Annotated in this window: 59 protein-coding genes, 1 tRNA gene, 1 pseudogene and 1 riboswitch (2 of these 62 cut by a window edge); of the genes and pseudogenes, 23 read left to right on the forward strand and 38 right to left on the reverse strand. The window is 72.1% G+C overall.

All coding sequences use genetic code 11. The features are described 5' to 3' along the window. On the forward strand, positions 1–72 hold the 3' portion of the coding sequence (locus ACV7NM_RS05985) for a glycosyltransferase family 87 protein (RefSeq protein ID WP_463409281.1). Its footprint begins 1,338 nt before the window's first position; the window shows 72 of its 1,410 coding nt (coding positions 1,339–1,410); its start codon lies beyond the left edge, outside the window; its stop codon occupies positions 70–72. On the opposite strand, the gene ACV7NM_RS05990 is transcribed toward ACV7NM_RS05985, so the two are convergent. Beyond that, positions 45–905 (reverse strand): chitosanase, encoded by an 861-nt coding sequence (locus ACV7NM_RS05990; protein ID WP_463409282.1) that lies wholly within the window; start codon positions 903–905, stop codon positions 45–47. The genes ACV7NM_RS05985 and ACV7NM_RS05990 overlap by 28 nt on opposite strands. Before the next feature lie 222 nt (positions 906–1,127). On the opposite strand from ACV7NM_RS05990, the gene ACV7NM_RS05995 reads away from it, so the two are divergent. Further along, positions 1,128–1,718, forward strand: a complete 591-nt coding sequence (locus ACV7NM_RS05995; protein ID WP_463409283.1) for a sigma-70 family RNA polymerase sigma factor — start codon at positions 1,128–1,130, stop codon at positions 1,716–1,718. Then, positions 1,715–2,446, forward strand: coding sequence for an anti-sigma factor (locus ACV7NM_RS06000; protein WP_463409284.1), 732 nt, complete (start codon positions 1,715–1,717; stop codon positions 2,444–2,446). The genes ACV7NM_RS05995 and ACV7NM_RS06000 overlap by 4 nt, the downstream gene beginning before the upstream one ends. A 107-nt stretch (positions 2,447–2,553) precedes the next feature. Here ACV7NM_RS06000 and corA read toward each other — a convergent pair whose 3' ends face one another. The 3 genes from corA to ACV7NM_RS06015 all read right to left on the reverse strand — a co-directional run bounded on the left by corA (position 2,554) and on the right by ACV7NM_RS06015 (position 5,123). After that, on the reverse strand, positions 2,554–3,636 hold the full coding sequence (corA, locus tag ACV7NM_RS06005) for a magnesium/cobalt transporter CorA (RefSeq protein WP_463409285.1): 1,083 nt from the start codon (positions 3,634–3,636) through the stop codon (positions 2,554–2,556). A 152-nt stretch (positions 3,637–3,788) separates the two neighbouring features. Beyond that, a complete protein-coding gene (locus ACV7NM_RS06010; RefSeq protein ID WP_463409286.1) occupies positions 3,789–4,181 on the reverse strand; it encodes a TOBE domain-containing protein in 393 nt (130 codons plus the stop codon). 9 nt (positions 4,182–4,190) lie between these two features. Further along, complete coding sequence (locus ACV7NM_RS06015; protein ID WP_463413847.1) at positions 4,191–5,123, reverse strand: LysR family transcriptional regulator ArgP; 933 nt, start codon at positions 5,121–5,123, stop codon at positions 4,191–4,193. Between the two features lie 69 nt (positions 5,124–5,192). On the opposite strand from ACV7NM_RS06015, the gene ACV7NM_RS06020 reads away from it, so the two are divergent. From ACV7NM_RS06020 to ACV7NM_RS06045, 6 genes are all read left to right on the forward strand, one after another. Next, on the forward strand, positions 5,193–5,816 hold the full coding sequence (locus ACV7NM_RS06020) for a LysE/ArgO family amino acid transporter (RefSeq protein ID WP_463409287.1): 624 nt from the start codon (positions 5,193–5,195) through the stop codon (positions 5,814–5,816). A 78-nt stretch (positions 5,817–5,894) separates the two neighbouring features. Beyond that, positions 5,895–7,004, forward strand: a complete 1,110-nt coding sequence (locus ACV7NM_RS06025; protein WP_463409288.1) for an NUDIX hydrolase — start codon at positions 5,895–5,897, stop codon at positions 7,002–7,004. Positions 7,005–7,073: 69 nt separating this feature from the next. After that, complete coding sequence (locus ACV7NM_RS06030; protein WP_463409289.1) at positions 7,074–7,745, forward strand: DUF6445 family protein; 672 nt, start codon at positions 7,074–7,076, stop codon at positions 7,743–7,745. Positions 7,746–7,828: 83 nt separating this feature from the next. Further along, positions 7,829–8,257: a DUF6153 family protein gene (locus tag ACV7NM_RS06035; RefSeq protein ID WP_463409290.1), complete on the forward strand. Its 429-nt coding sequence runs from the start codon at positions 7,829–7,831 to the stop codon at positions 8,255–8,257. An 87-nt stretch (positions 8,258–8,344) separates the two neighbouring features. After that, complete coding sequence (locus ACV7NM_RS06040; protein ID WP_463409291.1) at positions 8,345–8,965, forward strand: DUF305 domain-containing protein; 621 nt, start codon at positions 8,345–8,347, stop codon at positions 8,963–8,965. Between the two features lie 114 nt (positions 8,966–9,079). Beyond that, positions 9,080–10,048, forward strand: a complete 969-nt coding sequence (locus tag ACV7NM_RS06045; protein ID WP_463409292.1) for an ADP-ribosylglycohydrolase family protein — start codon at positions 9,080–9,082, stop codon at positions 10,046–10,048. Positions 10,049–10,053: 5 nt separating this feature from the next. Here the strand turns inward: ACV7NM_RS06045 and ACV7NM_RS06050 are convergent, their stop codons facing one another. Then, positions 10,054–10,866 carry a restriction endonuclease gene (locus ACV7NM_RS06050; protein ID WP_463409293.1) on the reverse strand — a complete coding sequence of 271 codons (813 nt, stop codon included), beginning with the start codon at positions 10,864–10,866 and terminating at the stop codon, positions 10,054–10,056. Positions 10,867–11,364: 498 nt separating this feature from the next. Here ACV7NM_RS06050 and ACV7NM_RS06055 point away from each other — a divergent pair, with 498 nt between their 5' ends. Then, positions 11,365–12,192, forward strand: a complete 828-nt coding sequence (locus ACV7NM_RS06055; RefSeq protein ID WP_463409294.1) for a DUF1206 domain-containing protein — start codon at positions 11,365–11,367, stop codon at positions 12,190–12,192. A 98-nt stretch (positions 12,193–12,290) separates the two neighbouring features. On the opposite strand, the gene ACV7NM_RS06060 is transcribed toward ACV7NM_RS06055, so the two are convergent. From ACV7NM_RS06060 to ACV7NM_RS06070, 3 genes are read right to left on the reverse strand one after another with little or no spacing between them, the layout of a single operon-like run. After that, positions 12,291–13,013 carry a DUF3618 domain-containing protein gene (locus tag ACV7NM_RS06060; protein WP_463409295.1) on the reverse strand — a complete coding sequence of 241 codons (723 nt, stop codon included), beginning with the start codon at positions 13,011–13,013 and terminating at the stop codon, positions 12,291–12,293. Continuing rightward, complete coding sequence (locus ACV7NM_RS06065; protein ID WP_463409296.1) at positions 12,989–13,453, reverse strand: phage holin family protein; 465 nt, start codon at positions 13,451–13,453, stop codon at positions 12,989–12,991. The genes ACV7NM_RS06060 and ACV7NM_RS06065 overlap by 25 nt, the downstream gene beginning before the upstream one ends. 2 nt (positions 13,454–13,455) lie before the next feature. Further along, entirely contained in the window at positions 13,456–14,238 is a 783-nt protein-coding gene (locus tag ACV7NM_RS06070; RefSeq protein ID WP_463409297.1) for a hypothetical protein, read from the reverse strand. Positions 14,239–14,418: 180 nt separating this feature from the next. On the opposite strand from ACV7NM_RS06070, the gene ACV7NM_RS06075 reads away from it, so the two are divergent. Further along, positions 14,419–14,640 carry a hypothetical protein gene (locus tag ACV7NM_RS06075; RefSeq protein WP_463409298.1) on the forward strand — a complete coding sequence of 74 codons (222 nt, stop codon included), beginning with the start codon at positions 14,419–14,421 and terminating at the stop codon, positions 14,638–14,640. Positions 14,641–14,724: 84 nt separating this feature from the next. On the opposite strand, the gene ACV7NM_RS06080 is transcribed toward ACV7NM_RS06075, so the two are convergent. Next, complete coding sequence (locus tag ACV7NM_RS06080) at positions 14,725–14,895, reverse strand: hydrophobic protein (protein ID WP_366080522.1); 171 nt, start codon at positions 14,893–14,895, stop codon at positions 14,725–14,727. A 94-nt stretch (positions 14,896–14,989) separates the two neighbouring features. Then, entirely contained in the window at positions 14,990–16,165 is a 1,176-nt protein-coding gene (locus tag ACV7NM_RS06085) for a PP2C family protein-serine/threonine phosphatase (RefSeq protein ID WP_463409299.1), read from the reverse strand. 218 nt (positions 16,166–16,383) lie between these two features. On the opposite strand from ACV7NM_RS06085, the gene ACV7NM_RS06090 reads away from it, so the two are divergent. The 4 genes from ACV7NM_RS06090 (at position 16,384) to ACV7NM_RS06105 (ending at position 18,553) form a co-directional block, all read left to right on the forward strand. Then, complete coding sequence (locus tag ACV7NM_RS06090) at positions 16,384–16,890, forward strand: MarR family winged helix-turn-helix transcriptional regulator (RefSeq protein ID WP_463409300.1); 507 nt, start codon at positions 16,384–16,386, stop codon at positions 16,888–16,890. Between the two features lie 223 nt (positions 16,891–17,113). Next, positions 17,114–17,509 carry an STAS domain-containing protein gene (locus ACV7NM_RS06095; RefSeq protein ID WP_463409301.1) on the forward strand — a complete coding sequence of 132 codons (396 nt, stop codon included), beginning with the start codon at positions 17,114–17,116 and terminating at the stop codon, positions 17,507–17,509. A 152-nt stretch (positions 17,510–17,661) separates the two neighbouring features. Beyond that, the gene (locus tag ACV7NM_RS06100; protein WP_463409302.1) at positions 17,662–17,940 is read left to right on the forward strand and encodes a DUF3072 domain-containing protein; all 279 of its coding nucleotides are present in this window, start codon (positions 17,662–17,664) and stop codon (positions 17,938–17,940) included. Between the two features lie 4 nt (positions 17,941–17,944). Further along, positions 17,945–18,553: a phosphatase PAP2 family protein gene (locus ACV7NM_RS06105; protein ID WP_463409303.1), complete on the forward strand. Its 609-nt coding sequence runs from the start codon at positions 17,945–17,947 to the stop codon at positions 18,551–18,553. Here ACV7NM_RS06105 and ACV7NM_RS06110 read toward each other — a convergent pair. Beyond that, complete coding sequence (locus ACV7NM_RS06110; protein ID WP_463409304.1) at positions 18,517–18,708, reverse strand: hypothetical protein; 192 nt, start codon at positions 18,706–18,708, stop codon at positions 18,517–18,519. The genes ACV7NM_RS06105 and ACV7NM_RS06110 overlap by 37 nt on opposite strands. 170 nt (positions 18,709–18,878) lie before the next feature. Further along, positions 18,879–20,804 (reverse strand): APC family permease, encoded by a 1,926-nt coding sequence (locus tag ACV7NM_RS06115; protein ID WP_463409305.1) that lies wholly within the window; start codon positions 20,802–20,804, stop codon positions 18,879–18,881. 237 nt (positions 20,805–21,041) lie between these two features. On the opposite strand from ACV7NM_RS06115, the pseudogene ACV7NM_RS06120 reads away from it, so the two are divergent. From ACV7NM_RS06120 to ACV7NM_RS06130, 3 genes and pseudogenes are all read left to right on the forward strand, one after another. After that, a pseudogene (locus ACV7NM_RS06120) lies at positions 21,042–21,161 on the forward strand (potassium-transporting ATPase subunit C); the annotation flags it as partial. A 91-nt stretch (positions 21,162–21,252) separates the two neighbouring features. Continuing rightward, the gene (locus ACV7NM_RS06125; RefSeq protein WP_463409306.1) at positions 21,253–21,675 is read left to right on the forward strand and encodes a hypothetical protein; all 423 of its coding nucleotides are present in this window, start codon (positions 21,253–21,255) and stop codon (positions 21,673–21,675) included. After that, positions 21,672–21,992 carry a winged helix-turn-helix domain-containing protein gene (locus ACV7NM_RS06130; RefSeq protein ID WP_463409307.1) on the forward strand — a complete coding sequence of 107 codons (321 nt, stop codon included), beginning with the start codon at positions 21,672–21,674 and terminating at the stop codon, positions 21,990–21,992. The genes ACV7NM_RS06125 and ACV7NM_RS06130 overlap by 4 nt, the downstream gene beginning before the upstream one ends. A 77-nt stretch (positions 21,993–22,069) precedes the next feature. On the opposite strand, the gene ACV7NM_RS06135 is transcribed toward ACV7NM_RS06130, so the two are convergent. Then, entirely contained in the window at positions 22,070–23,761 is a 1,692-nt protein-coding gene (locus ACV7NM_RS06135; RefSeq protein ID WP_463413848.1) for an ABC transporter ATP-binding protein, read from the reverse strand. 350 nt (positions 23,762–24,111) lie between these two features. After that, positions 24,112–26,031 (reverse strand): putative Ig domain-containing protein, encoded by a 1,920-nt coding sequence (locus ACV7NM_RS06140; RefSeq protein ID WP_463413849.1) that lies wholly within the window; start codon positions 26,029–26,031, stop codon positions 24,112–24,114. Positions 26,032–26,364: 333 nt separating this feature from the next. Here ACV7NM_RS06140 and ACV7NM_RS06145 point away from each other — a divergent pair, with 333 nt between their 5' ends. Together ACV7NM_RS06145 and ACV7NM_RS06150 are read left to right on the forward strand one after the other, a co-directional pair. Next, positions 26,365–27,183: a TrmB family transcriptional regulator gene (locus ACV7NM_RS06145; protein ID WP_463409308.1), complete on the forward strand. Its 819-nt coding sequence runs from the start codon at positions 26,365–26,367 to the stop codon at positions 27,181–27,183. A gap of 214 nt (positions 27,184–27,397) precedes the next feature. Further along, complete coding sequence (locus ACV7NM_RS06150) at positions 27,398–27,868, forward strand: site-specific integrase (RefSeq protein WP_463409309.1); 471 nt, start codon at positions 27,398–27,400, stop codon at positions 27,866–27,868. 33 nt (positions 27,869–27,901) lie between these two features. Here ACV7NM_RS06150 and ACV7NM_RS06155 read toward each other — a convergent pair. Then, positions 27,902–27,975 (reverse strand) — tRNA-Pro (locus ACV7NM_RS06155). A 159-nt stretch (positions 27,976–28,134) separates the two neighbouring features. On the opposite strand from ACV7NM_RS06155, the gene ACV7NM_RS06160 reads away from it, so the two are divergent. After that, positions 28,135–28,836, forward strand: a complete 702-nt coding sequence (locus ACV7NM_RS06160; RefSeq protein ID WP_463409310.1) for a transketolase — start codon at positions 28,135–28,137, stop codon at positions 28,834–28,836. 25 nt (positions 28,837–28,861) lie between these two features. Beyond that, positions 28,862–29,770 (forward strand): transketolase family protein, encoded by a 909-nt coding sequence (locus tag ACV7NM_RS06165; RefSeq protein WP_463409311.1) that lies wholly within the window; start codon positions 28,862–28,864, stop codon positions 29,768–29,770. A gap of 9 nt (positions 29,771–29,779) precedes the next feature. Here ACV7NM_RS06165 and ACV7NM_RS06170 read toward each other — a convergent pair whose 3' ends face one another. The 8 genes from ACV7NM_RS06170 to ACV7NM_RS06205 form a co-directional block, all read right to left on the reverse strand. Then, a complete protein-coding gene (locus ACV7NM_RS06170; RefSeq protein ID WP_463409312.1) occupies positions 29,780–30,346 on the reverse strand; it encodes a GAF domain-containing protein in 567 nt (188 codons plus the stop codon). A 19-nt stretch (positions 30,347–30,365) separates the two neighbouring features. Further along, positions 30,366–30,968: a GTP-binding protein gene (locus ACV7NM_RS06175; protein WP_463409313.1), complete on the reverse strand. Its 603-nt coding sequence runs from the start codon at positions 30,966–30,968 to the stop codon at positions 30,366–30,368. After that, positions 30,946–31,368: a DUF742 domain-containing protein gene (locus ACV7NM_RS06180; RefSeq protein ID WP_463409314.1), complete on the reverse strand. Its 423-nt coding sequence runs from the start codon at positions 31,366–31,368 to the stop codon at positions 30,946–30,948. Before ACV7NM_RS06180 ends, ACV7NM_RS06175 begins: the two co-directional genes overlap by 23 nt. Continuing rightward, on the reverse strand, positions 31,365–31,796 hold the full coding sequence (locus ACV7NM_RS06185; protein WP_463409315.1) for a roadblock/LC7 domain-containing protein: 432 nt from the start codon (positions 31,794–31,796) through the stop codon (positions 31,365–31,367). Before ACV7NM_RS06185 ends, ACV7NM_RS06180 begins: the two co-directional genes overlap by 4 nt. 81 nt (positions 31,797–31,877) lie before the next feature. Then, the gene (locus ACV7NM_RS06190; RefSeq protein WP_463409316.1) at positions 31,878–33,632 is read right to left on the reverse strand and encodes a sensor histidine kinase; all 1,755 of its coding nucleotides are present in this window, start codon (positions 33,630–33,632) and stop codon (positions 31,878–31,880) included. Between the two features lie 208 nt (positions 33,633–33,840). After that, a complete protein-coding gene (locus tag ACV7NM_RS06195; RefSeq protein WP_463409317.1) occupies positions 33,841–35,040 on the reverse strand; it encodes an MBL fold metallo-hydrolase in 1,200 nt (399 codons plus the stop codon). Between the two features lie 149 nt (positions 35,041–35,189). Beyond that, positions 35,190–35,975 carry an SGNH/GDSL hydrolase family protein gene (locus ACV7NM_RS06200; RefSeq protein WP_463409318.1) on the reverse strand — a complete coding sequence of 262 codons (786 nt, stop codon included), beginning with the start codon at positions 35,973–35,975 and terminating at the stop codon, positions 35,190–35,192. Positions 35,976–36,138: 163 nt separating this feature from the next. Continuing rightward, positions 36,139–37,119 carry a LysM peptidoglycan-binding domain-containing M23 family metallopeptidase gene (locus ACV7NM_RS06205; RefSeq protein WP_463409319.1) on the reverse strand — a complete coding sequence of 327 codons (981 nt, stop codon included), beginning with the start codon at positions 37,117–37,119 and terminating at the stop codon, positions 36,139–36,141. Positions 37,120–37,123: 4 nt separating this feature from the next. Beyond that, a riboswitch (cyclic di-AMP (ydaO/yuaA leader) is annotated at positions 37,124–37,296 on the reverse strand. Positions 37,297–37,656: 360 nt separating this feature from the next. On the opposite strand from ACV7NM_RS06205, the gene ACV7NM_RS06210 reads away from it, so the two are divergent. Beyond that, positions 37,657–38,463, forward strand: coding sequence for a tyrosine-protein phosphatase (locus tag ACV7NM_RS06210; RefSeq protein WP_463409320.1), 807 nt, complete (start codon positions 37,657–37,659; stop codon positions 38,461–38,463). A gap of 46 nt (positions 38,464–38,509) precedes the next feature. On the opposite strand, the gene ACV7NM_RS06215 is transcribed toward ACV7NM_RS06210, so the two are convergent. The 15 genes from ACV7NM_RS06215 to ACV7NM_RS06285 form a co-directional block, all read right to left on the reverse strand. After that, positions 38,510–39,913 (reverse strand): aspartate aminotransferase family protein, encoded by a 1,404-nt coding sequence (locus ACV7NM_RS06215; protein WP_463409321.1) that lies wholly within the window; start codon positions 39,911–39,913, stop codon positions 38,510–38,512. After that, a complete protein-coding gene (gene hpnH, locus ACV7NM_RS06220) occupies positions 39,910–40,941 on the reverse strand; it encodes an adenosyl-hopene transferase HpnH (RefSeq protein WP_463409322.1) in 1,032 nt (343 codons plus the stop codon). The genes ACV7NM_RS06215 and hpnH overlap by 4 nt, the downstream gene beginning before the upstream one ends. 5 nt (positions 40,942–40,946) lie before the next feature. Further along, positions 40,947–41,594: a phosphorylase family protein gene (locus tag ACV7NM_RS06225; RefSeq protein ID WP_463409323.1), complete on the reverse strand. Its 648-nt coding sequence runs from the start codon at positions 41,592–41,594 to the stop codon at positions 40,947–40,949. Further along, a complete protein-coding gene (shc, locus tag ACV7NM_RS06230; RefSeq protein ID WP_463409324.1) occupies positions 41,594–43,681 on the reverse strand; it encodes a squalene--hopene cyclase in 2,088 nt (695 codons plus the stop codon). The genes ACV7NM_RS06225 and shc overlap by 1 nt, the downstream gene beginning before the upstream one ends. A gap of 130 nt (positions 43,682–43,811) precedes the next feature. Next, positions 43,812–44,906, reverse strand: coding sequence for a polyprenyl synthetase family protein (locus ACV7NM_RS06235; RefSeq protein WP_463409325.1), 1,095 nt, complete (start codon positions 44,904–44,906; stop codon positions 43,812–43,814). Between the two features lie 68 nt (positions 44,907–44,974). Further along, positions 44,975–46,348 (reverse strand): hydroxysqualene dehydroxylase HpnE, encoded by a 1,374-nt coding sequence (gene hpnE, locus ACV7NM_RS06240; RefSeq protein WP_463409326.1) that lies wholly within the window; start codon positions 46,346–46,348, stop codon positions 44,975–44,977. Positions 46,349–46,409: 61 nt separating this feature from the next. Then, a complete protein-coding gene (gene hpnD / locus ACV7NM_RS06245; protein ID WP_463409327.1) occupies positions 46,410–47,387 on the reverse strand; it encodes a presqualene diphosphate synthase HpnD in 978 nt (325 codons plus the stop codon). Continuing rightward, entirely contained in the window at positions 47,384–48,331 is a 948-nt protein-coding gene (gene hpnC / locus ACV7NM_RS06250; RefSeq protein ID WP_463409328.1) for a squalene synthase HpnC, read from the reverse strand. The genes hpnD and hpnC overlap by 4 nt, the downstream gene beginning before the upstream one ends. 341 nt (positions 48,332–48,672) lie before the next feature. After that, positions 48,673–49,455, reverse strand: coding sequence for an ABC transporter ATP-binding protein (locus ACV7NM_RS06255; protein ID WP_463409329.1), 783 nt, complete (start codon positions 49,453–49,455; stop codon positions 48,673–48,675). Next, positions 49,448–50,377 (reverse strand): ABC transporter permease, encoded by a 930-nt coding sequence (locus ACV7NM_RS06260; protein ID WP_463409330.1) that lies wholly within the window; start codon positions 50,375–50,377, stop codon positions 49,448–49,450. The genes ACV7NM_RS06255 and ACV7NM_RS06260 overlap by 8 nt, the downstream gene beginning before the upstream one ends. Positions 50,378–50,475: 98 nt before the next feature. Continuing rightward, positions 50,476–51,366 (reverse strand): glycosyltransferase family 2 protein, encoded by an 891-nt coding sequence (locus ACV7NM_RS06265; RefSeq protein ID WP_463413850.1) that lies wholly within the window; start codon positions 51,364–51,366, stop codon positions 50,476–50,478. Positions 51,367–51,374: 8 nt separating this feature from the next. Beyond that, positions 51,375–52,154: a CDP-alcohol phosphatidyltransferase family protein gene (locus ACV7NM_RS06270; protein WP_463409331.1), complete on the reverse strand. Its 780-nt coding sequence runs from the start codon at positions 52,152–52,154 to the stop codon at positions 51,375–51,377. Next, positions 52,132–53,193 carry an iron-containing alcohol dehydrogenase family protein gene (locus ACV7NM_RS06275; protein ID WP_463409332.1) on the reverse strand — a complete coding sequence of 354 codons (1,062 nt, stop codon included), beginning with the start codon at positions 53,191–53,193 and terminating at the stop codon, positions 52,132–52,134. Before ACV7NM_RS06275 ends, ACV7NM_RS06270 begins: the two co-directional genes overlap by 23 nt. Continuing rightward, positions 53,181–53,933 carry a phosphocholine cytidylyltransferase family protein gene (locus tag ACV7NM_RS06280; RefSeq protein ID WP_463409333.1) on the reverse strand — a complete coding sequence of 251 codons (753 nt, stop codon included), beginning with the start codon at positions 53,931–53,933 and terminating at the stop codon, positions 53,181–53,183. The genes ACV7NM_RS06275 and ACV7NM_RS06280 overlap by 13 nt, the downstream gene beginning before the upstream one ends. Further along, positions 53,930–54,133, reverse strand: the final stretch of a protein-coding gene (locus ACV7NM_RS06285; protein WP_463413851.1) for a DUF5941 domain-containing protein. It continues 1,578 nt past the right edge of the window; only the last 204 of its 1,782 coding nucleotides appear in the window; the start codon falls outside the window, past its right edge; its stop codon occupies positions 53,930–53,932. Before ACV7NM_RS06285 ends, ACV7NM_RS06280 begins: the two co-directional genes overlap by 4 nt.

Below are 54,133 nucleotides of genomic sequence, written 5' to 3' on the forward strand. Positions count from 1 at the left end.
GCCCGGGCCGGGAAGGGGCTCCGGTCCGGGCCGCCGCGGGTGGCTCAGCCGATGTGGAAGGAGTCCCCGTAGACCTTCCAGTCGAGCGGTGTGGCCAGGCCCAGGTTGCCCTTCTTCAGGAAGACCCGCTGTGCGGTGTCGACGCGGCTGGTGTCGCTGTGCGCCTCCTCCTGCTTCATCGCCCAGACGCGGGCGTCGAGGAAGGCGTTCAGCCAGGTGGTCTCGTTGCCGCCCTGCGCCGGGGGCTTGGCCTTGGACAGGGCACGCCCCCGGATGTTGCGGAAGCTGGTGGAATCGCTGCCGTCGCCGTGCATGACGATGGCGTCGTAGTAGATGAACTGGCCGAGCGCGGCGACCCCGTCGGCCTTGCCCTGCTTGACGGCGGGGTCGAAGTACACCCGGTCCCGTTCGTGGTCCTGGGCCTTCTTGAACTCGGTGTCCTGGGCGGCCTTCGCCCAGTCCTTGGTGAAGTTCGGGTCCAGGCCCTTGTGCGAGTCGGTGCCGTCCACCTTGCGCAGTGCCGGCAGGTACTTGGCGAGCACGTTGCCGGGCTTGACCTGCGTGTAGTACTCGACGAGGTCGAGCATGTCGCCGGTGCCCGAGCAGAAGCCGATGATCCCGGCCGTGTAGCCGCGGCCGTCGTCTATGTCCTCGATGTACTTGTACTGCGCCTTCCAGTCGAGCGAGGAGTTCTCGGCGCTGGAGACGATCTGCATGGCGATGTCCTTCTTCGCCGGGTCGTCGAGTCCGGTCGCCTTGACGGCCGCCGCGGGAGGGGCGGACGCGGGAAGGGCCGCCGCGGGCGCGGCGCCGGTGGCGTGCGCGGCGACGGGGACGGCGAGCAGCGCCGCGCCCAGGAGCGCGCCGACCGCGAGGGTCTTGTTCTTGTGGTGGGGGGCGAACACAAGGCCTCCATACGGGGGTTGAAGCTTCCAATTCCGTTAGGAAACTTTCCTACCAGATAATGCGACGGGCGAAAACCCTGTTGTCATTTCCGGAGCAAACCAATCCGCGGGGGGCACCCGCTCCGAAAGCCTGGGTAGGACTGATCACCACGCCCACTCCGGAGGACGACCCGCCATGACCCGTACGCGAAGCGTCCGCACCGGCCTCCCGAGGGGGTCCGCGTGCGACAGCGACCGGTGACCTTCGGCGCGCCACCGGAGCGCTCCGGACCCGACCTCCCCGCCCTGATGCACCTGATCGCCCGGGGCGACCAGGACGCCTTCGCCGAGCTGTACGGGGTGATCGCCGGTCCCGTGCACGGGATCGTCGTCAGGGTCCTGCGCGACCGCGCGCAGTCGGAGGAGGTCACCCAGGAGGTGCTGATCGAGGTCTGGCGGCAGGCTCCGCGTTACCGTCCCGACAAGGGCAGCGTCATGACCTGGGTGATGACCATCGCCCACCGCCGGGCGGTGGACCGGGTCCGCTCGGCCCAGGCGGCGACGGCGCGGGAGCAGGACAACGCGGCGCGGGAGCACACACGCGCCTACGACGAGGTGAGCGAGCGGGTGGAGATCCGGCTGGAGAGCGAGCAGGTACGCCGCTGCGTGCGCGGGCTCACCGAACTCCAGCGGCAGGCCGTCCATCTGGCGTACTACGGCGGACTCACCTACCGCGAGGTCGCCGAGACCCTGAGCACCCCGCTCCCCACGGTCAAGACACGGCTGCGCGACGGACTGATCCGGCTGCGCGACTGCATGGGGGTCACCGCATGAGCGTCGACGCCGACCAGATGCACGCGCTGTCCGGCGCCTACGCCCTCGACGCGCTGGACCCCGGGGAACGGGAGGCGTTCGCTCACCACCTGACCCGCTGCCCGTCGTGTGCGCAGGAGGTACGGGAGTTCGCCGCCACGGCGGCCCGACTGGGTTCGGCGGTCGCCCTGGCCCCGCCGGCCGCGATGCGGGCCGAGGTGCTGGCCCGCGTCGACGCGACACGGCAACAGCCCCCGCCGCGGCGGGGGATCGTCGCCCTGCGCGGACGGGCCCTGCCGCTGGCGCTGGCGGCCTGCCTGGCCGGAGGGCTGGCGCTGGGCGGCGCCGCGCTGTGGCAGCGCGAGCAGGCCCGGGAGTCCGCCCGCGCGGTGCACGACCTGCGGGACCTGACCGAGGTGATCACCGCCTCCGACGCCCGTACGGTCACCGGCCGTTCGGCGTCGGGCGCGAGGGCGACCGTGGTGGTCAGCGCGGCCCGGGACCGGGCGGCCTTCCTGAGCTCCGGGCTGCCGGCCGCCCCGGCGGGCAAGACGTATCAGCTGTGGTTCGCGGACGGCGGGGGGATGCGCCCGGCCGGCCTCGTCCCGGGCGACGGCGGCACCCTGATGAGCGGCCCGGTGGGCGGGGCCACCGCGGTCGGGCTGACCTTGGAACCGGCGGGCGGCTCGGCACGGCCGACGTCCCGGCCCCTGATGCTGATGAGCCTGGCCGCCGCCCGTGCCCGCTGACGGCGGGGCCCCGGCGGCCGTTTCGCCTCAGCGACCTCCGCCCGGCCCCGGGCCGGGGCCGGGGCGGGCGCCGCAGAGGTGCGCCGCGGACGTCACCGGCCGCGGGCTCAGAGCCAGCCGTTGCGCCGGAAGCCGCGGTGGATCACGTAGCAGGCGAGCGCCATGACGGCGACGACGATCTCGTAGCCGAACCTCCAGTGCAGTTCCGGCATGTGGTCGAAGTTCATGCCGTACACCCCGCAGACCATGGTCGGGAATGCGACGATCGCCGCCCAGGCCGTGATCTTGCGCATGTCCTCGTTCTGGGCGACGGTCACCTGCGCCAGGTGCGCCTGGAGGATCGAATCGAGGAGGGAGTCGTAGGAGTTGATCTGCTCGGTGGCGCGGGAGAGGTGGTCGGCCACGTCGCGGAAGTAGGCGCGGATCTCGGGCGGGATCACCGGTATCGGCTGCGTGGCCAGCAGTTGCAGCGGACGGGCCAGCGGCGCCACCGCCCGGCGCATTTCGAGCAGCTCGCGCTTGAGCTGGTAGATCCGGCCCGCGTCCCCGCCCGCGCCGCTCTCGCTGAACACGGCGGTCTCCACGGCGTCCATGTCGCTCTGCACGGCGTCCGTGACGGCCACATAGTCGTCCACGACGTGGTCGGCCATCGCGTGCAGGACGGCGGCCGGCCCCTTGGCGAGTTGGTCCGGCGCGGCTTCCAGTGCCTCGCGGACGGGTCCGAGGGTGCCCTGTCCTCCGTGCCGGATGGTGATGACGAAGTCCTCGCCGGTGAAGGCCATCAGCTCGCCGGTCTCGACGACCTCGCTGGTCGCGGTCAGCTCCTCGTGCTCGACGTAGCGGACCGTCTTGAAGACGGCGAAGAGGGTGTCGTCGTAGCGTTCCACCTTGGGCCGCTGGTGCGCGTTCACGGCGTCCTCGACCGCGAGCGGGTGCAGTCCGAACAGCGCGGCCAGGCCGGCGAATTCCTCCTGGGACGGCTCGTGCAGGCCGATCCAGACGAAACCGTCGCCCGCCTTGCGGACCCGGCGCAGCGCCTCCTCCGCGTCGGCGCAGCCGTCCTGGCGGACACCGTCGCGGTAGACCACGCAGTTGACGACCGCGCTGCCGAGCGGGGAGCGGGCCGGGTGGCTGAGGTCGACGGCCCGGCGGTAGCCGATGCGCACGGCCCGGCGCAGGCTGCTGAACATGGACAACGGGGTACTTCCCTTCGGCGGATCAGCGGCCAGTCTGTCACCGCTGCCGAGCGCCCTCTCGGCGCGTCCCCCCGAAGCCACCCTCCCGGCCCTCCCCCGGTGCGGACGGGGCCGGGAGGGACGCCCGGCGGCCCCGGACCGGCCCGTCAGCCGCGGTCGATGAAGACGCTGGTCGACTTGACGCGGGCGACGGCCCGGGCCCCGACCTCCAGGCCGAGTTCCTCCACCGCTTCCCTCGTCAGCAGGGAGACCACGCGGTGCGGCCCCGCCTGGATCTCCACCTGCGCGTCGACGATGCCGAGCTTCACGGCGGTGACGATCCCCGGAAAGGCGTTGCGTGCCGAGGTGTGAGGGGTGTCGTCGCCGTCCGCCCCCTCCCGCGCCAGCTCTACGCAGAAGGCCGCGAGGTCGGGGCCGTCGACCATCCGCCGGAGCCCGTCGCGTCGGGTCGGGAACCGTTCGGCGTCGGCCCAGCGGCGCGCCGTGTCGACGCTCACGCCGAGCAGCCGGGCCGCCTGGCCGATCGTGTAGGAGTCCATGGCGCCACCCTAGAGCGTCAGGTCCGCGGGCAGGAGCGCCTCCGCCGCGGCCCGGGCGATCACCGTCGCGACGGCCGCCAGCGCGGGCGAGTCCAGCTTCCACTGCTGCCAGTACAGCGGCACGTCCATCGGCCGCGCGGGGGTCAACAGGACCAGCGCCCCCGCCCGCAGCAACGGCTCCGCCTGCGGTTGCGGCACCATCCCCCAGCCGAGTCCCGCCGCCACGGCGTCACGGAAGCCCTCCGAGGTCGGCACGAGGTGCCGGGCGGGAGCGGCCGCGGCGTCCTGCGCGCCCGGGCCGGCGAGCGACCGCGCGAACCTGTCCTGCAACTCGTCCCGGCGGTCGAACACGATCGCCGGCGCCTCCCGGAGCCGATCGGCCAGGCCGCCGGGTCCGGCCAGGTACCGGGACACGAACCCGGGGCTCGCCACCGGCAGGTAACGCGCGAGACCCAGTGGCCGCACCGTGCAGCCCGCCACCGGGTCGGGCGAGGAGGTCACCGCCGCCATCACCTGCCCCTCCCGCAGCAGGGCCGTCGTGTGCGCCTCGTCCTCGCGGTGCAGCTCGAAGCTGACCGGCGGGTCCTGCGGCACCCGGGTCAGCGCCGGCAGGAACCAGGTGGCGAGCGAGTCCGCGTTGACCGCGATCGGCAGCCGCACCGGCCCCCGCCCGTCGGCCATGCCCATGCCCAGCTCGGCCCGGGCGTCGCGCTCCAGCCGGGCCAACTGCCGCGCGAAGCGGACCACCACCTGCCCGGACTCGGTGGCCCGCACCGGTTTCGTCCGCATCAGCAGCACCCGCCCGGTGCGCTGCTCCAGCGCCTTGACCCGCTGGCTGACGGCGGAGGGCGTCACGTGCAGGGCGGCCGCCGCCGCGTCGAAGGTGCCCTCGTCGACCACGGCGAGGAGCGTCCGTACTTGGTCCAGGGGAAGCTCGTCCATCACGAGTGCTAATGCTACGTAAAAATCTTTAGCTGTACTGCACAGACTTGGCCGCCTACGGTCGAACGCATGACACACGGCACCACCACGGCGGCCCTCGCGGGTTTCGGCACCGGCCTCTCCCTCATCGTCGCCATCGGGGCGCAGAACGCCTTCGTCCTGCGCCAGGGCGCGCGCAGGCACGCCGTCCTCCCGGTCGTGGCCATCTGCGCCGTCTCCGATCTCGTCCTCATCGTCCTGGGGGTCGCGGGCGTCGGCGCCTTCGTCACCGCCTGGCCGGCCGCGCTCACGGTCGTCGGTGTCGCCGGGGGCGTCTTCCTGGTCTGCTACGGGGTGCTCGCGGCCCGGCGCGTCCTGCGGCCCGTTCCGGGCGCGGCCCTCGGCACTGACGGCGCCAGCGCCGGCTCCGCCCGCCGGGCGGTGCTGACCTGCCTGGCCATGACCTGGCTCAACCCGCACGTCTACCTGGACACCGTCCTCCTGTTGGGTTCCCTCGCCGCCGATCGGGGCGATCTGCGGTGGGCCTTCGGCATCGGCGCCGGGGTGGCCAGCCTGACCTGGTTCACCACCCTGGGCTACGGCGCCCGGCTGCTGAGCGGCGTCCTGGCCCGTCCGGCGGCCTGGCGGGTCCTGGACGGGCTCGTCGCGGCCACGATGGTGACGATGGGCGGCATGCTGCTGGCCCGTGCCTGACCGCGCCCGGCCGCCGGGCGACCACAATGGTGAACACCCCATGCCCACCCCCACCCCCTCCCCTCACCAGGAGCCCGAGTGCCGGACCGCCACCCACCGGACCGCACCTCACCGGACCGCACGAGCCCCGGTGAGACGGGCGCCGACCACGCCGCCCGGCGGCCCCCGCTCCTGATCGCCACCGGGATCGTCTTGGACGCCCACGGGCGGGTCCTCGTACTGGCCACCGGCCGGGACGCCTTCGAACTGCCGGGCGCCGCGGCCACGGACACCGAGACACCCGAAGAGGCCCTGACGCGGGGGCTGCGGGAGGAGCTGGGCCTGGTGGCCGCGGTCGGTCGGCTGCTCGCCGTCGACTCCCGCGGACCCGACGCGCACGGGCCGTCCCTCGTCACGCACGTCCATCTCGTGGGACCGCTCACCGGCGCGCAGACCGCCTCGATCGCCCGTACGGGCGCCGGGATCACCGGGGCGCGGTGGCTGACGCCCGAGGAGGCCCGCGAACGGCTCCCCGCCCCCGGCTGCCACCGGCTTCGCGCCGCCCTGGCCGCCCTGCACGCCGGTTCCTTCGCGCACTTGACGGACGGCAGTCCCCAACCCGGCTCGCCGGCAGGGCTTGACCCCACCCGCCGGGCCGAACTGGAGCACGCGGGCGCCTTCGACGCCGCCGCTCACCGCGCGTCGCGCCCCAAGGCCGTCACCGCCGCGAGCGTACTGTTCACCGACCCTGCCGATCGCGTCCTGCTGGTGCGCCCGGCCTACGGCAAGCCCGGCCGCTGGATCCTGCCGGGCGGCGGCGTGGAGAGCGACCTCGGGGAGACCCCGCGGACCGCCGCCGCGCGCGAGGTGCGCGAGGAGACCGGCCTGCACCGCGCCCCCGGACGTCTGCTCGCCGTCAACTGGGCGCACAAGGAGGGGCGTCCGGCCCGTATCCGCTTCCTCTACGACGGCGGTGTGCTCGACCCGGCCGAACTCGCCGGCATCCGCCTGCCGCGGGGGGAGTTGCTGAGCTGGCGCACGGCGGCCCGGGGCGAGCTGCGCGGCCTGGTCAAGCCCCTGCTGCGCCGACAGATCGAGGCCTGCCTGACCGCCCGGGCCCAGGGCACCGGGCCGTTGGAACTGCACGCCGGCCGCCCCTGCGGGGACCCCCGTGCCCGAGGAGCCTCGTCAGGGGGGAACTCCGCATGAGGAACCCTTGACCCAAGGTTGACCCCTTCCCAGGTGAGCGCGCCGGGCCCGGCAACTACGTTCCCCTCCATGTCTCTACGACCCCCACCCCTGCCCGTACTCCCCTACCGAAAGCCCACCCGCGGCCGCGACTACTGGATACTCGACGACGTACTGCCGGACCCGGACGCCGTCCGGCAGCGCTGCCTGGCCAGGGACGACTGGACGGAGGGCTACCCCCACAAGCCGGAGAGCTGGCCGGGCCTGCGCACGATGCCCGCGCTGGAGCCGGCCGAACTCGCCCACGTGGAGCGCCTGGTGCGCAAGGCGACGGGTGCTGCGAAGATCTGGGCCCAAGCGCCCGCCGGGGGTGGCACGTTCAACCACAACTGCGTCCAGGTCGTCGGCGCGGGCGAGTGCGAACCCCGCCCCCACACGGACTCCCGCACCCTGTGCCGCTACGCGGCCGTGCTCTACCTCAATCCCCTGGTCCCCAAGGACTGCGGCACCAGCTTCTACCGCCAGCAGCTCGCGGGCGGCAGCCTCGGCGGCAACCAGGTGGCGGCCCCGCACAACAACCTCGTCGACGCCCTGGGAACCCGTTTCGTCTCCCCCGACGCCTTCGTCGAGGACGTGCGCGTCCCCCACAAGGCCAACCGCCTGCTGCTCTACTCCGCCAACCTGATCCACACGGCCACGGGTTACAGCGGCACCACCTTGGAGGAGAAGCGCATGACGGCGGTCTTCTTCTGGATGGCGTGACGCCACCGCGCACCCCGACCCGAACCCCCTGAGCCCCGACCCGGGGCGCGGGCGGTATCGTCGGGCTCCGGGAGGTCGTCGGAGTGAGCGCGAGGCGCGGAGGGGGGGCGGAGGGTGCCTGGGGGCATCTGCTGCTGGTCGTCATGCTCGCGCTCGGTGTCCTCGTGATGCACTCGGTCGGGCACCCCGACAGCCCGACCGCCCACCCCTCCGCGCAACCGTCCGCGCACCGGGCCGCCCATCCGACCGCGCACGCTTCGGCCGTGACGGCGGTCGCCGCCCGGGCCGACGGCGCCCGAGCGACGCCGCACGCCCCGGACATGCGCATGGACATGGCCTCCCTGTGCGTGGCCGTGTTGGGCGCCGCGACCCTCCTCGTACTGCTGCGCGCCGCCCTGGGCCGCGCCGGTGGCGGGCCGGCCCGGCCGCGCGCGGGCGCGGTGACCGGGTCGGTCCCGCGCCCCCCACCACGGATACCCGATCTCGCGACCCTGTCGATCCTGCGCATATAGGCCGAACGCCGCCGCGGGCCGGTCCACCCTGCCCGCGTGACCCCGTTCGTCCACCCTCACGCAGATCAGACACAGCGAGGTTTCACCATGCCCAACACCACACTCCGTCGCCGTATCCCCCTCGCCGCCACCGCGACCGCCGCCGCCCTGCTCCTCGCCGCCTGCGGGGGCGGCGGCAGCACGATGGGCGGCATCGAGCACGGCGCCCCCACCGCTTCCCGGGCGGCGTTCGGCGCGGCCGACGTCACGTTCGCGCAGCAGATGATCCCCCACCACCAGCAGGCCGTGGAGATGGCCGCGCTCGCGGACGGGCGGGCCCGGGACACCGAGATCAAGACGCTCGCAGCCGCGGTCCGCACCGCGCAGGACCCCGAGATCCGGACCATGCGGTCCTGGCTCGCGGCCTGGGGCAAGCCGGAATCGGACACCGCCATGCCCGGCATGGACCACGGCTCCGGTGCGCACGACGGATCGGGCGCCGGGATGATGTCCGACCGGGACATGAAGGACCTCGACGCGGCCCAAGGCACGGACTTCGACAAGAAGTTCGCCCGCCTGATGGTCGCGCACCACAACGGGGCGATCGAGATGGCCCGCGCCGAACAGCGCGGCGGCGTCAACGCCGACGCGAGGAAACTGGCCGACGACGTGGTCAAGAACCAGTCGGCGGAGGTCGAGAAGCTGAACGCGGTCCTCGCCCGCCTCTGACCCGCCTCCCCGTGCGGCCGCCCTGCTCCGGGGCGGCCGCACGGCCCCTGGGCCGGCCGCCTGCCCCACCAATTCGGGTGCGCGCGAGCGCCGGGCGCTGACAGCATGCGGGACATGACCCCTGCCGCCGCTGACGGCCCTGCTTCTCCCGCCGCCCCTGCCTCTTCCGCCGTTCCCGCCGCCGCCCTCGACGCCCTGGAAGGCCTGGCGCTCGCAGACGCCTTCGGGGAGCGTTGGTTCCCGCTGTTCCGCCCCGAACAGGAGGCGCTCGAAGCGATCCGGGCACGCCGGACGCCGGAGGAGTCGCCCTGGCCCTGGACCGACGACACCGCCATGGCGCTCTCGATCCACCGGGTCCTGGCGGAGCACGGCTCGGTGCACCAGGACCGGCTGGCGGAGGCTTTCGCCGCGGCCTACACCGCCGACGCCCACCGCGGCTACGGCTACGGCATGCACCAGTTGCTCCCCCTGCTCGCCGAGCACCCGGCCGAGTGGCGGACCCGGAGCAAGAGCCTCTTCGGCGGCGAGGGCAGCCTCGGCAACGGGGCGGCGATGCGCGTGGCGCCGTTGGGCGCCTGGTTCTGCGCCGACCTCGACGAGGTGGTGGAGCAGGCGGCGTTCTCCGCCGAGGTGACGCACGCCCACCCCGAGGGGATCGCGGGAGCGGTGGCCGTGGCCCTCGCCGCGGCACTGGCCGCGCGCAGCCGCGACCGGCCCGCGCCCGAGGCGCCGGTACTGCTTCGGGAGGTCGCCGGACGTACGCCCGCGGGCCCGATCCGCGACGGCCTGCGCAGGGCCGCCGACCTGCCCGGGGACACCGGTGCGCGCCGGGCCGCCGAGGTCCTCGGCGACGGCCGGCGGATCCGCGCGAGCGATACCGTGCCCTTCGCCCTGTGGTCCGCCGCGCGGCACCCGGACAGCCTCACCGACGCCTTGTGGACCACTGCGGAGGGGCTCGGCGACGTCGACACCACCTGCGCCATCACCGCCGCGATCGTCGCGGCGCGCACCGGCCTGGCGGGCGTTCCCCGGGCCTGGCTCGAACGCCGCGAACCGCTGCCCCCGTGGGTAGGCTCCGCCTGAATCCGCTACACCCGCGGTTCGGGGGCGGGGGCGGGTACGCAGGCCCAGGGGGCGGGGCCGGTCGCCGCGGCCCACGCGTGGAGGGCCTGCCGGTCGAAGCAGAGGATGCCGCACTGTTCGGCGTACTCGACGGCCGGGGCCGTGAAGTCGCTCGTGGTGACCACCGCGGCCACCTCCGCCTCGTGGACGGCGAAGCAGGTGCCGCCGAAGCGCTGCATGTCCTGGGATCCGACCTTGTTGGTGGCGCAGTAGCGCTTGCACTGGATGACGATGCGCCGCCCGTCGGGTGCGATGGCGACGATGTCGGCGCCCAGGTCCCCCGCGCCCCCTACGACGCGTACGTCGAGGCAGCCGTCCCGTTCGCACAGCTCGGCGACGGCCCCCTCGAACGCGTCACCGTCGAGCGCGTCGTAGTCCTCCGCGTCCACTACCGCGTCCACTACCGCGTCGAATGCCACCGCTTCCGTGGCCACCCGGTGCGTCTCGGGTACGAGCGGCGCGGGGGCGGGCGCCGGCTCCACGAGCTCCGCCGCCGCGTACTCCAGCGCCCGCGCCGCACGGCGCGCCGCCCGGCGCGGGCGCAGCCGACGCCCCGCGCGGACGGAGCTCCACGCGACCGCGACACAGCCGGCCGAGGCCAGTACGGCGACGAGGGGGTGCGCGGCGGCGGCTGCCGCCAGGACCCGTACGGCGAAGCCGGCGCCGCACACGAGCAGCGCCACGGCGGCGAACCACAGTGCGGTCGCGCGCAGGCTGAACCGGTACCTGCGCCCCGCCGTGCGCACGGTCGCGGGTATGGGCTGGGTCTCAGTGGTCATCGGCGCATCGCCCCCCTGTCGTCCCAAGACCTCTGTAGGTGCAAGATCGTTTCTGACGTGTGCCCGGCCGAGCGGCCTTGAAGCGGCCGACGGGCCGCTCATCGGACCGTCCGGCCAAAGAGGCAAAAGAAGGCGGCGAAGCCACGTTTGCGTTCCGGGATCGGGGCCATACGGCTTGATGTCGGTGGGCTGGTGCTTCGAGCGGTGTGGCAGGCCACCGGGATCGGCGTCCGCACGCGGCACCCCCTCCCCCCGGGTGTCGCGTGCGGACAACCGAAACGACACGACACACAACGGCACGACCCGCTGCCGTACCCGCCTCTCCCGGCACACCGGGCCCCGACCGCTGCCTCCCCGCAGCGCCGAACGGCCCGCCCGACGGGCCGGTACGGCGGCTTCCGCTGTCCGAAGACGCACGAACCGACCGCACGGGGAAGGTTGAGGGATGTGGCACGCAGAGGGGAACGTCCGGCGCCCGTCGACGCGAGGTCCGGGCCGGTGAGCGCCACGGTGGCGGACGAAGGGCTGCGCGCCGTCTCCCGCGGCGGCGCCGCTCGCGAGGTCACGGCGCGCAGCGGGCTGGTGGCCCGGGGCGTGCTCTACGCGATGACCGGGCTTTTGGCCGTACGGGTCGGCCTCGGCACCGGCGGCGGCCGGGAAGCCGACCGGCAGGGCGCGTTGCAGGAGCTGGCCGGGAAGCCGTTGGGCCCCTTCCTGGTCTGGGCCGTCGGCATCGGACTGGCCTGCATGATGCTCTGGCGGTTGTCCGAGGTCGCGTTGGGCGCCGCCGGCCCCAAGGGCGACGCGGCCACGAAGCGGCTGGCCTCGGCGGCGCGGGCGGTGTTCTACGCCGCCGCCGCGTACTCGGTCCTTTCCTTCGCGGCCGGCTCGGGAGGCACCCGCTCCAGCGACGAGCAGTCGCGTGACGTGACGGCGCGGGTCCTCGGGTGGCCGGGCGGCCAATGGCTGGTCGGCGCGGTCGGCGCGGCCCTCGTCGTGGGCGGAGTCGTCACCGCCGTGCGGGCGGTGCAGCACAAGTTCCGCAAGCACATGAACCTGAGCGGACTCTCCCCCCAGTGGCGTCGCGCCGTCGATCTCCTCGGCCTGGCGGGCGGTGTGGCGCGCGGTACGGTCTTCGCCGCGGCGGGGGCTTTCGCGGTGCACGCGGCAGTGCGCTACGACCCCGCGCAGGCGAAGGGCATGGACGACACGTTGCGCACGCTGACGCAGACCCCCGCCGGACCGTTGCTGCTGGTGGCGGTGGCCATCGGGCTGATGCTGTTCGGGGTGTTCTCCTGGGCGATGGCCCGGTGGCGGATCGTCTGACCCGGCACCCCGCGGGCCCCGTCCGGGGCCCGAACCGTACGTCTGTGTCCCCCGGCCGGTTCGGCCGGGGGACACAGACGTACGGGGCGAGGCGAATGTCAGGTCATGTACCCCGGACCGTCCTCGGTTCCCTCACGGCTCGTGGAACCGGGGGCGCCGGCGGTGGTCCCGCCGGTCGCGGCGGCCTTGGCCTGGTCTGCCGTTTCCCGGCCGGCCCGGCGCAGATCCTCGGCCGTCTCCTGTCCCGCGTCCTTGGCTTGTCCCCGGGTGGTCGACACGGCGTCCTGCGCGGCGGACTTGACGGACTCGACCGCCTCGGCGGCGGGTTCGCGCAGTTCGTCCCCGACCTCTTGGGCGGCCCCCAGGGCCGTCTGCTTCACGGGCTCCAGCAGCTCTTGTCCGTGCTCCCGCAGTTGACGTCCCGCCCGCTCCTCCGCCTCGGTGGTCGGCAAGAGGCTCCCGGCGAGCAGACCGGCGCCGAAGGCGATGAGGCCCGCGGCCAAGGGGCTGCCCTGGGTCTGCTTCCGTGCCCGGGCGGGCGCCTGCTGGAGGGTCTCGCTCACGTCGCCCACCGCCTCCCGGGCGGTGTCCGCGATGTTCTCCACCGCCTGGCCGGTGCCGTCGGTGATGCCTTGTGCGGTCTCGTGCGCCGTGCCCATCACGCGCTCCTTCACCCCGCCCAGCCCCCTTCGCACCGAGCTGACCCGCCGCTGCGCCATGCGGCGCGGCGTCATCTTGTCGGCGAGGAGGTCGACGTTGCGCGCCAAGTGGGCACGCCTGTACTCCACATCGGTTCTCAACTGATCGGGTGTCGTGCCCATCGGGCGTCCTCCTTCACCGCTTCCACGGTCTGCTCGGGCTTGAGGTTGACGGTCCGCAGCTGTTTGCGTCCGTTGACGTAGAGGATCGCGCCGGCCACCGCCCACACAGCCGTGACGATCAGCGCCGCCCACGCGATGTCCATGGCATGGGACAGGGCGAAGACGATGGTCAGGCTGCCCAACAACAGGGCCAGGTGACCGGCGTAACCCGCGCCGCCCAGCATCCCCACGGCTTTGCCCGCCTTCGTCGACTCCTGCTTGATCTCGGCCTTCGCCAACTCGATCTCGTCACGGACCAGGTGTGAGAGGTCCGTGCCGATCTCGGAGATCAGGTTTCCGATCGACGGTTCGGTCTGCGGCTCGGTCCACCGCTGACCGTCGGGGGTCCACCGGGGTGGTGCCGACGGGGCCGGCGGCCGTTCGTGTGCGGAGATGGCCACGGTCAACCGCCTTCCGTCGGGTGGGCGCCGCCGGTTTCCGAGGGGGAGCCGGGCGAGTACGGCGGCGGGGCCGGCGCGCCCTGCGGGGCCGGCGTCACGTGAGGCGGCTGTGACTGTCCGTAGGTGTCGAGGGGATCGCTGTACGCCCCTCGGCCGGTGCCGGGCGGCGCGCCGTTGCCTTCGGTGGCGGGCGAGACCGCGGGCGAGGGGCCAGGTGAGGGGGCGGCGAACCCGTCGCTCCCCGCCGCCGGGACGGCACGCGGGCCGGTCGTGCCGGAAGGCGCCGCGGCGCTGAGGCCGTGGACCACGCGCGCCGCCGCGAAGCCCGCCAGTGCGGCTCCCGCGAGGAACACACCGGGGCGGCGGCGGGCGAAGTCCTGGAGGTCGCCCACCAGGCCCTCGGGGCCACGTTCTTCCATGCGGTCGGCGACCTGGCGGCCGCTTTCCGCCACGCGGCCGACCAGTCCGGCCGCCGTGGAACCGGACCCGCTGTTCTCGCTCATCTCGCGCAGTTCGTCCGAGAGCCGGCGCACGTTCCCGGCGAGGCGGCGCGTCTGGGTCCCCGCCTGGTCCTGGAGCTGGTCCCTGAATTCGCCGATGAGGTCCTTGGCCTGGCTCGTGGCCTCGCCGACGACCTGTCCCGCCTGCTCCTTGGCGGTCTGGGCCACGTCGGTCGCCTTGTCGCCGGCCTTCGCGGCGCTCTCCCCCAGCGTGTCCTGGGCCGTTCGCGCTACCGCCGCCGGCGTTCCGGCCGGACGGCGGCCTGAGTCCTGGATGTCAGTCAAGGCTCTTCTCCTCGTCGATCGAAGCAATCAATCCGTCCTCCACCCGCGCGTACCCGTCCGACCGCGACGAACCCCAAAACGGAGCAAAAAAGACATAACGTACTCAGGGTGGAATACGCGCTCAAACGGGTACCAAAACCGTCCAATCGCAGACGACGGCGGAGTGGTGCGTGATCGGTGATGGCCGACTGCAAAGTTCCCGACTACCGCACGGGCAGGCGCGGGCGGCACTGGACGCACGCCCTGCGCAGTGCCCAGCGAGCCGGGGCCGTGATCGTGACGGACGACACCGGGGAGCCCGTCGCCTACTCGCACGCCGACAGCGGACCGGGCCGCCTGCGCCCCTGGGTCGGCGCGGACGGCGTGCGGCACGACAGTTACGAGGTGCACCCGGAGTGGTAGGTCCGTCCCGTACGGGCCCGGCACGACAGAAAGGGGCCCGCCCCTCACGGGTCGGGCCCCGAGCCTGTGGGAACGGGGTACGCGCTACCAGCGGTACCAGCGGCCGCCACCACCGCCACGCGGCCTGGCCACGAAGCCGATCAGCCAGATCACCAGGACCGCCAGCGCGATCCACCAGAGGATCTTGATGGCGAAGCCGGCGCCGAAAAGAATCAGCACGAGCAGAAGAACGAGAAGCAGCGGGACCATGGTCATCCACCTCCGACACGGGTCTGCCCGGGGCGAATCCGTCCATGCCGCGCTCTTACGTTTTTCTTATCCGCGCGGCATCCGTGCCGGTGCGTCCCGCTCAGGCCGCGGACAGAGCGCCGCGGCCGTGCCAGTCGAGGCAGACCACCAGCGCGTCGTCGTCCGCGTCGGCGTCGCGGTAGTCCCGCAGCGCCCGCAGGACCGCGGTGGGGACCTCCGTGGCCGGAAGCAGGGCCGCGGAGGCGATCGCCCGCGCCAGCGCCCGCTCCTCGTACGCCTCGCCCCCGGGCGAGGAGGCGGCGTAGACCCCGTCACTGACGAAGACGAGCCGGTCGCCCGGCAGGACGCGGAACTCCTGGAGCCCGTACTCCGACTGGTCGAACATGCCGAGGGGGAACTGGGCCTCGAAGGGCACGCGCTCCACGGCCTTGTCCCGCTGGCGCCACAGCTGCGGTGAGCCGGCGTCGACGACCTGCACCCGCCCCGTGGCCAGCTCGAAGGAGAGCAGGAGGGTGGAGACGTACGCTTCGCCCCGGTGCGTGGCGTAAAGGGCCTGGTCGGCCAGGGCGGCCTGATCCGCGATGCCGATGCCGGCGCGCCTGGCGTTGCGCAGGGCGTTGACCGCGAGGTTGGTCAGCAGGGCCGCCTGGATGCCTTCGCCCATGCCGTTGGTGATGGTGAGGGTGAGGGTCTCGGCGGTACTGGCCCAGTCGAAGTTGTCCCCGTGGATGGCGTACGCGGGCTCCAGCTGGGCGCCGATGGAGTACTCGGCCCGCGCGCAGGCGCGGGCCGGCAACAGTTGCCACTGCATCTCCGCCGCCAGGGTGAGCCGGCTGACGCGGCGCGCCTGGAGGTAGACGTCCGTGTCCCGTTCGGCGACGAGGACCTCGTGCCCGAGCAGGCCGGCGATCTCGGCGAGGTCGTTGCGGGACTCGGGGGTGCACGATTCGCCGGGCAGCGACACCGAGAGGATGCCGAGCCGGTCCCCGCGGACGGTCACCGGCAGGTGCATGACGATCACGCCCGGGCCGGTGTCCTCCTGGCAGGGCACCTGACTTCCGAAGGCGCGGCCCGCGACGGTGCTGTGGACGGACAGCGCGGTGGCCGAACGGGGTACGGCGGTGACGGGGTGCAGAGTGGCGAGGCTGTAGTCGGCCATCAACAATTCCACGGCGTACGCCCCGTAGTGGGTCGCGAGGGCGGAACGGGCCGCCTCGATCAGTGCGTGCGGAGCGGCGGCGCGCAGGGCGCGCTCGACAGCCAGGAAGTTCGTCATCGTCGGGTCAGGCTCTCTAGAGGGTCACGGTGGTCGAGGGTGACAGGGGTCGAAGGTCACGGTGGTGGTGGGTCACGGCGGCCGGTGGGCGGCGGTCGGCGGGGGGCGGTGCGGAGCGTGCGGGCGGAGCGGGGCAGGACAGGCCCGACGGCGGCCGGGGCGACGGCCGAGAGCTGCCGGGATGGCTGGGGCAGGGTGCGGGATGACACAGTAGGCCAATGCCCCCGCCCGGCCAGCACCCCGACCACCTGGCGGCAGCCCATGCCCTGAGCACGGTCTCGCAGTTGCTCGACGTGCTGTGGGCCCGCGGGCAGGAGGCGGTGGCGACCGGCTCGGTCCCCCCGTCCCAGCTGCGCGCTCTCTTCGTCATCGAATCGAACCAGGGCGTCAATCTCCGGGCGTTGAGCGAGGCGTTGGGCTCCCGCCCGTCGGCGGTGAGCCGCCTGTGCGATCGTCTCGAAGCCGTCGGGCTGCTCCGCCGGACCGCGAGCGCCCACAGCGCGCGAGAGATCGAACTGCGCCTCACCCGGGCGGGGCAGGACACGCTCGATCAGATCCGCGCCTTCCGCCGGCGCGAGGTGACCGACGTACTGGCCTCCATGCCCCCCGCGCAGCTTGCCGCCCTCACCCTCGGACTCGCCGCCTTCGAGGACGCCGCCGGTGCCCGCATGGGGCTGCCCCGCCGCGATCCCGGCGCCCCCGCCGCCATGACGGACACCGCCTGAGCCGGTCCCCGCCGCGCACCGACCCCGGAACCGGGGCCCCCGGTACGCCCGCCCCCACCAGCAATTGTTGCCATGTGGAAACTATATCGCTAGCGTGGAGATCCTGGTCGTGCGTGAAGGCCGGAGCTGCGCAGCGCTGACCAACGAGGTGGCGGCGCCGCAGAACCCGAAGCGGGAGACGACCGTCCGGTCGGCCTCGCCGTAAGCCCATGAGAGGCCATCTGTGCCGACGACTCGTATCCACCACCTGAACAACGACCTGTTGAACGTCACCACTGTCCGGACCGAGAACGCGTGGGTCATCACGGTCAGTGGCGAGGTCGATCTCGACACGATCGACCCCCTGCGACGCACCCTTGAATCAGCGGCTTCCCCCCGCCAACCCCTGCCCGTCGTGCTGAACCTGAGGGACGTGAGCTTCGGTGGCGCGGCCCTGATCAACATCCTGCTGCGAGCCCGCCTGAGCCTCGGCCCGGACCGGCTCAGCCTCGCGGAGCCGGCGCCCCGGGTGATCCGGCTGCTTCGTCTGACCGGCCTGGACGCCCACTTCGCGATCAGCCCCCGCCCCTCGGTCCGCCCCCGGCGGGACCGCGTCGCGAAGGTCACCTACCACCCGTAGACCCACACGACTCGTGCGGCCCCCGTACGCCCGCAGGCGATACGACCGCGGCCGACGGGACTACCGGAACACGACTGCGGGCGGTACGACGGGGCGCGAGATTTCCCCGTCGTCGGAGATGGCATGGCCGACGAGCGGGGTAGTCGGACGTTATGACCGATCTGAATCCCAACGAACAGCAGCCGGACAAGGACGTCGACGAGTGGGTCACCGGTGACGAGCCGGCCACCGGTCCCCAGCTGAGCTACCTGCACACCCTGGCCCGGGAGGCCGGGGAGGACGTCCCCGAGACGCTCAGCAAAGCGGAGGCCTCCCGGCTGATCGACCGCCTCCGACAGGCCTCGCCCCGGACGGCCGCGCCGCGGGGAGCGGTGCCTCGCACCCCCGCCGACGAGGCGGCCACCCGGCCCGGCGACACCGAGAGTCCGTGACCGCGTGACGCGCGCCCTGCCGAGACTACGGTCCGCGGAGCGGCGTCTCACCCGGCGCCTGGCCGGCTGGGACCCGCTCTGGGCCCGGCGTGCCCTGTCCGGGGTCGAGGGCGCCGCCCGGCGCACCAAACTGTGGTGGGGCGTCGCCCTGCTGTTGGCCGTCACGGGCGGTCGGCGCGGACGCGCGGCCGCGGTGGCGGGGCTGACGGGAATGGCGGTGGCCGAAGTGCTGTCCAACGCCGTCGTCAAACAGCTCGTGGCCCGGGACAGGCCGCCTGAGGAATGGTTTCGCGCGGACGAGGTGCGGGAGCGGCCCGACTCCTCGTCCTTTCCGTCGGGACACACCGCCGCCGCGGTCGCCTTCAGCGCGGCCGTGACCGAGAAGTGGCCCGGAGCCGGCGCGCTGTGCCTTGGGGCTGCCACCGCCCTCGCCGTCCAGCGGGTCCACAGCGGTGCCCACTACCCCAGCGATGTCGCGGCCGGTGCCGTCATCGGGCTCGCCTCCCGGGCCCTGCTCCGCGCCGTGCCCGCAGCCTCGCGCCGCGGCCGGCGGCTCGTTCCCCGGGCGGTCTCGGCTCAGTTCCCCGGGCCGGGGCGGCTGTGGCCCTCGTGACGGCCGTCGGCGCCCTCTTCGTTGAACCAGTAGTCCCCGGCGGCGTGGTAGCGCCGACGGGCCTCCCCCGCCCTGCCGACCGCGCTTCGGGGGGCGTCGGCCGCTGCGGCGACGGGGAGTTCGATGCGGTCTTGGCGAGGCTGGCGTTCGAACACAACAGGCTCCTGACGAAGCTGGGGTGGGATCTCCCTCATGATGGCGCCGCGCCCCGCGTCCCGCAGGTCGAGGCGGACGCGTCCCCCGCCGGAGCCCCCTGCGGATGCGGGGGGCTCCGTTCCGTGGCAGCCTGAACCGCCCCTCGGCGCGCGGGGCGCCGGGTGGCGCCTCAGCCGGCGTGGACGTGGGGTCGGAGCCGACGGTCGGGTTCGGCCTCGCGGATGACCTCGCGGGTGACCGGGGCGACCTCACCCTGGCCGAAGAGGAAGAACCGCAGGAAGTTGGCCATCGGGTTCCCCTCCGTCCACTCGAAGTAGATGTGCGGACGCTGCCCCGTCTCGTCGCGCACGTGCAGGAGCAGTGCGGCCAAGGCGTTGGGGATGCTGGCGCTCTCCAGGGTCAGCACCCGGTGGCGACCGTGCAGCACCTCCCCGCGCACGCGCAGACCCGACTCGAACTCGGACGCGTCCAGGACGGTGACCTCGACGAACACGATGTCGTCACCGGGCGGGATGTCGTTGTCCTCGTGGATCTGCCGGGCCTTGTCCCGGTACTCCGCCTCGTCGCGGCTGCCGGGCTCGTTGGCGACGAAGCGGATCGTGCGGTCGGCGGCGTCGCGGACGAACCGCTGGGCCACTGCGTCGAGTTCCACGTCCGTGACCCGCAGTTCGAAGACGCGGGCGAGGCGGGACAGCAGGGAGAGCGCCATGATGCCGGCGATGAAGCAGGCGCCGATCTTCACGCCGTCGGGGCGTTCGACCACGTTGACGGCGGTCGTGTAAAGGAGGACCGCGGAGATGAGGCCGAAGCCGATGGTCCAGCCGCGTTGGCCGGCCTTGCGGGCGGCGATGGTCACGGCGACGGCGGCGGAGGTGATCAGGACGAGGACGCCGGTGGCGTAGGCGCCGCCCTGCGCGTCGACGTCGGCGTCGAAGAGCCAGGTGACGAGGAACGCGACGAGGGTGAACACGATCACCATCGGGCGCAGCGCCCGGGCCCACTGCGGGGCCATGCCGTAGCGGGGCAGGTAGCGGGGCATCAGGTTGAGCAGTCCGGCCATCGCCGAGGCGCCGGCGAACCACAGGATGCAGATGGTCGAGACGTCGTAGACCGTGCCGAAGGCGGTGCCGAGGTGCTCGTGGGCGAGGTACGCCAGGGCTCGGCCGTTGGCCTCGCCGCCGGGCTTGAACGCGTCCGCGGGGATGAGCAGGGTGGTGATGAAGCTGCTGATGATGAGGAAGACGCTCATGATCACGGCGGCGGTGGTCAGGAGCTTCTTCGTCCCGCGCACGCGCCCGGCGGGCTCGTCGGCCGTGTCGTCCCGGTCGCCCCGTACGTGCGGCATGACGGCCACGCCGGTCTCGAATCCCGACATGCCGAGCGCGAGTTTGGGGAAGACGACGAGGGCGATGGCGATCATCATGAACGGGTTGCCGTGTTCGGTGATCAGGGCCTGCGACCAGTCGACGATGACGTGCGGTCGGGAGACCACCTGCCACAGGCCGACGGCCATGACGACGACGTTCAGGGCGAGGTAGGTGCCGACCAGGACGACGGCGACGCCGATGGCCTCGCTGAACCCCTTGAGGAACACCGCCCCGAGCAGGGCGACCAGCAGCAGCGTGATGACCACCTCGTGGCCGTGCAGCGTCGCGGTCAGGTGCGGGTTCTCCACCATGTGCGCGGTGGCGTCGGCGGCGGAGAGGGTGATGGTGATCAGGAAGTCCGTCGCCGCGAAGCCCAGCAGGGTCAGGACGAAGAGCTTGCCCTTCCAGAAGGAGAGCAGCCGTTCCAGCATCGCGATGGAGCCCTCGCCGTGCGGGCTCTCCTCGGCCACCCGCCGGTAGACGGGCAGTGCGCCGAAGAGGGTGAGCAGGACGAGCACGATGGTCGCGACCGGCGACAACAGGCCGGCGGCGAGGGCCGCGATGCCGGGCTGGTAGCCGAGGGTGGAGAAGTAGTCGAGACCGGTGAGGCACATGACGCGCCACCAGGGGCGCCCCTCGTGCTCGGTGTGGTCCTGCTGCTTGGGGCGGTCGGTCAAGCCTTCCAGCAGCCACGCGCGCAGGCGTGGCGTGCGGGCAGGGGTGGCCATCGTGGTGCTCCTGTCGTACGCATGAAATCGGCCATCACCTCGACGGCTGAGCCAGCGTACGCATCCTGAACATTCCTGCCCGACCGGGGTCCAATCCTGACACATTCTTAACGCTGGCCGCCTGCCTACCTTCGAATGCGAGGTCGATCGCCACAGCGGGAGCGGCGCGCATGAAGGCCGCCGAGGTCGACCCCGCGCCCGCCAGGAGGGCGTCAAGAGTTGCGATCCGGACAGAAGCTCGACGTGCGACGGGTGGAACGCCTCGTCGCCGAAGGCCGCACCCTCGGCTTCATGAGCGAACCCCGCGTCAACGTCCTGGAGCTCAACACGGCACTCGAGGCCCTGACCGGATCCTGACAGGCCATTCACTTGCCCAAATGGCTTCTACATGCCAATGTGGCAAGTACAAGCCATTGCGGACAGGCAATGGCTCGAGCGAGGGGGAACCATGGTGGACGGACCGAGTGAGGGGGCGGGGGCCCTTGAGCGGGCGGTCGGCATGGAGCGCGCCGCGCTGCGGGGCAGCGACTGGTACACGCGATATCTCGCGGTCTTCGGTGGGGCTCAGCTGCTCGTAGTGCCCACTGCCCTCTTGTGGCACGGGCCCGTGGCGGCCGCCGTGTTCGCCGTGACGCAGATGCTTCTCGTCGGTGGTCTGAGCCTGTACGCGGCACGGCAGCAGGCGGTCCGCCGGGGTTTCGGAGTCCGCCACGGGATGATCATCGGTGCGTGGGGCCTGATCTTCGGCGCGACGCTCATCGTGGGTCTCCAGGTCTTCCCGGGCAGCGCCGCTTTCGCCGTGGTGGGCGCCGTGGTCTGTGCCCTGCCACCCGCGACCGGCGCCTGGCTCGAACTGCGGCGGCCGTCGTGACCCCCGGCGGGCCGGGCTCCCACCCCCGGCACGAGCTCGACGCACTGCTCAACGCCCCGGTGCGGCTGTCGGTGGTCGCCGCGCTGGCACCGCTGGACAAGGCCGAGTTCGGTTTCCTGCGGGATCTGGTCGAGGTCAGCGACTCGGCCCTCTCCAAGCAGATCGCGGCCTTGGAAGAGGTGGGCTACATCGAGGTCCACAAAGGACGCGTGGGCCGGCGCCCGCGCACCTGGCTCTCATTGACTCCCGAGGGCCGAGCCGTCTACCACCGCCACTTGACCGCCCTGCGTGCCATCGCCGCCGACTGGTCGCCATAGCCGGGCCGGCGGACCTACCGGCCGGCCCATGATGGGTGGCCGGCAGCCGAGCCTGGCGCACGGCCACTCGCCGGACGTCAGACGGTGTCTTCGAGGAAGCCGCCCGACTGGTGCTGCCACAGCTTCGCGTAGGCGCCGTCCGAGGCGCGCAGTTGCTCGTGCGTGCCCTGCTCGATGATCCGGCCGCGGTCGAGGACGACGAGGCGGTCCATCGTGGCGACCGTGCTGAGCCGGTGCGCCACCACCAGCGCCGTCCGCCCCTCCATGAGCCGCCACAGCGCGTCCTGGACGAGGATCTCGCTCTCCGAGTCCAGGGCGCTGGTCGCCTCGTCGAGGAGCAGGATCGGCGCGTCGCGCAGGATCGCCCGGGCCAGGGCGACCCGCTGGCGCTGTCCGCCGGACAGCTTGACGCCCCGCTCGCCCACCATGGTGTCGAACCCCTCCGGCAGCCCGTCCGCGAACTCCGTGACGTGCGCGGCCTCCGCCGCACGACGGATCTCGGCGTCGGTGGCCGCCGGCCGGGCGAACGCGATGTTGTCCCGGAGCGTGCGGTGGAACATCGCCGGGTCCTGCGGCACGTAGGCGATCAGGCCGCGCAGGTCGGCCTGGCGCAGCCTGCTGATGTCCTGCCCGCCGATCAGGATGCGGCCGGAGTCGATGTCCGTCATGCGCAGCAGCAGCCGGGTGAGCGTGGTCTTGCCCCCGCCGGAGCGACCCACGAGGCCGATCTTCGTCCCGCTGGGCACGCTCAGGTCGAGGCGTTCGAAGAGCGGCTTCGCACCCGCGTGGGTGAACGTCACCTGCTCGAAGCGCACGTCGGCGGCGGTCTTGGACCGCAGCGGCTCGGGGGACGGCAGGTCGAGCACGGTCGGCCGCTCCAGCAGCAGTTCGGTGAACTGGGCGGCCTCGGTCATCGAGCTTTCCAGACGGCGGTAGATCTGGTTGAACTCGAACATGATCCGGGTCGCGTTGGAGTAGTAGGTGAAGGCGACGACGACCGCCTCCACGCCGTGGCCGGAGCCGGCGAGCGTGACGGCGAGGAGCAGCCCCAGCGCGTTGGTGACCACCGACATCGGCGCGACCAGCGTGTCGATGCGCAGGTTGCCGTAGTCCCAGGAGCGCAGCGTGAGCCGCCGTGACTCGGCGACCCGCGACCGGTGCTCGGCGGCCTCGCGCTCCTCGGCGCCGAACGCCCGGATCGTGTCGATGTTCATCAGGCTGTCCGCGACGTGGCCCGAGACCCGGGCGATCGCCTCCTCACGCTTCCGCACGAGCCCCTGGCGCCGCCGGATCAGGGGCGCCACGCACAACGCCGTCAGCGCGATCATCGACAGCAGGGCCACCACGAGCAGGGGTTCGTAGTGCCACAGCACCACCGATCCGAACGCCAGCGGCACGAAGCTGCCCATGACGGAGAAGGTCAGCGTGTCGACGAGTTCCTCGAAGCGGGAGGCGAAGCTCAGGACCCGCTTGGTCAGCGAGCCCGCGAAGTTGTCGTGGAAGAACGCGGCGTCCTTGGCGAACAGCTCGTCCATGCCGATCACGTAGAGGCTCTCGATGCCCCGGGCGTCAAGGCGGTTCAGGCAGTGCAGTCCGAGGCGCCACAGCGCCTCGGCGAGCAGCAGGGTCCCCCCGAACCACAGGACGTAGGGCAACATCGGGCCGATGCCGGTGCCGCCGCCGTCCCCCGCGATGTGGGCGATGAGCTTCGCGACGACCAGCGGCGCGATGTAGTTGATGCCGATGTTGCCCATCGCGGGCAGCAACATCGCGGGCAGGGTCAGCCATCTGTGGCGGACCAACTCCCTTCCGTAGTACCGAAGGGCGAGAAGCGTCGCGCCCGTACCAGTGTCCGTGTCCGTGTCCGTGTCCGGCGAATTTTCGCGTAATCCGAGCGATGCCATGGCAACCCTGCGTCGTAGAACCGGCGGAGGATTGGCAGTGTCCTGCAAGCACGCCCGAGCAGTCCAAGCGTTTTCCCGTGGCCCCGACCCCACCGATCCGCCGCCAACACGTTTTCCGGGGCTTGTCGGCCGGTCGCGAGTGGGCTGGAACGCCGCACCCGCACGGGCGGGCCCGGACCGATGCCTGCGGTCCGGACCCGTCGTTCACGGAGCGGTCAGCTGGTGGTGAGCGCCGTGTCGTCGATCACGAATGACGTCTGGAGGCTGGAGTCCTCGGTGCCGGTGAACTTGAGGGTCACCGTCTGCCCCGCGTACGAGGACAGGTCGAAGGTCTTCTGCGCGTAGCCGGTGTTCTTGTTGAGGTTGGAGTACGAGGCCAGGGTGGTGGAGTTGGCCTGCACGGTCAGCTTGTCGTAGGCGGTGGTGGTGCTCGTCTCCGCTGTGTCGATGTGCAGGTAGTAGCTGAGGGTGGCGTGGCAGCCGGCCGGGATGGTCACCGACTGGGAGAGCGAGTCGGTGTGGGTGGAGCCGTAGCCGTTGAGCCAGGCCTTCCAGGAGCCGGAGTGGGCGGCTTCGCCGCTGCCGTTGTCGACCACGCCCGCCGAGGCGGTCCAGGGGGCGGCGGCACCGGACTCGAAGCCCTGGTTGCCGAGGAGCTGGGCCGGAGTGCAGCTGCCACCGACCGGGGTGACGGTCCAGGTGAAGGAGGTGCTGCCGCTCGCGTTGGTGGTGTCCTTGGCGGTCACGGTGACGTTGTAGGTGCCGGTTGTGGTCGGGGTACCGCTGATCAGGCCGGTGGAGGCGTTGATCGACAGGCCGGCCGGGAGCCCGGTGGCGCTGTAGGTGAGGGTTTGCCCGCTCGCGGAGTCGGTCGCCTGGATCTGCACTGAGGCCGCCGTGTTGACGGTGGTGGACCGGCTGCCGGGGTTGGTGACCGTGACGGTGTTCCCGCCGGTGGATCCGCCGTTGAAGGCCGCCGTGCCGTTGGGCGTGCCGAGACCGGTCGGGCCGTCGTAGCCGGACTTCGCGGTGCAGAGGTAGCTGCTGCCGCAGGAGCCGTTGGCGCCGCTGGTCACGTCGTTGAGCGACGCGGTGTGGGCGTAGGGGTAGGAGGAGGGGTAGCTGCCCGCGGCCGGGTTGCCGGCCAGGGCGTAGACGGAGGCGATGATCGGCGCGGAGGCGCTGGTGCCGCCGTAGACGTTCCAGCCGCTCGCCTGGTAGCTGTCGTAGACCGCGAGGCCGGTGGCCGGGTCGGCGACGGCGGACACGTCGGCGACGGTGCGCTTGGCGCAGCCGCTGTCGGTCTGCCAGGACGGCTTGGTGGTGTACGCGGAGCAGCCGGAGCCCGCTCCGTTGCCGCCGGCGCTGGTGCCCCAGACCGATTCGGACCAGCCGCGGGTGGTGCCGCCCGCGCGGCTGAGGGAGGTGCCGCCGACCGAGGTGACGTACTGGGAGGCCGCCGGGTACTCGACCCCGTAGCCGCTGTCACCGGAGCTGACGGTGATCGCGACGCCGGGGTGGTTGAAGTAGGAGGTGTCGGAGGCGGCGTCGGTGGAGTCCTCGCCGCCGCCGTAGCTGTTGGAGACGTACTTCGCCCCCATGGTCACCGCGCGGTTCACGGCGGTGCCCAGGTCGACCATGGACGGCTGGGCCGCCTCGACGAGGAGGATGTGGCACTGCGGACAGACGGCGCTGACCATGTCCACATCGAGAGAGATCTCGCCGGCCCAACCGGAGTCCGCGGTCGGGTAGCTGGTGCCGCCGTTCTGGTCGACCTTCTTGAAGCAGCCGTTGGCCGTGGTGCAGGCCGGCAGACCGTACTGGGAGCGGTACGTCGCCAAGTCGGACTCGGCGTTCGGGTCGTCGTACGCGTCGATGATCGCAACCGTCGCGCCGGCGCCGGCGGAGGCCGACAGGGCGTACGCGCTCTGCAGGTCGGTGGGCCCGTAGCCGGAGGGGAGGATGCCCGGGGTGAGGCCGAGGTGCTGCTGGAGGTCGGTGCGGGCCAACGCGTGGCAGGCCATGAAGCCGGCCTTCGTCGGCTCCGAACAGAGCCGCTGGGTGTGCGCGGCCGTGGTGCCCGAGGCGCCGGCGGGGGCGGTCGAGGCGACGGAGGGGGAGGCGACTGCCAGCATGCCGCCCGATATCAGGGCCACCGCCGAGAGTAAGGCGGTGGCGCCACCACGGGTCAGGCGTCTGGTGCGCTCGGACAGGTTCGGTTGCAATGAACGGCCCTCCATGGGGGGGTTGACTCGCCGCGACGTGGGGACCGCGATTGTCACGTCCATGACATGCCAAACAACGGCGTCGGCGCGGGATGACGAGTGGCACGGATTCATTGATGCGACTGCAACCACGTGCAGTGGTGGCCACCGCAGAAGGTAGTGACGACCGGGCCCAAGGGAACACCCCCCGTAGGGCAAAGGCTTGCTTTCGACACGTGATCTCCGGGTATACCTTGTGCTGCCATGGAGTTGGACGACAGCACGGTCAACGACCTTGTCGCACTCGGCTTGTCCCGGTACGAAGCCCGGGTCTACCTGACGTTGGTCAGGCGCGAGGCGTACACCGCCGCGGAGGTGGCCCGCACCGCGGGCGTCCCCCGCCAGCGCGTGTACGACGTACTGGACGCACTCGTCCGGCGGCGCCTCACCATCCTGCGCCCCGGACGCGTCGCCACCTTCTCCGCCGTGCCGCCCGATTCGGCCGTCGCCCGCCTGATGGCCCTGCAAAGGGAGTCGCTGGACAGGCTCGATCAGGTGTCGACGGCGCTGGCCGCGGCCTTGGCGCCGGTCTGGTCCGACGGCCGGACACACACCGACCCCCTCGACTACATCGAGGTACTACGCGACCCCAAGGCCATCGCCGAACGCTTCGCGAGCATCCAGCGGCAGGCCACGCACGAACTCCTCAGTTTCTGCAAGCCGCCCTTCGTGGCGCCCACGGCCAACAACGAGGGCATCAAGGCCGTGCGCAGACTGCGTCGGGCCGGGGGCACCGCCCGCGCCGTCTACACCCATGACGGGCTCGGCGAAGCGGAAGTCCTGGAAAACGTCCGCCGGTTCGGCGAAGCGGGCGAGGAGTCCCGATTCACACCGGCGCTCCCCCTGAAGCTGGTCATCGCCGACGCCGCACAGGTGCTGTGCGACATGCCCGACCCCGTGGCCGGCACCCGGGCCACCACCGCGCTCTACATCGAACACCCCGCGCTCGCCGCCTGCTTGAGGCTGGCGTTCCAGGCGGTCTGGGACCGGGCCGAGACCGTACCCCACCCACACCACCCCTGACGCCCACCCCAGCCGAGGCGACCTACCCGCAGGTGACCGGTCGGCCGCGTCCCAGGCCGGCAGCGTGTCGGGCCGGTCGGCGAGCCAGAACCGACCGCGGCCGCGGGCGGCGCCGCAGCACTGGTCCTCCAGTGCCCGGTAGAGGCCCCCGGCACCGCAGCGATCCTGACGATCCGTTCACCGGACTCGTGTTCTGCCGACCCGACGGCCTCCCGTGGGACCCCACCAGGTTCTGGACCGGCTCCGCCGACTGTCCGAGGAGGCTGGCGTCCCGCGGATCACGGTCCCCGACCTGCGCCACTTGGCCGCCACCATCACCATCACCATCACCATCACAGCCAGCGTGCCGCTCACCGTGGCCTCCAAGACGCTGCGGCACTCCACCCTGTCGACCACGGCGAACATCTACAGCCACCTCACCCAGCAGGCAGCAAGAGAAGCCGTCGACACCATCGACCAGACCTCGACCCGAGCCGAGAAGGCCAACACATGCACGGCCCTGCCGCCGGCCTGGCTGCGACCAGCACGCGAGCACATCCACGCCCTGCGCGAAGCCCTCCGCCGAGTCCGCTCCCCCGCGCCACCGGCCTTCAGCGCCACCGCCAACCAGACCCGGCTCGGGCGTGCGACCACACCGCGACCACCACGGCCCCGGACGCACCAAAGGCCGCCCTCTCACGGATGAGAGAACGGCCTCCGACCTGCGTTTCCGCAACAGTCGGGACGACAGGATTTGAACCTGCGACCCCTTGACCCCCAGTCAAGTGCGCTACCAAGCTGCGCCACGTCCCGATGCCCGCTGACCTGGGGATTTCCCCTGGCTGAACTGGCAGGGAAACAATACCGCACTTACCGGGGTGGTCGCGCGCACATTCCGCGGGGTCGCACCGTCTGGCGGGTCGGGGCGGCGGCGCTTGACCTCAAGTGGGCTTGAGGTTGCACGGTAGGTGCATGACACAAACAGCCGCGGACGCTGAGCTCCGCCACCAGGACCTGGGTCGTCTTATCGCGCTCATGACAGGGGCCGAGAAGCACGGACCCGCCGCCACCTCCACGCTCGACGTGCTGTGGGTGCTGTACGACCGGGTGCTGCGGGTGTCGCCCGGGACCGCGCGGGACATGGGACGCGACCGGTTCCTCCTGTCCAAGGGGCACGGTCCGATGGCGTACTACGCCGTCCTCGCGGCCAAGGGGTTCTTCCCCGTCGAGTGGCTCGGCGGGTTCGGCGACTTCGACTCCCCCCTCGGACACCACCCCGACCGCACCTTGATCCCCGGCGTCGAGATCGGCAGCGGCTCCCTGGGGCACGGTCTGCCGTTGGCCGTCGGCACCGCGCTGGGTCTGCGCGCGCAGGGGCTGGACGAGCCGGCCGTGTGGGTGCTGATCGGGGACGCGGAACTCGACGAGGGCAGCAACCACGAGGCACTCGCCTACGCGGGCTCCGCCGGTCTGGAGCGGCTGCACACCGTCGTGATCGACAACGACTCGGCGACCCACGGCTGGCCCGGCGGGATCGCCTCCCGCTTCGAGGCCGCCGGCTGGTCGGCGACCACCGTCGACGGGCGCGACCACGCCGCTCTGCACGCCGCCTTCACGGTGCCGCACCCGGGCAGGCCGCACGCCGTCGTCGCCCGCGTCGAGAAGAAGTTCTGAACCACACACAAGGGGCAGGGGAGACATGGACACCATGCGGGAGCGGTTCATCACGGTCACGTCGCGGATGCTCGACGAGGACCCCCGGTTGGCACTCGTGCTCGCCGAGATCACCATGGACGGGTTCCGGCCCGCTCAGCGGCGCCACCCCGATCGGGTGGTCAACGTGGGAATCCGGGAGCAACTGCTCCTCGGACTGGGAGGCGGACTCGCCCTGACCGGACTGCGGCCGATCATGCACACCTTCGCCAGTTTCCTGGTGGAGCGGCCGTTCGAGCAGGTCAAGCTGGACTTCGGACACCAGGGCACGGGCGGCGTCCTCGTCAGCGCGAGCGCGAGCTACGACTGGCCTGCCGGCGGTTTCACCCACATGGCGCCCGGAGACGTGGCCCTCCTCGACACCCTCGACGGGTGGACCGTGCACGTGCCGGGTCACCCCGACGAGGCGGAGGCGCTACTGCGCGACGCGTACGCCGCCGGGGACGACAAGGTGTACGTCCGCCTCAGCGCGCAGACCAACGCCGAGCCGCGCCCCTCCACCGGCCCGGGCCTGGTCACCGTGCGGGAGGGACGCGCGGGCGTGGTGCTGGCGGTCGGCCCCCTGCTGGACAACGTCCTCGCCGCGACCGAGGGCATGGACGTGACCGTGCTGTACGCGACGACCGTGCGGCCCTTCGACGACGCGACCCTGCGCGCCGCCGCCGGACAGCGGGTGACGGCCGACGTGGTACTGGTCGAGCCGTACCTCGCCGGCACCTCCACCGCCGCCGCCAACGACGCCCTCGGCGACCTCCCGCACCGGGTGCTGGGCCTGGGCGTCGGCCGCGCCGAACTGCGGCGCTACGGAACCGTCGCCGAGCACACCGCCGCCCACGGCCTCGACCCCCGCTCGCTGAGGGAGCGGATCTCCGCCTTCCTGCGGCCGGGCGTCTGATGCCCCGGCTCAGCGGCCCGCGTCGTTGCGTCCCCGCGGCACTTCCTCCCGTTCCCGCAGCAGTTCCTCCAGTTCCGCCGCGAGGGCCTTCACCGTACCCAGGCCCTCCGTCCCCCAGCGCCTCGGCACCACGTCCACCGCGCACACCGTCCCGAGGACGACACCCCGCCGGTCCGTGAGCGGCGCCCCCGCGTACGAGCGGACCCCGCTGCCGTCCACGACGGCGTTGCCCGCGAAGCGCGCGAAGTCCCGTACGTCCTCCAGCACCAACGCCCGGCGGCGGACCACGACATGGGGGCAGTAGCCGAGATCCCGGGTCAGCACGCGGGCCGGGTAGCCGCTCGGCGATGCGTCGGGGCGGTGGTGGAGGCCCGCGAAGAACTGCCGTTCCTCGGCGACGAAGTTGACTCCCGCGTACGGGGCGTCCAGGGTCTCGGTGATCCGCCGCGCGAAGGCGTCGAGTTCCGAGTCGGGCCGCTCCCCCAGCCCCAGTTCGCGCAGCCGGACCGTCCGGGCCGGCGCTTCCCGGTCCACCGGGGTGAGCAGCAGGTGGCCGGTCGATTCGTAGTACGTCATGACGGTTCCCCCGATCCTCCTAGGTGGCCACGTCCGCCGCTCGCGCGGACCCGGCGTTGGACAGCAGGTGGTGGACGAGGGCGGCCAGGGCCCCCGTGCCGGACCCGGTCAGTCGCGCGTCGCACCGCACGACGGGCACCTCCGGTCCGAGCCCCACCGCCTCCCGGACCTCACCGGCCGTATAGCGGTGGCAGCCGTCGAATTCGTTGACGGCGACGACGAAGGCGATCCCGCGCCGTTCGAAGAAGTCCACGGCCGGGAAGCAGTCCGCGAGGCGGCGCGTGTCGGCCAGGACCACCGCTCCGAGCGCGCCCGCGCACAGCTCCTCCCAGAAGAACCAGAAGCGCTGCTGTCCGGGCGTGCCGAAGAGGTACAGGACGTGGCCGCGGTCGAGGGTGATCCGGCCGAAGTCCAGGGCGACCGTGGTCGTCGTCTTCGCCTCCACCCCGTCCAGCGGGTCCGCGCCCTCACCGAGGTCGCTCAGCAGCTCCTCCGTACACAGCGGTTCGGTCTCGCTCACCGCGCCCACGAAAGTGGTCTTCCCCGCCCCGAACCCGCCCGCGACCAGGATCTTCAAGGTCGCGGGCAGGCCCCGGTCGTCACAGCCTTCGGCGTAGGCCATCGAGCACCGCCCGCAGCAGGTCGACATCGTCGGCGGCGAACGAGTCACCGCCCGGGAACCGGGGCCCGCGCGCCTCGACGGCCCCGTGTTCCACCAGATCGGACAGCAGCACCTTCACCACCCCCGCCGGGAGAGCCAGCTGCCCGGCCACCTCGGCGACCGTCACCGCCGACGCGCCGGCGCACAAGCGCAGCGCGAGGGTGTGTTCGGCGCCCAGTGGCGCACGCGGGCGTACGCCGGTCGCCGCCACCAGCGAGAGCAGGTCGAGGGCGACGGCGGGCCGGGTCCGGCCGCCGCTCGCCGTGTACGGCCGCATGACCCGGCCCGCCGTTTCGTCCAGCCAGGGAACCGTGTCCCGTCCCGCGCCGGCTCCGTACGCCCCCCGTGCCGTGGCCCTCATCGCTCCGCGTCGGCGACGGTCCGCCGCGGTGCGGCCGCCAGGTAGGGACGTACGCTTTTCACCAGCATCGCCATCTCGTAGCCCAGCACCCCCGCGTCGGCATCCCGGTCCGCGAGTACCGCCAGGCAGGTGCCGGCCCCGGCCGCCGATACGAACACCAGCGCCGTGTCGAGTTCCACCACCACCTGCCGGACCTCGGCGCCCTCCGCGAACCGGGAGCCGGCGCTGCGGCCCAGCGAGTACAGCCCGGAAGCCAGCGCCGCCATGTGGTCGGCGCTGTCGGCGTCGAGGCCGTGCACACAGCTGACGAGCCCGTCCGCCGTGAGCAGCACCGCGCTGCGCGTGTACGGCACCCGTTGGACCAGACCGCTCAGGAGCCAGTCGAGATCCGAGAGTCGGCTCGTCCTGGTCGCCACTTCGCCGCTCATGGGGGTGCGCTCCTTGCTGGGGTGGGGGGTGGTGAAGGGGATGGGAGAGGGAGGGGACGCGGGTCCCGGCACCGGGCGCCGTCACGGCCGGGGCTCCGACTGGGCCCTGTCGAAGCCGCGTTGGAAGGCCGCCATCAGGTCCGGATCGTGTACCGCGGGCTCGGCTTCCGGGATGCGGCGCGGGGCCGGCGCCTCACGCAGTTGGGGTACGACGTGCTCTTGGGCGCGGCGGCGGGGCAGTGCCGGTCGGTCGGCGTCCCGGTCGGGGTCCCTGCGCGCGGCGGGCACGGTGAAGGCGACCGGGACCAGACCGGCGTCGACGGCGAATCCGGGCTCGGCGGACGGGTCGGCGGGTGGGTCGGCGGGTGGGTCGGCCGCGAAGCCGGGGCCGGGGTCCGCCACGGTGTACGGAACCGGCACCGCCTCCCGCTCCGGCTCCGCCTCCCGCTCCGGCACCCACCCCGGCACCGCGAGCGGCTCCGCCCACGCCGGCGCCGTCGGGCGCGCGTCCACCGGCTCGGGCGGACGCGGCGCGGGAGTGGTCACCCGTACGGGTTCCAGCGGGGGCGTCCGAGCCCCCGCCCCGGTCCCCCACGAGGTGGCCCGCGCACCCCCGTGCGCGTCGGCGAGGTTCGGCGCCGGCTCGCCCAGCAGTTCCTGCGGCAGGACGAGCACCGCGAGCACACCGCCGTAGATGTTGGACTTGAGCTCGACGGCCACGCCGTGTCTGCGCGCCAGTGCCGACACCACGAACAGGCCGATCCGTCCGTCCGCCAGCAGGTGCCGCACGTCGATCCGGTACGGATCGCCCAGCAGGGCGTTCATCCGGTGCTGCTCCTCGGCCGGCATGCCCAGCCCCCGGTCCTCCACCTCGACCGCGATGCCGGAGGTGACGCGTTCCGCGCGCACCACCACATCGGTGTCGGGGGCGGAGAAGACAGTGGCGTTCTCGATGAGTTCGGCCAGCAGGTGCACGACGTCGGCGACGGCGTGCCCGCGGAGGGTGCCGCCGGCCGGGGGCACCACCTTGACGCGGGTGTACTGCTCGACCTCCGCGACGGAGGAGCGCAGCACCTCGCACAGGTCGATGGGCCGGGTCCACTGCCGCCGGGAGGCGGCGCCCCCGAGCACGGCGAGGTTCTCGGCGTGGCGCCGGATGCGGGTGGCGAGGTGGTCGACGTGGAAGAGCTCTTTCAGCAGGTCCGGGTCCTCGACCGTGTCTTCCAGGTCGTCCAACAACGAGATCTCGCGGTGCACGAGGGACTGGAGCCGACGCGCGAGGTTGACGAAGACCTCGACCTTGCGGTCGCTGTCGGACGGGACGATCTGCCCGGCCAGACGCACCAGGGAGCCGTACGCCTGCTCGCGCGCGCCGCGCAGCTCCTGCCCGAGCAGCCAGAACTCGTCCAGGCGCGCGGGGTCCGCGCCCGGCGGCGGCCCGCCCGGACCGCCGCGGACCGGGCCGGGCGGGATCTCCCCCCGCTCCAGCCGGTCGAGGGCCGCCCGCAGTTCCTGACGGCCGCGCAGGCTGGAGCGGCGCAGGGACTCGCAGCGTTCGCGTACTGCCATGGCGGCGCGCCGGCCCCCGAGCAGGGCGGCGGCGAGCGCCCCGACCGCGAGCAGCCCGCAGCCGGTGAGGACGGGCCAGAGCCGGGGGTCCCGGGTGCCCGCGCCGCCGCCGAGCTGCAAGGTGAAGATCACGGCGGCCGCGCCGCTGAGTCCGGCGGCGAGCGTGGGCAGGACGGCGGCCCGCACCAGTTGGGGGCGTAACTGCCGACCGGGGCCGGTCACGGCATGTCTCGACGGAGCGTGGCGGGCGGCGCGGTATCCGGACATCGGGGTCCTCGGTACGTGGGGCCCGGGCCCCCGGCGTCGCCGGAGCCCGGTGGTGATCACCGGATACCCACGCTAGACCGCACGCTCCCGCCCGGGACGGCGAGTTGGGCAACTTCACCAGGGTGCTTACCGCCTGGGAAGGAGCGCTCGTACGACAGCCCGAATCCGCCGGCCCACGCGGAGCCGTCTTCCGCCCCGCGCCGCGCCGCTACGAGCCCACTGCCTCCGGTTCCTCCCGGGTGACCACCGGCGCCCGCTCGGCCGCCACCGACCGCGGGTGGCCGGCCGGTACGGGCGTGCCGTTCGCGACGAAGGGACGCCACCACGGCTCGGCCGGCGCGTCGGCGGCCCCCGGCTCGAAGGGCTGGCCCGGTACGGGCAGGGCGATCGCCGCACCGGCCGTCTCCGCCGCCGCGAAGGTGCCCTCGCCGGGCTCGTCCCACGGGTGCGGCGCCAGATTGAAGGTGCCCCAGTGGATCGGCAGCATGGTGCCGCTCGGCGTTCCGCCCTGGAGGTCGAGGTGGGCGCGCATGCCTTCCTCGGGGGTCATGTGGATGTCGGGCCAGTACTCGGAGTACGCCCCGATCTGGATCATCGTGGCGTCGAACGGGCCGTGTGCTGCGCCGATCTCCTCGAAGCCCGGGAAGTAACCCGTGTCACCGCTGTGGTAGATCCGGTGCGCGTCGCCCGCGACGACCCAGGACGCCCACAGGGTGAACTGCTGGTTGCGCAGGCCGCGCCCGCAGAAGTGCCGCGCGGGTGTGGCGGTGAGGGAGAGACCGGCGATCTTGGTGCTCTCGTTCCAGTCCAGCTCGCGCAGCCGGTCCGCCGGGACTCCCCAGCGCTCCAGGTGCGCGCCGACGCCGAGCGGCACGGCGAAGACCGTGTCCGTACCGGCCAGCGCCTTGATGGTCGGCAGGTCGAGGTGGTCGTAATGGTCGTGCGAGATCACCACGACGTCGACCTCGCCCAGCGAGGCCAGCGGTACCGGCACCGGGTGCAGCCGCTTCGGCCCGGCGAAGGGGAAGGGGGAACACCGCTCGCCCCACACCGGGTCGAACAGCACCCGGCGGCCGTCGATCTCGGCGAGGACGCTGGAGTGCCCCATCCAGGTCAACCGCAACCCGCTCGCCGGCGGCTTGGCCAGCTCGGCCAACGTCGTCGGGTACACGGGGATCGGCGCGCCGGGGTTGCGCCGCAGGCGCTGCTCCTTGTGGAAGTAGATCTTGGCGAACTCGGCCATGGAGCCGGAAGGCCTGGTCCGGGCCCCCACCGGGTTTTGGAAGACCCCGTCGGCGAAGTTGGGCGAGCGCAGGATGCGCTCCAGCCGCGCGCCGGACGGGTCCGCGCCGAAGGCTTCGGGCCTCAGGGCACGCAGCCGGGGACGCAGGGGACGGGAGCCGGACAAGGCGCCTCCTGTGAGGATGGGGGCAGGACGGTCGTACGTGTCTACGACCATCCCAACGCACACCGGGCCCCGAGGATTCCGCTTGCCGCCCCCGGCGTGTCGCGCCCTCCCGTCCCGCCGGCCCCCGCCCCGCCCACGTCGCGTACTCCCTACAGCGGCAGCAGGTCCGGCCGCTTCGCCTCGACGTGGTCCCCGGAGGACTCGCCGCGCAGCCGCCGCCCGATCCAGGGCACCAGGTGTTCGCGCGCCCACTGGACGTTGTCCCGCGTGACGTCCACCGACCCGCGCGGCCGCTCCGGCGGCCACGGCTGGTCGGGGTCGGCGGGTACGTCCAGACCGAGCACCTGGGCGGCGCGCAGCGCGACCCGGGTGTGTCCCTCGGGCGAGAGGTGCAGCCGGTCGGTGTCCCACGCCCGCCTGTCCTGAACGGACTTGAGGGACCAGAGGTCGAGCACCGGGCAGTCGTACCGGTCGGCGATGGCGCGCACGTGCGCGCTGTACGTCGCCACCTTCCCCCGCAGGTGCTTGAGGACCGGCACGCCCCGGGTGTCGAACCCGGTCGTGATCATGACCCGGCCGACGGAGCCGGCGAGGTCGGCGACGGCCGCCTCGAACCGCTCCGCCACGTCGTCCGGGTCGGTTCCCGGACGGATGATGTCGTTGCCCCCCGCGCAGAAGGTGACGAGGTCGGGCGCCAGGGCCTTCGCCCTCGGGACCTGCTCGGCCACGATCTGGTCGAGGACCTTCCCCCGAACGGCCAGGTTCGCGTACCGGAAATCGTGTTCTTCCCGCTGATCGGCCAGGAGTACGGCCAGCCGGTCCGCCCAGCCGAGGTACGAATCCCCGGGTCCCGGGTCCCCTACGCCCTCGGTGAAGCTGTCCCCGATCGCCGCGTACGAGCCGATGGTCTTGAGTGTCGTCTTCGTCGCTGCCACAGCACGACATACTTCACCCCCACGGGCGACCTACGCCAACGTAAGCAGGGTTTGACGGACCGTGATCTATGCCACGATGCACATGAGGAATAAGAAACGCGTGAGGCCGGAACCCCCTCGGGGTCCCGGCCTCACGCGTTCACACGCTCACGCCGCGGCGACGTCAGACGTTGACGCCCTTGGAGCGCAGGTACGCCAGCGGGTCGATGTCCGAGCCGTACGAGGGGCCGGTGCGGATCTCGAAGTGGAGGTGCGGGCCGGTGACGTTGCCGGTGGCGCCGGAGAGCCCGATGCGCTGGCCGGCGGTGACGCTCTGGCCGACCGAGACGGACAACTGCGAGAGGTGGCCGTACTGGGAGTACTTGCCGTCGGCGTGCCGGATCACGACCTCGTTGCCGTACGCCCCGCCCCAGCCGGCGGTGACGACGGTGCCGGCGCCGACCGCCTTGACGGTGGTGCCGGTGCTCGCGATGAAGTCGACGCCCGTGTGGTAACCGGAGGACCACATGCTGCCCGCGAGCTTGTACGGGGTGGAGGTGCCGCCGTCGACCGGGGCGACGAATCCGGACGCCGTGACGGCACCGGTGGAGGAGCCGGAGCCCTGCGCGGACGGGGCGGCCGGCGGCGCGTCGGCGGAGCCACTGCCGGAGCCGGACTCGGAGGGCGCCTCAGCCGTGCCGGAGGAGCGGTGGGAGGAGGTCGGAGCCGAAGCCGAGCCGGTGCCGCGCGGGGCCGCCTTCGCGGAGGCGCCGTCCCGGTGCCCGTCCTGGTCACCGTGGCCGCCGAGGGTCAGCTTGAGGCCCGGGTGGATGAGGGAGGGGTCCGCGCCGACGGCTTCGCGGTTGTCGGCGTACAGCCGCTCCCAGCCGCCGGACAGGTGGCGGTCCGCGGCGATCTTCGACAGGTAGTCGCCGGGCACGACGGTGTAGACGCCGGGGGCGGCGGCCGGGGCCGCGGCGGTCACCGTCGGGTAGGACGCGGGGAGCTGCGGGGCCTGGACGGGCAGGGCGGCGGCGGGGGCGGCGTGGGCGCCGGCGGCGCCCATCAGCGGCAGGGCCAAGGCCGCGCCGCCGGTACCGGCGGCGGCCAGTCCGCGGGACATGGCACGGGACTTCGGGCGGCGGTGCTTGCCGTGTGCGGGCATGACGAATTCCTCTCCGTCGCCTGCGAGGTGAGCTGTCGGGTTCGGACTGGAGATGTCCGGCCGTACGCGCCAGCGACGCACGACTTCACCCCGAGCCGTTCCGGCGGGAAGATCCGGAACAGCGGCTTACCTGGTTCCCCCGCTCCTGCCGCGCGCGTGAATAGTCGGGTGCGGTTCCCGGGCGGCGGCAGGATTCGGCGGTCCACCCGGATCGATCGCGAAGGTAATCCAGCGGGGCCGTGCACAACAAGCCATGAATTCCCTGACGCAATAGCAGATTTGAAGGGCCCGCTGAATTCCCGTCACCCTCCGTCCATTCCGGCCCCTCAACGACCCTCACGACAAGGGAATTCGGGTTTTGCGATCAGGCACGCTCGGTCACCGTATGATCTGGCTCACGGGGTCCGGCGTGATCTCGCCCCCGAACATGGCAAGTTGTTCCCAACCGGCTCAATTCGGACAGTGCGACGGCGGCCCGACGATGGGCGCCCACCACCCCGGCCGTGACGGCCCACGACGATGCGGAGGACCTGGCCCGTGACCCAGCAGATAGCCGCCGACCCGCCCACGGAGCCCGAACTGTCCGGAGTGCGCAATTTCCGTGACGTGGGGGGACTGCCCACCACCGACGGACGGAGGGTCAGGTCAGGACTCCTCTTCCGAAGCGGACATCTGGCACATGCCACCGAAACCGACGTGGAATTCCTGACCTCGCTCGGTCTCCACACCGTTTTCGACTTCCGCAACGGGGCGGACCACGCGATGGAAGGGCCGGACGTCGACCTGCCCGGCGTCCGGAACGTGAACATTCCACTGACGGACCCGGCCGACGGCCGGGAGTTCTGGAAAATGGTCCGCGACGGCGACCTGGGGCAGCTCCGCGGCCTCCTGGGCGAGGGAAGGGCCGCCACCCGCATGAGGAACTCCTACCGGGGGATCATCAGGGACCGGACGGCCGAACACGGCCGGGTCGTGCACGCGCTCGCCCAGGACAGCGTCCCGGCCCTGATGCACTGCGCGGCCGGCAAGGACCGGGCGGGACTGTCGATCGCCGTCACACTGCTCGCCCTGGGGGTCGAGCGCGAGGCGATCGTGGCGGACTACCTGGAATCGAACGCGCCGCACAACCGCTACCGGGTGCGGCGCCGCGACGACTCGCCCGACGCCCGCTCCCCCGAGGTGATGGAGCTGCTGGCTCCGCTCTTCGACGCCCGCGCCGAGTTCCTGACCACGGCCTTCGAGACGATCGACGGGACATGGGGCGGGGTCGAGCCCTACCTGGCCGAGGGACTCGGGCTCACGCCCGCCACCCTCGGCCGGCTCAGGGACCGGCTGCTCGACTGAACCACACGGCCCCGGGGCCAGAGGCCCACGGCCCCGGGGCGGCGCGTCAACGGTTGCCGACGGCCTGCTTCACCAGCGTCCTGCCGAAGTCCCACATCAAGGCGCCCCCACCGTGCGCCTCGTCCATGACCTCGCGGAAGGCGCAGACGAACCGGTCCACGTCCCCCTCGTCGATGATCAGCGGCGGGATCAGCTTGATGACCTCCAGGTGGTCTCCGGAGACCTGCGTGAGGATCCGGTGCTTCTGCAGCAGCGGCACCACGACCATCTGCGCGAAGAGCCCCTTGCGGGCCGCCTGGAGCATCGTCCAACGGCTGCGCAGCCCGAGGGAGGACGGCCGGCCGAACTCGATGCCGATCATCAGCCCCCGGCCGCGCACCTCGTACAGCAGCTCGTACTCGTCCACCAGGGCCGCGAGCCGCCCGCGCAGCAGGTCGCCGGTCGCCCGGGCGCGGGCCACGATCCCCTCGTCCTCCATGACGGTGAGCACCGCGAGTCCGGCCGCCATCGCCTGCGCGTTGGAGCCGAAGCTCGCGGAGTGCACCAACACCCGGTCCATGGAGGAATAGACCTTCTTGAAGATCCAGTCCTTGCCGAGGGTCGCCCCGACCGGTACGTAACCGCCGGACAGCGCCTTCGCCACGCACACCAGGTCGGGTTCCAACCCCGGTTCGTTCTGGTACGCGTAGAAGTCACCGGTACGTCCGAGGCCGGTCTGCACCTCGTCGGCGATCAGCAGCGCCTTGTGGCGGCGCAGCAGGTCCTGCGCCGCGAGCAGGAAGCCGGGCGGCGGCGCGAGGACGCCCTTGCCCTGGATGGGCTCCACGACGAACGCCGCCACGTCGCCGCGTTTCAGCTCCCGCTCCAGCGCGGCCAGGTCGCCGAGCGGGATCCGGGTGTCGGGCAGCAGCGGCGCGAAGCCGTCGCGGAAGCCACCCTCGCCGTTGACCGAGAGGGAGCCGGTGGTCAGGCCGTGGAAGGCGTGGTCGCAGTAGAGGACCCTGGGGCGTCCCGTGGCGTACCGGGCGAACTTGAGGGCCGTTTCCACCGCTTCCGTGCCGCTGTTGCCGAAGAAGACTCGGTCCAGGTGGGGGCTGTGGGAGAGCAGCTTCTCGGCCAGCAGCCCGGGCAGGGGCTGGCAGTCGAAGCGGGTCAGGTCGGCGAGCTGGGCGTCGAGGACGTCGTGCAGGGCCTGGCGGACGACCGGGTGGTGCCGGCCGAGACCCATCACGCCGAAGCCGGCGAGCATGTCGAGGTAGTCGTTGCCCTCGGCGTCCCAGAAGTGGGCGCCTTCCGCCCTCTCGTAGACCTTGTCGAAACCGATGGTGTGCAGCATCCGGGGCAGCTGGTGGTTGAGGTGCCGGGCGTGCAGTTCGTACCGCTCGGCGCCGCGTTCGGCCAGCAGGGCCCCGAGGTCGAAGCCCTTGCCCCCTCCCGTCGCGGGCGTCATGCCGACGTGCCGCGATTGCCGCCGATCGTCTCCCTGGCCGCGCGCAGGGACTCCTTGAGGGAGCCCATCGTGGCGAGGACGGCGGTCGGTTCGTACCCGCAGTGCGCCATGCAGTTCGCGCAGCGCGGGTCCTTTCCGCGCCCGTACTTGCTCCAGTCGGTGTCGTCGACCAGTTCCCGGTACGTGGGGACGTATCCGTCGCTCATCAGGTAGCAGGGGCGCTGCCAACCGAAGAGGGAGTAATTCGGAATGGCCCAGGCGGTGCAGGGGAAATCGGCCTTGCCTTCCAGGAAGTCCAGGAAGAGCGGGGAGTGGTTGAGCCGCCAGCGCCGCCGGTTGCCGCCGGCGAATGCCTTCTTGAAGAGTTCCCTGGTCTGCTCGACGCCCAGGAAGTGTTCCTGGTCGGGGGCCTTTTCGTAGGCGTAGGCGGGCGAGATCATCATTTCGTCGACCTTGAGGTCGTCGTTGAGGTAGTTCAGCACCTCGATGATCGTCTGCGGGGTGTCGGTGTTGAAGAAGGTGGAGTTCGTGGTGACCCGGAAGCCGCGACTCTTGGCTTCCTTGATGGCGGCCACCGCCTCGTCGAAGACGCCTTCCTTGGCCACGGACTCGTCGTGCCGCTCGCGCAGCCCGTCGATGTGCACCGCGAAGGCGAAGTACGGGGAGGGGGTGAACTTCTCCAGCTTCTTGCGGAGCAGCATCGCGTTGGTGCAGAGGAATACGTACTTCCTGCGGGCGACCAACTGCCGCACGATCTCGTCGATCTGGGGGTGCATCAGGGGTTCGCCACCCGCGATGGACACCATGGGGGCCCCGGATTCCAACACGGCGCCGACGGCTTGGGCGACCGGCATGCGCTGCTTGAGCACCCCCGCCGGGTGCTGGATCTTGCCACAGCCCTCGCAGGCCAGATTGCAGGCGTAGAGCGGCTCCAGCTCGACGATCAGCGGGAACTTCTCACGCTTGCGGAGCTTCTGTTCGAGAAGATACGTCCCGACCCTGATGGACTGTCGCAACGGCATGGCCATCTGGCTCACCTCCTGGGGAGCAGCAAAGAACGGTGCCAGTCATAAAACGCGGGCAATACTGCACGCAATACGCGGAAGGCCGATATTCCTCCCCGAACCGTGCCGATTCGGACGAGCTCATGCTCCGGAGCGTCCACGATCACCCGGACGGCCGCAACCGGACGGCTCGCGCCCCGGGTGGCGGTCCACAGGGTGGCCGCGGATTCCATGTCGACGGCGATCGCGCCGGTGGCGCGCAGATGGGCACGCTCCTGGCCACGTACGACATGGTCCGATCCGGTCAGTGCGCCGGTGTGCACGGTCCGGCCGGGGACGACTCGGGCCAATGCCTCGGCGAGCAGGGGGGCGCCGTCGCAGGCGACGGTGCCGCGGGGGTCCCGGGCCTCCTCGGCGACGACCAGGTCACCGGGGTTCATGTCGGGGGCGAGGCCGGCGCAGAAGCCGGTGGCGAGGACCGCGGCCCCGCTCATGCCGGGCGGGGCGAGCGCCCGGGTGACGGCTCGCTCGGCGGCGCGCGGGCCCATGCCGGTGCGCAGGACGGCGTACTCGCGCGGCGAGCCGCGGTCTGGGCCGCTGCGCAGGGCCAGCCGTTCGATGCGCAGGGCGCAGGCGATCAGCAGCGGAACGCGGGACGGGTCGGCCCGATCGCCCATCAGGCCTCCTCGGCCAAGATCGCCGTCGCCTCGCGCACCGGGTCCGCCATGGGCCGGGGCACGGGACCCGCCGGGGCCTCCGGGGCGCGCTTGGACGTGGTCTCCCCGGCGGGCCGCGCCGTGAACCGGCCGCCCTGGCCGAACGGTTCCCCGTACAGGTAGCGGCCCAGCGCGGTCAGCGGGAACACCTGCCGGTACAGGTGGTAGTTGATGGAGAAGTCCCAGGGGAAGCCGGTCCCGGTGAAGTACGGCTCGTCCCAGGAGCCGTCCTCGCGCTGGGTGCGCACGAGGTGGGCGATGCCGCGTTCCACGGCCTTGCCCTCGCGTTCGCCCGCCGACAGCAGGGCCATGAGGGCCCACGCGGTCTGGGAGGCGGTGGAGGCGCCCTTCCCCGCCCAGCCGGGATCCTTGTAGGACCGCTGGTCCTCCCCCCACCCCCCGTCCTCGTTCTGTACGGACTCCAGCCAGGCGACGGCCCGCCGGATCGCGGGGTGGCCGGTGGACAGGCCCGCGGCGGTGAGGGCCGGGACCACCGAGCCCGTGCCGTAGACGTAGTTGGTGCCCCAGCGGCCGAACCAGGCGCCGTCGGGCTCCTGTTCGGCGAGCAGCCAGTCGATGCCGCGCCGGGTACGGGGGTCGCCCGCCTTGCCCTCGACGGCGAGCATCTCGACGACGTGGGCGGTGACGTCGGCGGAGGGCGGGTCGATGACCTCACCGAAGTCACAGAAGGGCAGCCGGTTGGGAAAGGGGCTGGTGTTGTCCGCGTCGAAGGCGCCCCAGGCGCCGTTCTTCGACTGCATGCCGAGGTTCCAGGAGACCCCGCGGGCGATGGCGGCCTCGACCTTGGCAGGTTCGGGGTGGGCGATCCGGCGCAGGGCCAGCACCACCTCCGCGGTGTCGTCGATGTCGGGGTAGGTGTCGTTGTGGAACTCGAACGCCCAGCCTCCGGGGGCGAGTCCGGGCCTTCGCACGGCCCAGTCGCCGCTGCGCGTGATCTCCTCCCCCAGCATCCAGTCGGCGGCCTTGAGCAGGGCCGGATGATCGGCCGGGACGCCCGCGTCGGCCAGGGCGATGGCGGCGAGGCAGGTGTCCCAGACCGGCGACTGGCAGGCCTCGATCATGCGGGAACCGTCCTCGCGCCAGACGGCGAAGCGGTCGAGGGATTCCAGACCGGCCCGCATCACGGGGTGCCCGAGGTCGTAGCCGAGCAGGTGCAGGGCGATGACGGAGTAGACGGCGGGCGGCTGGATACCGCCCCAACAGCCGTCGTTCTCCTGGCGTTCGATGATCCAGCGGGCGGCGGTGTTCATGGCGGCCCTGCGCAGGCGGCGCGGGGCGAAGCGCCGGTAGACGTGCAAGGCCCTGTCCATGCGCTGGAAGGCGCCGTCCCAACTGAGCAACGGGGCCGCCGGCTTCACCGGGTCGGGGTTTCGCGCGTCTGTGTGCAGCTCGTCCAGCGCGAACGGCGCGGGTCGGACCGGGCGCAGGGCGGAGACGACGGTGAGCGGGACGATGGTCTGGCGTGCCCAGCAACCGAAGTCGTAGATGTTGAGGGGCACCCACGGTGGCAGGAAGACCAGTTCGGGCGGGAGTTCGGGCAGGCGGTCCCACTTCCACCAGCCGAAGAGGGCCAGCCAGATCCGGGTGAAGACCCGGGCGGCGGCGATCCCCCCGCGGGCTCGGACCCAGGCCGAGGCGCGCGCCATGTGGGGGGCGTCGGGCGGGTCCCCGGCGAGCCGCAGCGCCACGTACGCCTCGATGGTGGCGGACAGTTCGGGCGGTCCGCCGTGGAAGGTGGCCCAGGTGCCGTCCTCGCGTTGCTGCCCGCGGACGAATAAGGCCGCGGCCTGTGTGGTGGCCTCGTCCCGGATTCCGAGGAACTGCCGCAGCAGCAGGTCCTCGGCGTCCATGGTGACGTTGGTCTCCAGGTCGCCCTTCCACCAGCCGTCCGGGTCCTGCCGGTCGAGCAGGTGGCGGGTGGCACGCTCGGTGGCGTCCCGGACCCCGGGCACCGCGGCCGGTGTGGCGGCCGGCTCGCGCGCGGGCCCCGCGCCCGGGGTTCCGCCGCCGTCGGTCGTCGCTGTCATGGCTTCCCCTTCGTGCAGTGGTCTCTGCTGTGCTGGGGTCTGCCGTCGGCCGGTGCACGCCTAGGCAGTGCCTGACAGGTGGGCGGCGCCGGCCGGCGACTCATGATTCATATCCGCGCCCGGGCGATAATCACCTCTTGCGCACGACGACGAAGTCGGCGAGGGCGACGAGCTGTTCGCGCACCCGCTGCGGCATGTCGACGTCGTCGAGCGCGCGGATCGCCACGGCGTGCTGGCGGCGGGCCTCGTCGGCGGTCCACTGGCGTCCGCCGGCCTCCTCGATGAGGGCTGCGCGGGCGGCGAACTCCTCTTCCGAGAAGTTCTCGAAGTCGTTGCTCTTGGCGTCGGCGGCCAACAGCCCGGCCAGTTCCTCGCAGGCGGGTCCGCCCGCCGCGAGGGCGGCGACGACCGGCAGGGACTTCTTGCGCTGGCGCAGGTCGCTCCAGGTCTGCTTGCCGGTGGCTTCCGGGTCGCCCCAGATGCCGAGCAGGTCGTCGACGGCCTGGAAGGCGAGGCCGAGGTGGTAGCCGTACTCCTCCAGCTTGTCGGCGGTACGGTCGTCCGCGCCGCCGAGCACGGCGCCGATGGAGACCGCGCAGGCGAGCAGGGCGCCGGTCTTGTTGCCCTCCATCTCCAGGCACTCCTCGACGCTGACGCGCTCACGGTGCTCGTAGGAGATGTCCTGCGCCTGGCCGTCGATGAGCTTGCGGCTGGCGGTGGTCAGGCGGCGGGCCGCGCGGCCCGCCTCGACGGTGCCGAGCTCCAGCAGGACCTCGTTGGCGAGGGCGAAGAGCGCGTCGCCGACGAGGATGGCCTGCGCCGGGCCGTGCACCTTCCACACCGTGTCGCGGTGACGGCGCTGCTCGTCGCCGTCCATCAGGTCGTCGTGCAGCAGGGAGAAGTTGTGGACGAGTTCGACGGCGACGGCGCCGGGGATGCCGACCTCCGCGGCGACGCCGGCGGCCTCGGCGGAGAGCAGCGCGAGGGCGGGGCGCACGGCCTTGCCCTGGTCGCCGTCCGCTGGGTTGCCCTGCGCGTCGATCCAGCCGAAGTGGTAGGCGGCGACGGTGTCCATGGGCGCCGCGAGCCGGTCCACGGCGGCGCGGAGCACGGGGGTCGACAGCGTTCGGCCGCGTTCCAGGAGGGCGAGCGTGTCCGCTGCCTCTCCACCGGCCGTGCCCACACTGCCGCCGGTGTTCTCGACAGCCGGATTCCCCGGGTTCACTGGCTCTCCTCTGGTTCCTGTACGTGCTGCTGTGCGTGCTGCGGGTGTACCGCTGGTGCTGGTGGTGGTCATGCCGCCTCTTGCAGGGGGTGTTCGCGGTGGCGGCCGAGCGCGGTGAGTGCGGCGTGCGCCGCGCCCAGTCCACTGCGGACGGCGCTCTCCATGGTCGCGGGCCAACCGGTGGCGGTCCACGCACCGGCGAGAAACAGCCCCGGCGTGTCGGTCCGGAAGCCGGGGCGGAGCCGGCCGACACCGGGGGTGGGGGCGAAGGTGGCGGTGCGTTCGCGGGTGACGAAGAAGTCCTTCACCTTCGCCCCGCGCGCGGCCGGCAGCAGCCGTTCCAGTTCGGGCAGGTACTTGGTCCGCAGGACGGAGACGGGCTCGTCGATGTCGTCCTGGGCGACGGACTGGGACAGGGCCAGGTACTGGCCGCCGTCGGTGAGTCCGGAGGCGTCGGTGCGGTCGAAGACCCATTGCACCGGGGAGCCGAGCGCGGCGAAGAAGGGGCGCTTGAGCACCTTGCGGTCGTAGACCACGTGGACGTTGAGGATGGGGGCGGTGCCGATGTCGAGGAGCTTGTCGGGGTCGGCCAGTGCCCCGGGCGGCAGCAGTCCGTGCGCCTCGCGCTGCGGGACGGCGAGGACGACCGTGGCGGCGGCATGGGTTCCGGTCTCGGTGTCCACGCGCCAGTTCCCGTCCTCGGTGCGGGAGATGCCGGTGACACGGGCGCGCAGTTCGGTGCGCACCCCGGCGGCGTCGAGTTCCCTGCGGGCGAGCGTGTCGTGGAGGTCGCCGAGCGGGACCTTGGCCCAGCCGATGTCGGCGGCGCCGTTCTCGGAGAGCAGGCCGGTCTTGAAGACCATGGCGGCCAGGCCCAGGGAGGACCGGTCGGCGGTGGCGTTGAGGGTGGCGATGCCGACGAGGTCCCAGAGCGCCTCGATGGCGCGCGGGGACTGGCCGTAGCGGCCGAGCCACGTCGCGAAGTCCAGGCCGTCGAGCGCCGGGTCGGCGGGGTCGAGGCGGCGCAGGGCGAGGGCGGCGCGCCCCACGCCCGCGCGTTCGGCGAGGGACAGGTGCGGGTAGCGCGCCAGGGAGGACGCCAGGTGGAGGGGCACGGGGAGGGCGCTGCGGCGCAGCCGACCCAGGCGCGGCCCCCCGGGGCGGGCGACGTCGAGCACGGGGACGTCGAGCCGCTCCTGCAGCGGCGCGAGGGCGGCGCCGCCGACGCGGTCGAGGAACCAGCGGTAGGCGGTGCAGCAGCGGAGGTAGACGTGCTGACCGTTGTCGACGGTGAGGTCGCCGCGTTTGAAGGAGAAGGCGAGGCCGCCGAGGCGGGGCCGGCTCTCCAGGAGGGTCACCCGCAGTCCGGCGTCCGCGAGTTCGAGGGCGGCGGTGACCCCGGCGAGGCCGCCGCCGACGACCACCGCGTGCTGAGCGGTCATGCGTCCTCCCCTGTCTCCCCGAGGGACGCCTGGGTGTCGCAAGGGGTTGCTCCGGCGGCCGTCATGTCCGCCTCCTGGTGCTCTGGCGGGAGATGGTCCGCGCGTCGAGGCCGGACAGGCCCCGGACGGCGACGTACGCCTTCTCGTGGGTCGGCAGCGAGACGCGCCCGCGCAGGACGGCCTCGGGTTCGCGTTCGATGCGGTCGAGGAGGCGACGGTAGATGCCGGCCATCGCGGCCACGCAGGCGCCGCTGCGCCGGTCGAGCATGGGCAGCAGTCGGTATCCCTCGGCGAACAGGGCGCGGGCGCGGCGCACTTCGTGGTGGACGAGTCCGGCGAAGTCGGCGCCGGCGGGTGCCCGGTCGCCGTGGAATCCCTCGGAGCAGCCGAACTTGGTGAGGTCCTCGGCCGGCAGGTAGGTGCGTCCGTTCCCGGCGTCCTCGCGAACGTCCCGGAGGATGTTGGTGAGTTGCAGCGCGAGGCCAAGCGTGTCGGCGTACTCGGGGGCCCGGGCCGCGTCGGCGGCGCCGGGGGCCGTGCCGAACACGCCGAGCGAGAGCCGACCGATGGCGCCTGCCACGCAGCGGCAGTAGACCTTGAGGTCGTCCCAGGTCTCGTAGGTCTCGCCGCGGACGTCCATCAGGACTCCGTCGATGAGTTCGTCGAGGCCGCCGAGGGGGATCGGGAACCGGCGGGCGGCGTGTGCGAGGGCGACGGCGACCGGGTCGGTGTCGTCCTCGTCGATCTCCTCGGCGCGGATGCGCCCGAGCAGGGCGCGGGTCTCCTCCAGCCGGGCGAGCTTGGCGTCGGCGGGAAGGGTGCCGTCGCCGATGTCGTCGACTCGGCGGGAGAAGGCGTACAGCGCGGACATCGCCTGTCGCTTGTCCGTGGGCAGCAGGCGGATGCCGTACGCGAAGTTGCGCGCCTGGGCGCCGGTGACGGCCTCGCAGTAGCTGTAGGCCGCGGAAACAGGTGCGGACGCCGCGGTCGGCGCGGACGGTGCGGACGCGTATGTGGGGCCCTCCACGTTCGGGCTCACCCCTTTCTCGGCGCTGTGCGCAGGACGGCGGCCACCTCGCGGAGCAGGCCGCTCCTGGTGGGCTTGGGCGGGCCGGGGGCTACGTCGAAGCCGGCGTCCGCGATGGCTTTCAGGGCGGCCCGGCCCCCTCCCACGAAACCCGCGAGCAGCAGCCGGAGCCTGCCGTGCACGCTGCCCACGAGCGGGGTTCCCTCGTCCAGCAGCGCGCGGGCACGTTCGGTCTCGAATGCGATCAGCGAGCGTACGGACGCTCCGGCGGTGGGCGCCTTCAGGTCGGTCTCGGTGACGTGGAAGCGGCGCATGTCCTGGCCGGGGAGGTAGATCCGGTCGCGGCCGAGGTCCTCGGTGACGTCCTGGAGGTGCTCGGCGATCTGCAGGGCGGTGCAGATGGCGTCGGAGTGGCGGACCCGCTGGGGTGTGCTGGTCCCGGTGAGGGAGAGCACCAGCCGGCCGACGGGGTTGGCGGACAGCTCGCAGTAGGCGACCAGGTCGGCGTGGCTGTCGTAGCGCGAGACCCGCTGGTCCTGGCGGTTGGCCTCGATGAGCCCGAGGAAGGGTTCGGGGGTCAGGCCGTGGGCGACGACCACGGGCACCAGGTTCCGCAGGAGCGGGTGGCGCGGGGGACCGTCGGCGGCGCCGAAGACGCGCTTCAGGTCGGTCTCGAAGGCGTCCAGCATGGCGAGCCGGTCGTCGGTCGCGGACGCGTCGAGGCCCAGCAGTACGGCGTCGCGGCCGCCGGGGGCGAGATCGCCGTCGCCGATGTCGTCGACCAGCCGGGCGTACCCGTAGACCGCCATCAGGCCCGTCCGCCACGCGCGGGGGAGGAAGGCGGGGGCGACGGGGAAGTTCTCCGTCCGGGCCTTGCCGAGGGTGGCGTGCGCGTGGGCGTCGGAGGCTGTGGGGGCCGTGTGCCGCCCGGGTCGGGTGCCGTGCCCCGGGGTCACCGCCCGCCGCCCGGGGCGGGGACGGCCGCCGTCCCTGTGGGCCGGAGAATTCCCATAGCCATTGCCGTCACATCTCCCGTTCTACACTGCCGACCCAAGTCATCCTATTTCGGACACGCCGCCGGACTTTACCCGGGGTACCCCGGCCTTTTTCGACTGCGGGGAATCATCCCCTCTTGGCGCGATTGGAGAACCGGTCCAGCTTACGCTGTACAACGCCGCGAGGGCCTATCGGGTATTCGTCCGAGAGGCAATGTCGAGGACCGGAATACACGCGTCACGCCGAGGCCCCCGCCGCACGGAACGGCAGGGGCCCGCAGTCGTCATACGTGGTGTCGCCGTCAGTGGCTGGTGGCCTTCTCGTACGCCGAGACGACTTCCTCGGTGGGCCCGTCCATCAGGAGTTCGCCCTTCTCCAGCCACAGCACCCGGTCACAGGTATCGCGGATGGACTTGTTGTTGTGGCTCACCAGGAAGACGGTGCCGGCCTTCTCGCGCAGCTCGCGGATGCGCGCCTCGGAACGGACCTGGAACTTCCGGTCACCGGTCGCCAACGCCTCGTCGATCATCAGGACGTCGTGGTCCTTGGCGGCCGCGATGGAGAAACGCAGGCGCGCGGCCATGCCGGAGGAGTAGGTGCGCATCGGCAGGGAGATGAAGTCGCCCTTCTCGTTGATGCCCGAGAAGTCGACGATGTCGTCGTAGCGCTCCTGGACCTGCTCGCGCGTCATGCCCATCGCGAGTCCGCCGAGTACGACGTTCCGCTCGCCGGTCAGGTCGTTCATCAGCGCCGCGTTGACACCCAGCAAGGAGGGCTGGCCGTCGGTGTAGACCCGGCCGGACTCGCAGGGCAGCAGGCCGGCGATGGCGCGCAGCAGCGTCGACTTGCCCGAGCCGTTGGAGCCGATGAGCCCGATGGCCTCGCCCCGGTAGGCGGTGAAGGAGACCCCGCGCACGGCGTGCACCTTGCGGACGCCCGGGGAGTCGCCCTTGCCCTTGCGCATGATCTTGCTGAGCGCCGCGGTGGCGCTGCCCTTGCCGGCGCTGCCGGTGTTGACGCGGTAGACGATGTGGACGTCGTCGGCGATGACGGTGGGGACGCGGCCCCTGTTGTTCTCAGCCACGGCCGTAACGCTCCTCAGCCTTCCAGAAGTAGACGAAACCACCGAGGCCGATGACGACGGCCCAGCCGATCGCGAAGCCCCAGACGTGCGGTGGCAGGTGGTGCGGGCCGTAGCTGTCGATCAGCGAGAAGCGGATCAGATCCATGTAGATCGCGGCGGGGTTCCACTGGAGCACCTCCGCGATCCAGTGCGGCCTGCCGGCCAGCATCCCGCTGATGGAGAACATGACGCCGGATGCGTACATCCACGTGCGGGTGATGAACGGCATCAGCTGCGCGAGGTCGGGGGTCTTGGACCCCATCCGTCCGAAGATCAGCGCCAGGCCGGTGTTGAAGACGAACTGCAGGGCCAGCGTCGGGATGACCAGCAGCCAGGACAGCCGGGGGTGGTTCCCGAAGGCGACCACGATGACGAGCACCACGATCATCGAGTACAGAAGCTGCCCGAGTTGCTGCAACGAGAAGGAGATCGGCAGGGAGGCGCGCGGGAAGTGCAGCGCGCGGACCAGGCCGAGGTTGCCCGGGATCGCCCTGACACCCGCCATCAGCGAGCTCTGGGTGAAGGAGAAGACGAAGATGCCGATCACCAGGAACGGGATGTACGCCCCCTTCGGCATACCGCGTCCCGCGTTCAGGATCAGGCCGAAGATCAGGTAGTAGACCAAGGCGTTCAGCAGGGGGGTCGCCACCTGCCAGATCTGGCCGAGCTTCGCCTCGCTGTACTGCGCGACGAGCTTCGCCCGGGAGAAAGCCATGATGAAGTGGCGCCGCCCCCAGAGCTCGCGCACGTACCCGCCCAGGCTGGGCCGGGCGCCGCTGACGGACAGGCCGTACTTCCTGGCGAGTTCGGCGGGGGTGAGCCCCGCGTCTTCGGACGGCGGCTTGCTCGTGGCGAGGGCGCCGTCGTGGGTTGTGTCACTCACAAGTTGAAACTTTCCGTCTTCAAGATGCGGCAGAAGGGGGCATCGGACCCTGGGGCGCGGGCCCGGTGATCGAGCCCATGCTCCCAGACCCGAGCTTGTCAGATGACAGGTGGTCGGCCCAGCCGGGTCAACCGCCAGACCGTACGCCACTTCATCGGGCGACGTGGACCGCAGGGTACGGTCCAACCCTCTTTGAACCCGCCGAACCAGGCTTTGAGCGCCGGGGCGGAGGGCTTGCGCACGAGGGTGAGGGCCATCCAGACGCCCAGGTACACCGGCACCAGGAGGGCGGGCAGGTTGCGGCGGGCGAGCCACACGCGGTTACGGGCCACCATACGGTGGTAGACGGCGTGCCGGGAGGGGGCCGTCTTCGGGTGCAGCAGCACCATGTCCGCGCGGTAGTCGATCAGCCACCCGGCGTCGAGCGCCCGCCAGGCCAGATCGGTCTCCTCGTGGGCGTAGAAGAACTCGGCCGGCAGGGCGCCGACCTGCTCGAAGACCGCGGTGCGGACGGCGTTGGCGCCGCCCAGGAAGGTCGTGACGCGGGACGAGCGCAGCGGGTCCGAGGCGCGCAGCCGCGGTACGTGGCGGCGCTGCGTCTCGCCGGTGTCCGGGTCGGCGATCCGGAAGCTCACGATCCCGAGCCGGGGGTCCTCCGCGAAGGCCTGCCGGCACAGCTCGGCGGTGTCGGTCCGCTCCAGCAGTCCGTCGTCGTCCAGAAAGAGAAGCGCGTCCACGTCGAAGCCGTCGCGGCCACCGGTACGGAAGGCCTCGATGCCGACGTTGCGACCGCCGGGGATGCCGAGGTTCTCGGGCAGCTCGACGGTACGGATGCCCGCCGACGGATCGGCGAGGCCGGGGAGCTCGACGCCCTGGCCGACGACGACGACCTCGACGGGGTCGCCCTCCTGCCGGGCCACGGAGTCCAGGAGCGCCTTCAGCTCGTCGGGCCGGTTGCCCATGGTGATGATCACGGCGCCCAGCCGCATCGGCGTCGTCACTTGAGCCTGCTGGAGGCCAGGATCGACACCAGGTGCAGCACCGTCTGGAGCAGCGCGATGCCGGCCAGTACCGCGACGCCGAGCCGGGAGAAGTACAGGTCGCCGCGGACCTGGTCCAAGACGGCCAGCAGCAGGATCAGCAGCGAGGCCTCGATGCCGAGGACCAGCCGGTGGAACTTGAGCGCGGACGCGGCCCGGCGGGCGAGCGCCATGCCGGAGGAGCGCGGCTCGGCGGCGGCTTCCGCGACGGGCGCCTTCCCGGTCTGGTGCCGGGCGACCCCGACCAGATCGGTCTCGGCCTTGATCAGGATCGCGCCGAGCGCCGCGAGGGTGCCCAGGAACGCCCACAGCCAGTCGATCCGGCCGCTGCCCCACAGGTCGGCGGCGCGAAGGCCGAAACCGACCAGGACCGCGGCGTCGCAGAGATAGGCGCCGACGCGGTCCAGGTAGACCCCGGAGAGCGAGAACTGCTGCTTCCAGCGCGCCACCTCCCCGTCGACGCAGTCGAGGAGCAGGTACAGCTGCACGGCGACGACGCCCAGGACGGCGCCCCACACGCCCGGCACCAGCAGGGCGGGCGCGGCGAGGACGCCGGCGAGGGTCATCACGTAGGTCAGCTGGTTCGGCGTGACCTTGGTGGTGACCAGGACGCGGGTGATGCGCAGGGAGATCTCGCGCATGTACAGGCGGCCGCCCCAGTGCTCGCCACTGCGCCGGTCCTTGACGCCCGCCGGGTGCACGACGGGCCGGAGTTCAGCTACGGATGGTCTTGGCATAGTCGGCGTAAGCGTCCCTGATCTCGGCTGCGGACAGGTTGAGGTGCTCCAGGATGGTGAAGCGTCCCGGGCGGGTCTGGGGGGCGTATTCGACGGCCGCGACGAACTCGTCCTCGCTGAAACCGATCTCCTCGGGCGCGGTCGGCAGGCCGTGGCGGCGCAGTACCTCGACGAAGAGTCCGGACTGCTCCCTCGCTCCGCGCAGGTGCATCGCGAAGGCGGCGCCGATGCCGACCTGCTCGCCGTGGAGCGCGGAGCGGCCCGGGTAGAGGAGGTCGAAGGCGTGGCTGATCTCGTGGCAGGCGCCGGACGCCGGGCGGCTGTCACCGCTGATCGACATGGCGATGCCGGTTAGGACCAGGGCCTCGGAGAGCACGGTGAGGAACTCGTCGTCGGTGCAGGCGCCGGGGTGGCGCAGGACGGCCTCGCCGGCGGTGCGCGCCATGGCTGCCGCCAGGCCGTCCACGGGCTCCCCGGTGATCTTGTGCGAGAGCTCCCAGTCGGCGATGGACGAGATGTTGGAGATCGCGTCGCCGACGCCGGCCCGGATGAACCGTACGGGCGCCTCCTTGATCACGTCGAGGTCGATGACCATCGCGATCGGGGTGGGCACTCCGTAGGACCCGCGGCCGTTGTCGTTGTCCAGGATGGACACCGGGGAGCAGATGCCGTCGTGGGAGAGGTTGGTGGCGACGGCCACCATGGGCAGCCCGACCCGCGCCGCGGCGTACTTCGCGACGTCGATGATCTTGCCGCCGCCCAGGCCCACGACGGCGTCGTAGCGGCGGCCCTTTATGTCGTCGGCCAGTTTGACCGCGGAATCGATGGTCCCGTCCACGACCGGGTACCAGTCGGCATGCGGCAGGACCGGTTCCAAGCGGGCGCGCAGCGCCACGCCGGAGCCGCCGCTGAGCGCGATGGCGAGCTTGCCGGACGCGGAGATGCGCTGGTCGGCCAGGAGGCCGGCCAGATCGTCCATCGCCCCGCGGCTGATGTCGACGACAACGGGCGAGGGGATCAGCCGCGTCAGTACTGGCATGCGATCGTCCGGCCCTTGGCGAGGTCGTCGTGGTTGTCGATCTCGACCCACTTGACGTCACCGATGGGGGCCACGTCGATGGTGAAACCGTCGTTGACGAGCTGCTGGTAACCGTCCTCGTAGTAGAGGTCGGGGTCGCGCTCGAAGGTGGTCTTGAGGGCCTCGGCCAGCGCCTCGGCGGCCTCGGGCTCGATGAGGGTGACCCCGATGTACTCGCCCGTGGCCGTGGCCGGGTCCATCAGCTTGGTGATCTTCCGGACGCCCTCGCCGTCGGCCGTGATGACCTTCATCTCCTCGTCGGCCAGGTTCTTGACCGTGTCGAGGGCGAGGATGATCTTCTGGCCGTCGCCGCGGGCCGCCAGCAGGGTCCGCTCGACGGAGACCGGGTGGACGGTGTCTCCGTTGGCGAGGATCACGCCCTGCTTGAGGACGTCACGCGCACACCACAGGGAGTAGGCGTTGTTCCACTCCTCGGCCTTGTCGTTGTCGATCAGCGTGATCTTGACGCCGTACTTGGCCTCCAGGGCCTCGCGGCGCTCGTACACGGCTTCCTTGCGGTAGCCGACCACGATGGCGACCTCGGTCAGCCCGACCTCGGCGAAGTTGCCCAGCGTCAGGTCGAGGACCGTGAGGCTCTCCTCGTCGCCTTCGGGGCCGACGGGCACGAGGGCCTTGGGCAGGGTGTCGGTGTAGGGACGCAGGCGGCGTCCGGCACCGGCAGCGAGTACAAGGCCGATCATGCTGGTTCTCCTTCGTCGTGTACGGCGGGTGCCCCGGAGGAGACCCAGAAGCGGATGCTCTCCACGAGCACCACCAGTGCCACGGCCACGGCCAGGGCCGTGAGCGCGGCGGGGAAGTCCGCGGCGCGCGTCGCCAGTACGGCGGCCAGGACGGCGGCCAGGAGCACCCGACCCTCGTGACCGCCGGTCGCCCGCACCAG

The sequence above is a fragment of the Streptomyces sp. Tek67B01 genome (assembly GCF_055231995.1).

Coding starts and splice junctions, on each gene's coding strand:
- ACV7NM_RS06000 (WP_463409284.1), top strand. CDS start 1,715: ATGAGCGTCGACGCCGACCAGATGCACGCGCTGTCCGGCGCCTACGCC.
- corA (WP_463409285.1), bottom strand. CDS start 3,636: ATGTTCAGCAGCCTGCGCCGGGCCGTGCGCATCGGCTACCGCCGGGCC.
- ACV7NM_RS06010 (WP_463409286.1), bottom strand. CDS start 4,181: ATGGACTCCTACACGATCGGCCAGGCGGCCCGGCTGCTCGGCGTGAGC.
- ACV7NM_RS06015 (WP_463413847.1), bottom strand. CDS start 5,123: ATGGACGAGCTTCCCCTGGACCAAGTACGGACGCTCCTCGCCGTGGTC.
- ACV7NM_RS06020 (WP_463409287.1), top strand. CDS start 5,193: ATGACACACGGCACCACCACGGCGGCCCTCGCGGGTTTCGGCACCGGC.
- ACV7NM_RS06030 (WP_463409289.1), top strand. CDS start 7,074: ATGTCTCTACGACCCCCACCCCTGCCCGTACTCCCCTACCGAAAGCCC.
- ACV7NM_RS06040 (WP_463409291.1), top strand. CDS start 8,345: ATGCCCAACACCACACTCCGTCGCCGTATCCCCCTCGCCGCCACCGCG.
- ACV7NM_RS06045 (WP_463409292.1), top strand. CDS start 9,080: ATGACCCCTGCCGCCGCTGACGGCCCTGCTTCTCCCGCCGCCCCTGCC.
- ACV7NM_RS06050 (WP_463409293.1), bottom strand. CDS start 10,866: ATGACCACTGAGACCCAGCCCATACCCGCGACCGTGCGCACGGCGGGG.
- ACV7NM_RS06060 (WP_463409295.1), bottom strand. CDS start 13,013: ATGGGCACGACACCCGATCAGTTGAGAACCGATGTGGAGTACAGGCGT.
- ACV7NM_RS06075 (WP_463409298.1), top strand. CDS start 14,419: ATGGCCGACTGCAAAGTTCCCGACTACCGCACGGGCAGGCGCGGGCGG.
- ACV7NM_RS06080 (WP_366080522.1), bottom strand. CDS start 14,895: ATGACCATGGTCCCGCTGCTTCTCGTTCTTCTGCTCGTGCTGATTCTT.
- ACV7NM_RS06085 (WP_463409299.1), bottom strand. CDS start 16,165: ATGACGAACTTCCTGGCTGTCGAGCGCGCCCTGCGCGCCGCCGCTCCG.
- ACV7NM_RS06090 (WP_463409300.1), top strand. CDS start 16,384: ATGCCCCCGCCCGGCCAGCACCCCGACCACCTGGCGGCAGCCCATGCC.
- ACV7NM_RS06100 (WP_463409302.1), top strand. CDS start 17,662: ATGACCGATCTGAATCCCAACGAACAGCAGCCGGACAAGGACGTCGAC.
- ACV7NM_RS06115 (WP_463409305.1), bottom strand. CDS start 20,804: ATGGCCACCCCTGCCCGCACGCCACGCCTGCGCGCGTGGCTGCTGGAA.
- ACV7NM_RS06125 (WP_463409306.1), top strand. CDS start 21,253: ATGGTGGACGGACCGAGTGAGGGGGCGGGGGCCCTTGAGCGGGCGGTC.
- ACV7NM_RS06135 (WP_463413848.1), bottom strand. CDS start 23,761: ATGTTGCTGCCCGCGATGGGCAACATCGGCATCAACTACATCGCGCCG.
- ACV7NM_RS06140 (WP_463413849.1), bottom strand. CDS start 26,031: ATGCTGGCAGTCGCCTCCCCCTCCGTCGCCTCGACCGCCCCCGCCGGC.
- ACV7NM_RS06145 (WP_463409308.1), top strand. CDS start 26,365: ATGGAGTTGGACGACAGCACGGTCAACGACCTTGTCGCACTCGGCTTG.
- ACV7NM_RS06160 (WP_463409310.1), top strand. CDS start 28,135: ATGACACAAACAGCCGCGGACGCTGAGCTCCGCCACCAGGACCTGGGT.
- ACV7NM_RS06165 (WP_463409311.1), top strand. CDS start 28,862: ATGGACACCATGCGGGAGCGGTTCATCACGGTCACGTCGCGGATGCTC.
- ACV7NM_RS06170 (WP_463409312.1), bottom strand. CDS start 30,346: ATGACGTACTACGAATCGACCGGCCACCTGCTGCTCACCCCGGTGGAC.
- ACV7NM_RS06175 (WP_463409313.1), bottom strand. CDS start 30,968: ATGGCCTACGCCGAAGGCTGTGACGACCGGGGCCTGCCCGCGACCTTG.
- ACV7NM_RS06180 (WP_463409314.1), bottom strand. CDS start 31,368: ATGAGGGCCACGGCACGGGGGGCGTACGGAGCCGGCGCGGGACGGGAC.
- ACV7NM_RS06185 (WP_463409315.1), bottom strand. CDS start 31,796: ATGAGCGGCGAAGTGGCGACCAGGACGAGCCGACTCTCGGATCTCGAC.
- ACV7NM_RS06190 (WP_463409316.1), bottom strand. CDS start 33,632: ATGTCCGGATACCGCGCCGCCCGCCACGCTCCGTCGAGACATGCCGTG.
- ACV7NM_RS06205 (WP_463409319.1), bottom strand. CDS start 37,119: ATGCCCGCACACGGCAAGCACCGCCGCCCGAAGTCCCGTGCCATGTCC.
- ACV7NM_RS06215 (WP_463409321.1), bottom strand. CDS start 39,913: ATGACGCCCGCGACGGGAGGGGGCAAGGGCTTCGACCTCGGGGCCCTG.
- hpnH (WP_463409322.1), bottom strand. CDS start 40,941: ATGGCCATGCCGTTGCGACAGTCCATCAGGGTCGGGACGTATCTTCTC.
- ACV7NM_RS06225 (WP_463409323.1), bottom strand. CDS start 41,594: ATGGGCGATCGGGCCGACCCGTCCCGCGTTCCGCTGCTGATCGCCTGC.
- shc (WP_463409324.1), bottom strand. CDS start 43,681: ATGACAGCGACGACCGACGGCGGCGGAACCCCGGGCGCGGGGCCCGCG.
- hpnE (WP_463409326.1), bottom strand. CDS start 46,348: ATGACCGCTCAGCACGCGGTGGTCGTCGGCGGCGGCCTCGCCGGGGTC.
- ACV7NM_RS06265 (WP_463413850.1), bottom strand. CDS start 51,366: ATGCGGCTGGGCGCCGTGATCATCACCATGGGCAACCGGCCCGACGAG.
- ACV7NM_RS06270 (WP_463409331.1), bottom strand. CDS start 52,154: ATGCCAAGACCATCCGTAGCTGAACTCCGGCCCGTCGTGCACCCGGCG.
- ACV7NM_RS06275 (WP_463409332.1), bottom strand. CDS start 53,193: ATGCCAGTACTGACGCGGCTGATCCCCTCGCCCGTTGTCGTCGACATC.
- ACV7NM_RS06280 (WP_463409333.1), bottom strand. CDS start 53,933: ATGATCGGCCTTGTACTCGCTGCCGGTGCCGGACGCCGCCTGCGTCCC.